At 71.3% G+C, this 57,143-nt stretch carries 48 protein-coding genes (1 of these 48 only partly in view); 20 read left to right on the forward strand and 28 right to left on the reverse strand.

Annotation, left to right across the window (positions count from 1 at the left end; genetic code table 11):
- Positions 1-640 (reverse strand): PspC domain-containing protein (locus PHA84_RS01320; protein WP_270886277.1); only part of this gene is annotated, 640 nt, incomplete at its 3' end.
- 124 nt (positions 641-764) lie between these two features.
- Here PHA84_RS01320 and PHA84_RS01325 point away from each other — a divergent pair.
- The 3 genes from PHA84_RS01325 (at position 765) to PHA84_RS01335 (ending at position 5,446) form a co-directional block, all read left to right on the forward strand.
- Positions 765-2,261 carry an ATP-binding protein gene (locus PHA84_RS01325; protein ID WP_270886278.1) on the forward strand — a complete coding sequence of 499 codons (1,497 nt, stop codon included), beginning with the start codon at positions 765-767 and terminating at the stop codon, positions 2,259-2,261.
- Complete coding sequence (locus PHA84_RS01330) at positions 2,248-2,928, forward strand: LuxR C-terminal-related transcriptional regulator (RefSeq protein ID WP_270886279.1); 681 nt, start codon at positions 2,248-2,250, stop codon at positions 2,926-2,928. Before PHA84_RS01325 ends, PHA84_RS01330 begins: the two co-directional genes overlap by 14 nt.
- A gap of 79 nt (positions 2,929-3,007) precedes the next feature.
- Positions 3,008-5,446: an ATP-binding protein gene (locus PHA84_RS01335; protein WP_270886280.1), complete on the forward strand. Its 2,439-nt coding sequence runs from the start codon at positions 3,008-3,010 to the stop codon at positions 5,444-5,446.
- Between the two features lie 103 nt (positions 5,447-5,549).
- Here the strand turns inward: PHA84_RS01335 and PHA84_RS01340 are convergent, their stop codons facing one another.
- Genes PHA84_RS01340 through PHA84_RS01355 form a run of 4 tightly spaced genes read right to left on the reverse strand, consistent with a single transcriptional unit; the run spans position 5,550 to position 9,799 of the window.
- On the reverse strand, positions 5,550-6,632 hold the full coding sequence (locus PHA84_RS01340; protein ID WP_270886281.1) for a DNA polymerase IV: 1,083 nt from the start codon (positions 6,630-6,632) through the stop codon (positions 5,550-5,552).
- Between the two features lie 47 nt (positions 6,633-6,679).
- A complete protein-coding gene (locus PHA84_RS01345; protein ID WP_270886282.1) occupies positions 6,680-7,660 on the reverse strand; it encodes a quinone oxidoreductase family protein in 981 nt (326 codons plus the stop codon).
- Positions 7,661-7,679: 19 nt separating this feature from the next.
- Entirely contained in the window at positions 7,680-8,504 is an 825-nt protein-coding gene (locus tag PHA84_RS01350; protein WP_270886283.1) for a uracil-DNA glycosylase, read from the reverse strand.
- Positions 8,501-9,799: an MFS transporter gene (locus PHA84_RS01355; RefSeq protein WP_270886284.1), complete on the reverse strand. Its 1,299-nt coding sequence runs from the start codon at positions 9,797-9,799 to the stop codon at positions 8,501-8,503. Before PHA84_RS01355 ends, PHA84_RS01350 begins: the two co-directional genes overlap by 4 nt.
- 121 nt (positions 9,800-9,920) lie before the next feature.
- Between PHA84_RS01355 and pcrA the strand changes: the two genes are divergently transcribed.
- Both pcrA and PHA84_RS01365 read left to right on the forward strand, forming a co-directional pair.
- Positions 9,921-12,389, forward strand: a complete 2,469-nt coding sequence (gene pcrA / locus PHA84_RS01360) for a DNA helicase PcrA (protein WP_270886285.1) — start codon at positions 9,921-9,923, stop codon at positions 12,387-12,389.
- 97 nt (positions 12,390-12,486) lie between these two features.
- The gene (locus tag PHA84_RS01365) at positions 12,487-12,852 is read left to right on the forward strand and encodes a VOC family protein (RefSeq protein WP_270886286.1); all 366 of its coding nucleotides are present in this window, start codon (positions 12,487-12,489) and stop codon (positions 12,850-12,852) included.
- A 20-nt stretch (positions 12,853-12,872) separates the two neighbouring features.
- Here PHA84_RS01365 and PHA84_RS01370 read toward each other — a convergent pair whose 3' ends face one another.
- The 3 genes from PHA84_RS01370 to PHA84_RS01380 all read right to left on the reverse strand — a co-directional run bounded on the left by PHA84_RS01370 (position 12,873) and on the right by PHA84_RS01380 (position 15,419).
- Positions 12,873-13,331, reverse strand: coding sequence for a DUF309 domain-containing protein (locus tag PHA84_RS01370; RefSeq protein ID WP_270886287.1), 459 nt, complete (start codon positions 13,329-13,331; stop codon positions 12,873-12,875).
- Positions 13,332-13,434: 103 nt separating this feature from the next.
- Positions 13,435-14,256, reverse strand: coding sequence for a M23 family metallopeptidase (locus PHA84_RS01375; RefSeq protein WP_270886288.1), 822 nt, complete (start codon positions 14,254-14,256; stop codon positions 13,435-13,437).
- Positions 14,257-14,423: 167 nt separating this feature from the next.
- A complete protein-coding gene (locus PHA84_RS01380) occupies positions 14,424-15,419 on the reverse strand; it encodes an alpha/beta fold hydrolase (protein ID WP_270886289.1) in 996 nt (331 codons plus the stop codon).
- A 159-nt stretch (positions 15,420-15,578) separates the two neighbouring features.
- On the opposite strand from PHA84_RS01380, the gene PHA84_RS01385 reads away from it, so the two are divergent.
- The gene (locus tag PHA84_RS01385; protein WP_270886290.1) at positions 15,579-15,980 is read left to right on the forward strand and encodes a cobalamin B12-binding domain-containing protein; all 402 of its coding nucleotides are present in this window, start codon (positions 15,579-15,581) and stop codon (positions 15,978-15,980) included.
- Positions 15,981-16,057: 77 nt separating this feature from the next.
- Here the strand turns inward: PHA84_RS01385 and PHA84_RS01390 are convergent, their stop codons facing one another.
- On the reverse strand, positions 16,058-16,777 hold the full coding sequence (locus tag PHA84_RS01390) for a CocE/NonD family hydrolase C-terminal non-catalytic domain-containing protein (protein ID WP_270886291.1): 720 nt from the start codon (positions 16,775-16,777) through the stop codon (positions 16,058-16,060).
- A gap of 11 nt (positions 16,778-16,788) precedes the next feature.
- Positions 16,789-17,430: a CocE/NonD family hydrolase gene (locus PHA84_RS01395; protein WP_270886292.1), complete on the reverse strand. Its 642-nt coding sequence runs from the start codon at positions 17,428-17,430 to the stop codon at positions 16,789-16,791.
- A gap of 916 nt (positions 17,431-18,346) precedes the next feature.
- Here PHA84_RS01395 and PHA84_RS01400 point away from each other — a divergent pair.
- The 4 genes from PHA84_RS01400 (at position 18,347) to sucD (ending at position 23,751) form a co-directional block, all read left to right on the forward strand.
- Positions 18,347-20,398, forward strand: a complete 2,052-nt coding sequence (locus PHA84_RS01400) for a M4 family metallopeptidase (RefSeq protein ID WP_270886293.1) — start codon at positions 18,347-18,349, stop codon at positions 20,396-20,398.
- Positions 20,399-20,483: 85 nt separating this feature from the next.
- On the forward strand, positions 20,484-21,455 hold the full coding sequence (locus PHA84_RS01405; RefSeq protein ID WP_270886294.1) for a threonine dehydratase: 972 nt from the start codon (positions 20,484-20,486) through the stop codon (positions 21,453-21,455).
- A gap of 175 nt (positions 21,456-21,630) precedes the next feature.
- Positions 21,631-22,833 carry an ADP-forming succinate--CoA ligase subunit beta gene (gene sucC, locus PHA84_RS01410; RefSeq protein WP_270886295.1) on the forward strand — a complete coding sequence of 401 codons (1,203 nt, stop codon included), beginning with the start codon at positions 21,631-21,633 and terminating at the stop codon, positions 22,831-22,833.
- A 27-nt stretch (positions 22,834-22,860) separates the two neighbouring features.
- The gene (sucD, locus tag PHA84_RS01415; protein WP_270886296.1) at positions 22,861-23,751 is read left to right on the forward strand and encodes a succinate--CoA ligase subunit alpha; all 891 of its coding nucleotides are present in this window, start codon (positions 22,861-22,863) and stop codon (positions 23,749-23,751) included.
- A gap of 29 nt (positions 23,752-23,780) precedes the next feature.
- On the opposite strand, the gene PHA84_RS01420 is transcribed toward sucD, so the two are convergent.
- Together PHA84_RS01420 and PHA84_RS01425 are read right to left on the reverse strand one after the other, a co-directional pair.
- Positions 23,781-25,250 (reverse strand): hypothetical protein, encoded by a 1,470-nt coding sequence (locus PHA84_RS01420; RefSeq protein WP_270886297.1) that lies wholly within the window; start codon positions 25,248-25,250, stop codon positions 23,781-23,783.
- Positions 25,243-25,767: an RNA polymerase sigma factor gene (locus PHA84_RS01425; RefSeq protein WP_270886298.1), complete on the reverse strand. Its 525-nt coding sequence runs from the start codon at positions 25,765-25,767 to the stop codon at positions 25,243-25,245. Before PHA84_RS01425 ends, PHA84_RS01420 begins: the two co-directional genes overlap by 8 nt.
- 147 nt (positions 25,768-25,914) lie before the next feature.
- Here PHA84_RS01425 and PHA84_RS01430 point away from each other — a divergent pair, with 147 nt between their 5' ends.
- Complete coding sequence (locus PHA84_RS01430; RefSeq protein WP_270886299.1) at positions 25,915-27,150, forward strand: cell division protein PerM; 1,236 nt, start codon at positions 25,915-25,917, stop codon at positions 27,148-27,150.
- Between the two features lie 28 nt (positions 27,151-27,178).
- On the opposite strand, the gene PHA84_RS01435 is transcribed toward PHA84_RS01430, so the two are convergent.
- Positions 27,179-28,261 (reverse strand): alanine racemase, encoded by a 1,083-nt coding sequence (locus tag PHA84_RS01435; RefSeq protein ID WP_270886300.1) that lies wholly within the window; start codon positions 28,259-28,261, stop codon positions 27,179-27,181.
- Between the two features lie 130 nt (positions 28,262-28,391).
- On the opposite strand from PHA84_RS01435, the gene PHA84_RS01440 reads away from it, so the two are divergent.
- Genes PHA84_RS01440 through purH form a run of 3 tightly spaced genes read left to right on the forward strand, consistent with a single transcriptional unit; the run spans position 28,392 to position 31,669 of the window.
- Positions 28,392-29,372, forward strand: coding sequence for an LLM class F420-dependent oxidoreductase (locus PHA84_RS01440; RefSeq protein ID WP_270886301.1), 981 nt, complete (start codon positions 28,392-28,394; stop codon positions 29,370-29,372).
- 54 nt (positions 29,373-29,426) lie between these two features.
- Positions 29,427-30,038 (forward strand): phosphoribosylglycinamide formyltransferase, encoded by a 612-nt coding sequence (gene purN / locus PHA84_RS01445; protein WP_270886302.1) that lies wholly within the window; start codon positions 29,427-29,429, stop codon positions 30,036-30,038.
- On the forward strand, positions 30,035-31,669 hold the full coding sequence (gene purH, locus PHA84_RS01450; RefSeq protein ID WP_270886303.1) for a bifunctional phosphoribosylaminoimidazolecarboxamide formyltransferase/IMP cyclohydrolase: 1,635 nt from the start codon (positions 30,035-30,037) through the stop codon (positions 31,667-31,669). Before purN ends, purH begins: the two co-directional genes overlap by 4 nt.
- A gap of 211 nt (positions 31,670-31,880) precedes the next feature.
- Here the strand turns inward: purH and PHA84_RS01455 are convergent, their stop codons facing one another.
- The 3 genes from PHA84_RS01455 to PHA84_RS01465 all read right to left on the reverse strand — a co-directional run bounded on the left by PHA84_RS01455 (position 31,881) and on the right by PHA84_RS01465 (position 35,448).
- Complete coding sequence (locus tag PHA84_RS01455) at positions 31,881-33,038, reverse strand: ring-opening amidohydrolase (RefSeq protein WP_270886304.1); 1,158 nt, start codon at positions 33,036-33,038, stop codon at positions 31,881-31,883.
- Positions 33,039-33,043: 5 nt separating this feature from the next.
- A complete protein-coding gene (locus tag PHA84_RS01460) occupies positions 33,044-34,081 on the reverse strand; it encodes a carbamate kinase (protein ID WP_270886305.1) in 1,038 nt (345 codons plus the stop codon).
- A gap of 173 nt (positions 34,082-34,254) precedes the next feature.
- On the reverse strand, positions 34,255-35,448 hold the full coding sequence (locus PHA84_RS01465; RefSeq protein ID WP_270886306.1) for a PucR family transcriptional regulator: 1,194 nt from the start codon (positions 35,446-35,448) through the stop codon (positions 34,255-34,257).
- Positions 35,449-35,544: 96 nt separating this feature from the next.
- On the opposite strand from PHA84_RS01465, the gene PHA84_RS01470 reads away from it, so the two are divergent.
- Both PHA84_RS01470 and PHA84_RS01475 read left to right on the forward strand, forming a co-directional pair.
- Positions 35,545-36,645: a ferredoxin reductase gene (locus PHA84_RS01470; RefSeq protein WP_270886307.1), complete on the forward strand. Its 1,101-nt coding sequence runs from the start codon at positions 35,545-35,547 to the stop codon at positions 36,643-36,645.
- A gap of 25 nt (positions 36,646-36,670) precedes the next feature.
- A complete protein-coding gene (locus PHA84_RS01475; protein WP_270886308.1) occupies positions 36,671-37,969 on the forward strand; it encodes a fatty acid desaturase family protein in 1,299 nt (432 codons plus the stop codon).
- 425 nt (positions 37,970-38,394) lie between these two features.
- Here the strand turns inward: PHA84_RS01475 and PHA84_RS01480 are convergent, their stop codons facing one another.
- The 3 genes from PHA84_RS01480 to PHA84_RS01490 form a co-directional block, all read right to left on the reverse strand.
- Positions 38,395-38,592, reverse strand: coding sequence for a hypothetical protein (locus PHA84_RS01480; RefSeq protein ID WP_270886309.1), 198 nt, complete (start codon positions 38,590-38,592; stop codon positions 38,395-38,397).
- A 179-nt stretch (positions 38,593-38,771) separates the two neighbouring features.
- Positions 38,772-39,371, reverse strand: coding sequence for a LuxR C-terminal-related transcriptional regulator (locus tag PHA84_RS01485; RefSeq protein WP_270886310.1), 600 nt, complete (start codon positions 39,369-39,371; stop codon positions 38,772-38,774).
- A complete protein-coding gene (locus PHA84_RS01490; RefSeq protein WP_270886311.1) occupies positions 39,319-40,581 on the reverse strand; it encodes a CaiB/BaiF CoA transferase family protein in 1,263 nt (420 codons plus the stop codon). Before PHA84_RS01490 ends, PHA84_RS01485 begins: the two co-directional genes overlap by 53 nt.
- Positions 40,582-40,745: 164 nt before the next feature.
- Between PHA84_RS01490 and PHA84_RS01495 the strand changes: the two genes are divergently transcribed.
- From PHA84_RS01495 to PHA84_RS01505, 3 genes are read left to right on the forward strand one after another with little or no spacing between them, the layout of a single operon-like run.
- Entirely contained in the window at positions 40,746-41,540 is a 795-nt protein-coding gene (locus tag PHA84_RS01495; protein ID WP_270886312.1) for an amino acid ABC transporter substrate-binding protein, read from the forward strand.
- Positions 41,541-41,596: 56 nt separating this feature from the next.
- A complete protein-coding gene (locus PHA84_RS01500; RefSeq protein ID WP_442952813.1) occupies positions 41,597-42,208 on the forward strand; it encodes an amino acid ABC transporter permease in 612 nt (203 codons plus the stop codon).
- Positions 42,205-43,092 (forward strand): amino acid ABC transporter ATP-binding protein, encoded by an 888-nt coding sequence (locus tag PHA84_RS01505; RefSeq protein ID WP_270886314.1) that lies wholly within the window; start codon positions 42,205-42,207, stop codon positions 43,090-43,092. The genes PHA84_RS01500 and PHA84_RS01505 overlap by 4 nt, the downstream gene beginning before the upstream one ends.
- Positions 43,093-43,153: 61 nt before the next feature.
- Here PHA84_RS01505 and PHA84_RS01510 read toward each other — a convergent pair whose 3' ends face one another.
- The 9 genes from PHA84_RS01510 to PHA84_RS01550 form a co-directional block, all read right to left on the reverse strand.
- Positions 43,154-45,094 (reverse strand): hydantoinase B/oxoprolinase family protein, encoded by a 1,941-nt coding sequence (locus tag PHA84_RS01510; protein ID WP_270886315.1) that lies wholly within the window; start codon positions 45,092-45,094, stop codon positions 43,154-43,156.
- Positions 45,091-47,226, reverse strand: coding sequence for a hydantoinase/oxoprolinase family protein (locus PHA84_RS01515; protein WP_270886316.1), 2,136 nt, complete (start codon positions 47,224-47,226; stop codon positions 45,091-45,093). The genes PHA84_RS01510 and PHA84_RS01515 overlap by 4 nt, the downstream gene beginning before the upstream one ends.
- Positions 47,227-47,487: 261 nt before the next feature.
- Positions 47,488-48,384, reverse strand: coding sequence for a carbon-nitrogen hydrolase family protein (locus PHA84_RS01520; protein WP_270886317.1), 897 nt, complete (start codon positions 48,382-48,384; stop codon positions 47,488-47,490).
- Positions 48,384-49,013 carry an SRPBCC family protein gene (locus tag PHA84_RS01525; protein WP_270886318.1) on the reverse strand — a complete coding sequence of 210 codons (630 nt, stop codon included), beginning with the start codon at positions 49,011-49,013 and terminating at the stop codon, positions 48,384-48,386. The genes PHA84_RS01520 and PHA84_RS01525 overlap by 1 nt, the downstream gene beginning before the upstream one ends.
- Positions 49,010-51,460 (reverse strand): aerobic carbon-monoxide dehydrogenase large subunit, encoded by a 2,451-nt coding sequence (gene cutA, locus PHA84_RS01530; RefSeq protein ID WP_270886319.1) that lies wholly within the window; start codon positions 51,458-51,460, stop codon positions 49,010-49,012. Before cutA ends, PHA84_RS01525 begins: the two co-directional genes overlap by 4 nt.
- Positions 51,457-51,954 (reverse strand): (2Fe-2S)-binding protein, encoded by a 498-nt coding sequence (locus PHA84_RS01535; RefSeq protein WP_270886320.1) that lies wholly within the window; start codon positions 51,952-51,954, stop codon positions 51,457-51,459. Before PHA84_RS01535 ends, cutA begins: the two co-directional genes overlap by 4 nt.
- Entirely contained in the window at positions 51,951-52,823 is an 873-nt protein-coding gene (locus PHA84_RS01540; protein WP_270886321.1) for an FAD binding domain-containing protein, read from the reverse strand. The genes PHA84_RS01535 and PHA84_RS01540 overlap by 4 nt, the downstream gene beginning before the upstream one ends.
- A gap of 94 nt (positions 52,824-52,917) precedes the next feature.
- The gene (locus PHA84_RS01545; protein ID WP_270886322.1) at positions 52,918-54,375 is read right to left on the reverse strand and encodes a uracil-xanthine permease family protein; all 1,458 of its coding nucleotides are present in this window, start codon (positions 54,373-54,375) and stop codon (positions 52,918-52,920) included.
- Positions 54,376-54,561: 186 nt separating this feature from the next.
- Positions 54,562-56,289 carry a helix-turn-helix domain-containing protein gene (locus PHA84_RS01550; RefSeq protein WP_270886323.1) on the reverse strand — a complete coding sequence of 576 codons (1,728 nt, stop codon included), beginning with the start codon at positions 56,287-56,289 and terminating at the stop codon, positions 54,562-54,564.
- Between the two features lie 57 nt (positions 56,290-56,346).
- Here PHA84_RS01550 and PHA84_RS01555 point away from each other — a divergent pair, with 57 nt between their 5' ends.
- Positions 56,347-57,143 carry the 5' portion of a DUF2877 domain-containing protein gene (locus PHA84_RS01555; protein WP_270886324.1) on the forward strand. Its footprint extends 34 nt past the window's final position, so the window shows 797 of its 831 coding nt (coding positions 1-797); the start codon lies at positions 56,347-56,349; its stop codon lies beyond the right edge, outside the window.

Consider the following 57,143-nt stretch of genomic DNA (forward strand, 5'->3'; position numbering starts at 1 on the left):
TGGTCCCAGGAGCGGTGGTCCCAGGAGCGGTGGTCCCAGGAGCGGTGGTCCCAGGAGCGGTGGTCCCAGGAGCGGTGGTCCCAGGAGCGGTGGGGATGGTCCCCGCGCCGGCCATGGTGGTCGGTGCGGAACTCCCGTAACCGGCTGTGGCGGGCTGGTGTCCCGCAGTCAACGGCGTCGTGCGGCCGCCGCGGTGGCGGGTCACGAGCCATACGACGACGCCGACGGTCAGGACGAGCCACCAGAACCAGACGAAGCCTCCGTTGTCATGGGCGAAGCCGGTCCCGCCGAACAGCGAAAGGCCGATGACGACCAGCAGGATGATCGGCATGACCTCCCCTTGGCGCACGGCCCGCTCCGCGAGGATCTCCTCGCTCTCGTTCGGGATGAAGGCCCAGGCCACCAGGTACACCGTGATGCCGAGGCCGCCGAGCAGGACGAGGAGCACCAGGCCGGCGCGGACGACGATCGGGTCGACCCCCAGGCGGGTGGCCAGGCCGCTGCAGACGCCGGCCAGCCACTTCTCATCGGTGTCCCGTCGCACGTCCAGGGACCTCAGCCAGTCGAAGAACCGGTCCAGGCCAGCTTCGTCGCGCCCCGCCGGCTGTCCGGGGTGCTGTGTGGTGTCACTCGTGGTCATGCACCCATCGTGCTGGCGTCCCGCGGTCGCGGCCATGAGGGTCGTCCCTGAACCGACCCTGACGCGGCCCCCGCGGCACCCTGAACCCGCTCGGTCTCGGGTCATCCGTGCGGGAGGATGAGGCATGCCCACTCCCTACGAGCGGCCTGCGGCCCTTCCCGAGGCGAGGGCCGCGGAGCGCCGCGCCTCGCGCCCGACCCTGACCCGGCCCAGGCAGGGCCGCGTCGTCGCCGGCGTCTGCGTCGGCCTCGCCGAGCACCTGGGCTGGCCGCTGTGGCTGCTGCGGGTCGGCTTCGTGCTGCTCTCCTTCCCGACCGGCGCAGGACTGGTCGCCTACGTGTTCCTGTGGGCCCTCACGAGGCGCGAGGACGGCACGGCCCGGCGCAAGGCCGACCCTGCCGACGCCGAGGGGCTGGCGGCAGCCTCGACCGAGGGCTCAGGGACGGAGACGCCTGAGGTCGCCGCACGGCGCGAGGCCACCCGGGTGCTGCTCGTGGGCGGGCTCCTCCTGGTGGTCGGGCTCGTGGTCGTGTCGCAGAACTCGGGCCTGAACGCCCGGTTGGGCATCCTGGTGCCCCTGCTGGTCGTGGCGGTGGGGGCGGTCATCGCCTGGTCCCAGCTGGACGACGCGCAACGCGGGCGCTGGCTCGGCTCAGAGACCGGGACACGCAGGTTCAGCCTCGCGCGGCTGGTCTTCGGTGGCGTCCTCGCGCTGACCGGCCTCGTCATCATGGCCACCAGGGGGCGCTCCCTGGCTGCCATCTGGGACATCGGCGCCGCGGTTCTGGCGGTACTCGCCGGCATCGCCCTGATCGCTGCCCCCTGGGCGCTTCGGCTGTGGGCCGACCTGCGTCACGAGCAGGCGGAGCGGGCCCGCGCGACCGAGCGTGCCGACATCGCGGCCCACCTGCACGACTCCGTGCTCCAGACTCTGGCCCTGATCCAGCGCAAGGCCGACGACCCCGCTGCGGTCATCCAGCTGTCCCGTGCGCAGGAGCGCGAGCTCCGGTCGTGGCTGTACGCCGGACCGACCGGATCGGACGCGACGCTCGCCGCCGCGGTCGCCGAGGCTGCCCACGAGGTCGAGGATCTCCACGGCATACCGGTCGACGTGGTCTCCACAGGCGACCGACCGCTGGACGACGGCGGGCAGGCGCTGGTCAGAGCCGTCCGGGAGTCGCTGCTCAACGCCGTACGTCACGGCGCGCCACCGGTGTCGGTGTATCTCGAGGTGGGCGCCCAGGGGGCGGAGGCCTTCGTCCGCGACCACGGGCCCGGTTTCGAGCTGGAGGACGTGCCGCCGGACCGGCTGGGCGTACGGCAGTCCATCCTGGGACGGATGGAGCGGCACGGCGGCTCCGCGCGCGTCCGGCGGCTCGAGCAGGGGACCGAGGTCTCGCTCGCCCTCCCTGCCGCGGTGGCGCCGTCGCCGCAGCCCACCGAAGCCCTGCCCCAGCCCGCGCCGGCCCGTCCCCAGCCCACCGAAGCCCCGCCCCAGCACGTGCCGGCCGGGCCGCAGCCCGCCGAGGCCCGGCCGCGGACGACCGAAGAAGACCGGGAAGCGACCGGTGTCCGACCCGCGTTCGACCCCACCCAGGAGGGCACCCGTGAACACGCCTGAGAGAAGCCCCGTCGAGGTCGTCCTGGTGGACGACCACCGGATGTTCCGGTCGGGGGTGCGGGCCGAGCTCGGCGACTCCGTGCGCATCGTCGGCGAGGCCCCTGACGTCGACACTGCCGTCGCCGTCATCCGGGCGACCCGGCCGCCCGTGGTCCTGCTGGACGTCCACCTGCCCGGCGGCAACGGCAACGGCGGAGTGGACGTGCTGCACGGCTGCCGCGGCCTGGAGACTGCCGACGGGCGACCGGTGCGTTTCCTGGCGCTGTCCGTGTCGGACGCCGCGGAGGACGTCATCGCGGTCATCCGCGCCGGCGCCCGCGGGTACGTCACGAAGACGATCAGTGCGACCGACCTCACCCGGGCGATCCAGCGGGTGGCCGACGGTGACGCGGTCTTCTCTCCCCGCCTCGCCGGGTTCGTGCTCGACGCGTTCGGGGCCGCTGCGGGGGAGGTGGCGCAGGTGGACGAGGAGCTGGACCGGCTGTCGGCCCGCGAACGGGAGGTGATGCGCCTGATCGCTCGCGGCTACCAGTACAAGGAGGTGGCCAAGGAGCTGTTCATCTCCGTGAAGACGGTCGAGACGCACGTGTCCTCTGTACTGCGCAAGCTGCAGCTGTCCTCCCGCCACGAGCTGACCGCGTGGGCGATGGGCCGGCGCCTCCTCTGAACGGACACACCTGCTCTGACCTGGGCCTTTGTCAAGGGGGTGGCCTCAACCGGTGCAGTCTTCGGTTAGATTTGCGGGTGTGTCCGACACTGCTACCCGCAGGCCCACAGCGCCCTCCCCCCTGACGGCCCTCTTCCCGGGCTCCGACGCCGCTGCCACTCGCGCGCGCGAGACCGACTGGGCCGCCACCCCTCTGGGTGACCCCAGCGGCTGGAGCGAGGAGCTCTGCGCCGCCATCCGCACCGTGATGCCGTCAAGGATCCCCATGCTGCTGTGGTGGGGCCCGGACCTGGTCCAGATCTACAACGAGGCCTACCGAGACTTCCTCGGTGAGAAGCACCCGCGCGCCATGGGCGAGGTGGCTCGCGAGTGCTGGGCGGAGGTGTGGGAGGAGCTCGGGCCCATGACCTCCGAGGTGTGGGAGCACGGTGAGGCCACCTACAACCGCAACCTCCTGCTGTTCCTCGACCGGCACGGCTACACCGAGGAGACGTACTGGACGTTCTCGTACAGCCCGGTCCACGCCGCTGACGGCACGGTCCTGGGGATCTTCGTGGCCACCACGGACGTCACCAAGGCGGTGGTGGAGGCGAGGCGGCTCGAGACCGTGCGCGAGCTGGCGCTCGTCTCGGCGGCGGACATGCTCTCCCTGGAGCAGGTCTGCCAGCGGGCCATGACCATCATGAGCGGCAACCGCCGCGCCCTGCCGTTCGCGGCCATCTACCTGCGTGAGCCCGGCGGCGACCTCGCGTTCGCCTCGGGGTATGGCGTGCGGTGCTCGGGGGGCGCCCTGCCGACACATCTGGCCGCGGAGGCCGACCATCCCCTCGCCGCGGTGCTCAGCAGCGGCACGCAGCAGCTGGTCGGGTACGGTCCCGACAGCGACCTGACGGCGGAACCGAGCCCGCTCGGACCGGCCGTGCCCACGAGCGCCATGGTGCTTCCCCTGAGCACCTACGCCTTCGAGCCCGACGGCGTGCTGGTTCTGGGCATCAACCCTTACCGCAAGGTGGACGACTCGTACCGCAGCTTCATCGACCTCATCGCCCGCCAGATGTCCACCCTGCTCGCCGACGTCCGGAAGACCCGCGACGAGCGCGACCGGGCCCTGCTGCTCACGGAGCTCGACGCGGCCAAGACGAAGTTCTTCCAGAACGTCAGTCACGAGTTCAGGACGCCCTTGACCGTGGCCATGGCCGCAACCCGCGAGCTGCGGTCGGAACGGCTCACCGACAGCCAGTCGGCCCATCTGGATGCAGCCGAGCACGCCGTGGTGAGGCTCAACCGCCTGGTGGACGCGCTGCTCGAGTTCGCTCGCGCCGAGGCAGGCACGCTCATCCCGGTCGTCGAGCCCCTGGACCTGGCGGCGGTCACCGGTGACCTGGTGAGCATGTTCCGCAGCGCCGTCGAGCAGGCCGGCCTGACCCTCGAGCTCACCGTGGGCGAGGACGTGGGTACCGCGTGGACGGACCGCGAAGCCTGGGCCAAGATCGTGGTGAACCTCGTTTCGAACGCCTTCAAGTTCACCCCTGAGGGCGCGATCACCGTCGAGCTGACGCGGGACGGCGACGACGTGTGCCTCGTGGTGCGCGACACGGGCAGCGGTATCCCGGTCGAGGACCGCCAGCGGATCTTCGAGCGGTTCCAGCAGGTCCGCCAGCCCGACCTCCGGGGGGTTCAGGGCGTGGGGATCGGCCTCGCCCTGGTGGCGGACCTCGTCCGTGCGCAGGGCGGCGAGGTCGCCGTCGAGAGCGAGCTGGGACGCGGAAGCGCGTTCACGGTCAGGCTCCCGGTCGCCGAGCCGGCGGTCGTCGACGCGAATGTGCGCAGGGACGTGCAAGGCGGGACGACCGACCTCGCCGCCGTTGCCTCGCCCTTGCTCGACGTCTCCCCCACACGGCCATCGCAGGCGCTGCCTGTCCACGAGACCACCAACGCGCGGCTGCTCCTCGTCGAGGACAACACCGACCTGCGCGGCTACCTGAGCAGGCTGCTCGCCTCGGACCGCTGGGAGGTGACGGCGGTCGGTGATGTCGTCTCGGCGCTCGAGGTGGCGCAGGTGCCGGACCTCATCCTGTCCGACATCATGCTGCCGGGGCTCAGCGGGCTCGACCTGGTCCGGCTCGTGCGGGCGGACGAGCGCCTGGCCGATGTGCCGGTCGTCCTGCTCTCCGCCCGAGCAGGCTCCGAGGCCGCCGCCGAAGGGCTGGCAGCGGGAGCCGACGACTACGTCGTGAAGCCGTTCGAGCCCATCGAGCTGCTGTCCCGGCTTCGGGTCCACGGCGACCTGGCGTTGCGGAGGGGGCGGACCCTGGAGCGGGCGCAGCAGACGGCAGAGCACCTGGAGCTGGCGCTGCACACCAACCGCAGCATCGGTATCGCCATGGGCATTCTCATGGCGCGCCACCGCGTGACGAGCGAGGAGGCCTTCGGCATGCTTCGCCGGCGCAGCACCACCACGAACACCAAGCTCCGGCTGGTGGCCGAGGAGGTGCTCGCGCAGGGCGACCTCGTCTGAGGGGTCGGCCGCAGCCCACCGGGCTCCGCGGGCATACGGGACCTATGACCTCCTGGTCGTCCTGCACTGAACGCCGACGAACAGGGACCTGTGGTGAGGTCAGCTAGCGTGCGCCCGGTCCGCCTCGGCCTGTCGTACGCGGCGGCTCATACCCCCCGGGCGGGGGGACCATCTCGGCCCGCACACCGAGCAGCCGGATGGGCCGGTCGTCGCCGAGCGCCTCCAGCAGCGCGAGGGCTGTCTCGGCGATCAGCCCCGCGTCGAACGTCGGCTCGGCCAGCTTCCGGATCCTTGTCGTCGTGAAGAACGGGGCGAACCGCACCTTGAGATGCACCCGGATGCAGGGTCGCCCCTCCCGCTGGATGTCCTGGACGACCTGCTCGGCGAGCGTACGGACGGCCGCGGCGACCTCCTCCCGCTCCACGAGGTCACGCTGGTAGGTGGTCTCCCTTCCGTGGGCTCGCGCTACCCACGGCGTGTCGTCGACCACGGCCGAGCTGATCCCGCGCCCGAGCCGCCGGTAGTGCGGCCCCATCGTCGGCCCGAACTCCGTCACCAGGGTGGCTTGGTCCGCCTCCGCCAACGCCCTGACCGTCTCGTAGCCGTGCGCGGCCAACCGCGCCGAGATCCGTGACCCGACCCCCCACAGCGCGGAGGTCGGTCGGTCGCCCATGACGTCGAACCAGTTCTGGCGGGTGAGCTGGTAGATGCCCTGGGGCTTGCCGAACTCGGTGGCGATCTTGGCGCGCACCTTGGTGTCCCCGATCCCGACGGAGCAGTGCAGCCGCGTCCGCTCGAGCACCGCGGCCTGGATCGAGCGGGCGTATTCCACCGGGTCCTCGGTGGACACCCCCACGAACGCCTCGTCCCATCCGAGGACCTCCACCACGGCGCCGGGCCTGGAGCGCAGCACCGCCATGATCTCAGCGGAGGCGGCGTCGTACGCCGGCGCGTCGACCGGGAGCACCACCGCCGCGGGGCACTTGCGCACGGCCAGCCTCAGCGGCATCCCGGAGCCGACTCCGAAGGCCCTCGCCTCGTAGGACGCCGTTGACACCACAGCGCGCTCTGTCGGGTCGCCACGACCCCCGACGATGACGGGCAGCCCGACAAGCTCCGGACGCCGCAGGATCTCGACGGCAGCAATGAACTGGTCGAGGTCGACGTGGAGCACCCAGGGCGCCATGGCGTCATCCTGCCAGCGGCCGGTGACGTCCGGTGCCGCCGACAGGGTCAGGGGACGAGCAGCAGCTTGCCGACGGTGCGGCGTGCCTCCAAGTCGTCGTACGCCCTCGCCGCCTCGTCCATCGAGTAACGCCCACCGACCTCCAAGGTGAGCCGCCCGGCGGCGAGGTCGCCGAGGATGGAGGTCCCTCGCTGGAGCAGCTCCTGGCGGCTGGCGACGTAGTGCGCCAGCGTCGGTCGCGTGACGAACAGGGATCCGCCTGAGTTGAGCCGCTGAAGGTCCAGGGGAGGGACCTGGCCGCTGGCCCCACCGAACAGCACCATGAGCCCGCGCGGGCGCAGCGAGGCCAGCGACGCGTCGAACGTCGACCTCCCCACCCCGTCGTAGACGACGTCCACCCCTTGGCCGCCGTTCGCGCGGCGAACGTCGCCTGCGAGGTCCTCGCTCTGCCGGTAGTCGATGGCCACGGCGGCTCCGCGCGACCGCGCGATCTCGAGCTTCTCGGGGGAGCCGGCCGTGGCGATGACCGTTCCCCCCTTGGCCGTGACGAGCTGCACGAGCAGCTGGCCGACCCCACCGGCCGCGGCGTGGACGAGGGCCACGGTGCCCTCGCGGACCGGGTACGTGGAGTTCACCAGGTAGTGGGCCGTCATCCCCTGGAGCATGGCTGCGGCGGCGACGTCGAGCTCCAGTCCCTCCGGCACCGGTACCAGAGCCTGCGCCGCACGGTTCACGATGGTGGCGGCCGAGCCCAGCTCCTGTCCCCAGGCGACCCGGTCGCCGACCGCGACGTCGGTGACACCGGCGCCCAGCGAGGTCACCGTGCCGGCTCCTTCGGAGCAGGATACGAAAGGGGTGGACAGCGGGTAGACACCCTGCCGCTGGTACACGTCGATGAAGTTCACGCCCACGGCGGCTACCTCGACCTGCACCTCGCCTGGGCCCGGGTCGGCCACCTCGACGTCTCGGACCTCCAGGACTCCTGAGTCGCCGGTGCGAGGGACGACGAGCGCGCGTGCAGTGGTCATGTGCAGCACTCTAGGACGGTCACAACCTGGCGATCACGGCGTCCAGCATCGTCTCGGTCAGCTTGCCGGTGAAGGTGTTCTGCTGGCTGACGTGGTAGCTGCCCACCAGCCGGACCGGGCGTCCGTCCGGGACGCTGAGGACGGCCTCAGCGCCATGGCCGAACCGTGGCCTAGGTCGCGGTACCTGCCAGCCCAGCCTTCTGGCAGCGCCCAGGGCCGCGTCCCAGCCGATGGCGCCGAGAGCCAGCATCGAGCGGACCCGGGGCGCCGCGAGCTCGAGGTCGCGGTCCAGCCACGGGGCACACGTCGCCTTCTCCGCCGTGGTCGGCTTGTTGCCGGGTGGCGCGCAGCGCACCGCAGCCACGATGCGCAGGTTGCGCAGCACCAGGCCGTCGCCGCTGGCCCAGGACTGCGGCTGGCTGGCGTACCCCGCCCTGTGCAGCGCGGCGTAGAGCCAGTCGCCGCTGCGGTCGCCGGTGAACATCCGACCGGTGCGGTTGGTGCCGTTCGCCGCGGGCGCGAGTCCGACCACGAGGACCTCCGCCGTGGGGTCACCGAAGCCCGGACCGGGCCGGCCCCAGTAGGGCTGTTCGGCGAAGGAGGCACGACGCCCCTGGGTCGCCACGGTCTCGCGCCACTCCACGAGCCGGGGACAGGCCCGGCAGACCGAGACACGGGCGTCGAGCCCGCCGACGTCCGCAGCACTCCCGGCGAGCAGCTCCACCTCTGCCGGCGTGCGGGCGACCGGGGTGTCCGGTGTCGCTGGGTCTCCCGGCCATCCGGTGCCGGGCGGGACGGGGGAGGAGAACAGCTGTCCCGTGACGGGGTGGCGACGGACCGTCATGGCAGCGTCTCGGCCGGGTTCGAGGCAGGGTCCGACGCCGCCAGAACCAGGCCCGGCCCGGCGATGGGCGCGCGGGCGGTGAGCCGGCGCACTCCCGGGGCGGCCAGTGCCGCGGCCGTCGTCAGCACCATGACGACGCCACAGGCCACCAGCGCGGCGTGCGCTCCGAAGCGCTCGGCCGCCGGCCCGGCCAGGACCAGCCCGAGCGGTCCGAGCATGAGCGAGCCGAGTGCGTCGTACGAGCTGACCCGGGAAAGGGCGGTGGGCGGGATCTCGCGCTGCATCACCGTCTGCCAGAGGATGCCGAAGAGGTCGAAGCAGAGCCCGAGGACGAACGCGGACACCACCACCAGCCACAACGGGGCGCTGGCACCGAGTAACAGGTATGGCGGTGCCGCGCCGAACGTCAGTAGCACGCCCACGAGGATGGGGCGGCGCGGACGGACGCGCAGAGCGATGAGGACGCCCGTGACCAGCCCCAGGGCCTCCCCGGTGAGCACAGCCGTCCAGGCCCGCGGACCGCCGAGCTCCTCCCGGGCGACGACCGGGCCCAGCACGAGATGTGCCGCCTCCCACACCATCACGAGCACGGAGAACTGGACGACGACGACCCAGAGCCACTGCCGCGACCGGAACTCGTCCCAGCCGCCACGCAGCTCGGAGAGCAGCGACGAGCTACCGCCGTGGGACGCCGCCTTGGCGTGACGGGGCAGGTCCAGCAGCGACACGAGCAGTCCAGAGACGGCGAACGCCGCGCCCGCCACGGCTAGGGCCCACCCTGGGCCGACCGCGACCACGACGATGCCGCCCCCCACCAGGCCGGTCACCCGTGCGAGGTTGCCGCCCAGCGCGATCAGCGCGTTGCCCTCCTGGAGCTCCGCGGCGGGGACGACGTCTGGCACGATTCCGGTCAGGGCTGGCCACACCATGGCGGTGGCCAGTCCCGAGACCACGGCCGCGGCGGCCAGTCCCCACAGCGGGGCCTCGCGGGTCCCGATCATCGTCGCAAGGGCTGCATGCGCCAAGGCGTTGACCCACTCGGCCCCCTGGAGGACGCGGTGCCGCGGGTAGCGGTCCGCGACGACTCCGCCGACGACGGTGAAGACCACCAGCGACACGGACTCGGCGGCCAGCACCACCGAGAGCGTGGTGGGGGTGGCGCCCGGCAGGTCGAGGACACCGAAGGCGAGCGCGACGGGGGCGAAGGCGATCGCCAGCATGGACAGCGTGCGTGCGCTGACCAGCAGCGCGAAGCGGCGTTCGCGCAGCAGTCGGGCGGAGCGCGGCGCGTGCACGGGACCACGCTAACGGCGGGTGGGCCGCACGGCTCGGGGTTATCCAGGGCAGGTGGTCGGTGCCGCGGGCACCCGGCCCTGGCCCCGCAGTGTCCGCCCGGGCACGTAGGCTGGGGGCAATATGAGCACGCTGTTCGACGACCTCTTCCCTGCCGACCAGGGTACGGGCACCGCCACCGCGACGGCCCGAGCCACGGCCGTCGACGAACGCGGGGTGCCGACCTGGGCGCAGGCTGCGGGGGAGCGCCGTGGTGAGGCGGTCGACGGCACGGGCACCGACCCCGAGTCGCTGCTGGAGGGTCTGAACCCGCAGCAGCGCGAGGCCGTCCTGCACGAGGGATCTCCCTTGCTCATCGTCGCCGGGGCCGGCTCCGGCAAGACCCGCGTGCTCACCAACCGGATCGCCTACCTGCTCGCAGCCCGGGGGGTGCAGCCGGGACAGGTCCTCGCGATCACCTTCACGAACAAGGCCGCCGCGGAGATGCGCGAGCGGGTGACAGCCCTCGTGGGTCCACGCGCCAAGGGGATGTGGGTCATGACGTTCCACTCGGCGTGCGTGCGGATCCTGCGGCGCGAGGCCGGGAAGGTCGGCCTCAAGTCGACCTTCTCCATCTATGACGCGGCCGACAGCCAGCGACTGATGGCGATGGTGCTGCGCGACCTGGACCTCGACCCCAAGCGCTACCCGCCGCGGTCGTTCAGCCACCAGGTCTCGAACCTCAAGAACGAGCTCGTGGACGAGGAGACGTTCGCCTCGCGAGTCGCCGAGGGGACCCATCAGGAGCGCATGCTGGCCGAGGCCTACTCCGGCTACCAGCGGCGGCTGCGACAGGCCAACGCGCTGGACTTCGACGACCTCATCATGACGACCGTCAACATCCTTCAGGCGTTCCCCGACGTGGCTGAGCACTACCGTCGCCGGTTCAGGCACGTCCTCGTGGACGAGTACCAGGACACCAACCACGCGCAGTACCAGCTCGTCCGGGAGCTCGTCGGGGGTATGGGCGGCGCGGCGGGTGTGTCCCCCAACACGGGCAGCTCCACCGTGGGCCCACCCGACCGCACGGCGGGGCCCACCGTGCCACCGGCCGAGCTCGTGGTGGTGGGCGACGCCGACCAGTCGATCTATGCCTTCCGCGGTGCCACCATCCGGAACATCGTCGAGTTCGAGCAGGACTACCCGGATGCGCGCACCATCCTTCTCGAGCAGAACTACCGGTCCACCCAGACGATCCTGCGGGCAGCCAACGCGGTCATCGCGAAGAACCCGGAGCGTCGCAAGAAGAACCTCTGGACCGACAGTGGCGACGGCTCCCTGATCGTCGGCTATGTCGGGGACAACGAGCACGACGAGGCAGCTTTCGTTGCCAAGACGATCGACGAGCTGGGCGACAGCGCGGGGGTGAAGCCCAAGGACGTGGCGGTGTTCTACCGGACCAACGCCCAGAGCCGCGCCTTGGAGGAGGTGTTCGTCCGGGTCGGCCTGCCGTACAAGGTGGTCGGCGGGACGCGGTTCTACGAGCGGCGTGAGGTCAAGGACGCGCTCGCCTACCTGCGGGTGGTGTCCAACCCCACGGACACCGTCAACCTGCGACGGATCCTCAACGTGCCGAAGCGGGGGATCGGCGACCGCGCCGAGGCCTGCGTGGCTGCGCTGGCCGAGCGCGAGCGCATCCCGTTCATCGCGGCGCTGGGCCGTCCCGAGGACGCACCCGGCATCGCGACCCGGTCGGTGGCCGCCATCAAGGGCTTCACCGCGCTGCTGGAGGAGCTGGGGAAGATCCACGAGGACGACGACCAGGGGGTCGGAGCGCTGCTCGAGGCGGTCATCGAGAAGTCCGGCTACCTGGCGGAGCTGCGAGCCAGCCACGACCCTCAGGACGAGACCCGCATCGAGAACCTCGCCGAGCTCGTCGCGGTGGCGCAGGAGTTCGACGAGACGCGCGCCTCCACCGGCGAGGTGGCGACGCTCGAGGACTTCCTGGAGCAGGTGTCCCTGGTTGCCGACGCCGACGAGATCCCCGAGTCCAAGGAGGCCGAGGACCTCGGCGTCGTCACCCTGATGACGCTGCACACCGCCAAGGGACTGGAGTTCCCCGTTGTCTTCCTGACCGGCCTGGAGGACGGGACGTTCCCGCACCTGCGAGCTCTCGGCGACCCCAAGGAGCTGGAGGAGGAGCGCAGGCTCGCCTACGTCGGCATCACGCGCGCGAGGGAGCGGTTGCACCTGTCCCGCGCGGCGGTGCGCTCCGCCTGGGGCGCGCCGCAGTACAACCCGGCCAGCCGGTTCCTCGACGAGATCCCCGAGGGGCTGGTGGACTGGCAGCGGGCCGAGGCGGCCACCACCGCTCGCCGCCCGTCCACCCCCGCGGTGGCTCGGCTCGCGGCTCGGCCAGGGGTGCGGTCGCCCGGCAACCGTCCCCTGGTCTCGCTGCACTCGGGTGACAAGGTGACCCACGACAGCTACGGCCTCGGCACCGTCGTCAAGACCGAGGGGGAGGGCGACAAGACGCAGGCGCACGTCGACTTCGGCGGGGAGACGGGCGTGAAGCGGTTCCTGCTGCGGTACGCCCCCCTCGAGAAGCTCTGACCGACGGGCCCTGCCGAGGCACGGCGGCCGGTCCCGCGCCACGACACCGCAACGCTGCACCCAGACCCCGCGCCCAGACTCGCAAGGAGAGACACCCATGGACATGCGCCTGGAGCTCGTGCCCCTTCCCACCTCGGACGTCGACCGGAGCAAGGAGTTCTACGTCGAGCGGATGGGCTTCAGCCTCGACCACGATGTGCAGCCCGGTAACGGGTTCCGCGTGGTCCAGCTCACCCCGCCGGGCTCCGCCTGCTCGATCGTCGTCGGTGTCGGGATGAGTGACCCCGAGGCCCCTCGCGTGCACAACCTTCACCTGGTCGTCGACGACGTCGAGGCTGCGCGACGGGAGCTGTCGGACAAGGGCGTCGAGGTCTCCTCGGTGCAGGACCTCGGCGGCGTCAAGTACGCCTACCTCAGCGACCCCGACGGCAACTCCTGGGCGCTCCAGCAGCTACTGCGCTGAGCTGCGCGTCCGTCTGTCGCTCACATCTCGGCGACGCGCTCGCGTACGCAGTGCATCACCTCGTCGAGGTCGACGCCGTGCGTCCCGCGCCCCGTGGCGGCATACGTGCCCAGCCTCACGGCGGCCCGCTCCATGAGCCGCTGCGCCCCCGTAGGGTTGCCCCGGGCCGCGTGTGTCAACGCGACGCAGAGCTGCGCCAGCCCCTGCCATAGGTCTCGTTCCTCGGCTGGCCCGGCCTTCCAGCGGGCCTCGAGCACCTCGTGCGCTGCGAAAGGGCGACCGCTCGCCACGAGCTCTCGCGCGGTCCGGAGGGCATCCTCTGGCGGGAGGGGCTCCTCGGAGACGGGCTCGACCCCGTTCGCGCCATAGGGCAGCGGTCTGCCCAGCGCGTCTCGTGGTCGTGCTTGTCGGGCCCGGCCGGCGGCGTCACGGTCGCGGCCGTCGTGGCGGCTGCCGTGGTCGCGGTCGGGCTCCTTCACCGAGCCAGCCTGCCAGGAAAGGGCGGCGCTGTCGCCCCTGCAGCCCGGCCGGTGACCCCAGCCTGAGGTCTCGTGAGCCGGAGAGGCGCCGTGAGCTGGCGAGCTACTGGAGGTGGTGGGCGTGCAGCCAGGGAGCCGGGTCGATCGCGGCGCCCCCGTCCGGGTGGATCTCGAGATGCAGATGGGGTCCGGTCGAGTGCCCGGTGTTTCCGGAGTGGCCCACCACCTCGCCGGGGGCCACCTTGTCCCCGACCTTGACGTCGACCCGGCTCAGGTGGCCGAACACGGACACCGTGCCATCCCAGTACTGGATCTCGATCTTGTTCCCGTAGCCGCCCTCCCAGCCGGCGAACCGCACCGTGCCGGTGGACATCGACGCCAACGGGGTCCCGACGGGGGTTCCGAAGTCGTCGCCCTGGTGGAGGCGCCCCCAGCGCCAGCCATAGCCGGAGGTGAAGGTGGCGCCCTTGATCGGCATGACCCACCGCTCGCGTGCCTTCCGCGTGGCCTCCGCCTTCTTCACCGCCTCGGCCGCGCGCTTCTTGGCCACGGCCTGGCGCTCAGCGGTGCGAGCGATCCGATGGGCGGTCTGCACCCGGCTCTGCGCTGCGGCGCTCTGCATCTCGCGCTGCTGTTCGTGCTGAAGCCGGTCGTGCTCCTGCTCGAGCCGGTCCAGCTCACCCGGGCCGGTCTCCTGCGTGGTCGGCTTCCCCGTGGCGTTGGCGCCGCGGGCACCGCTGACCGCGGCGGAGACAGGCGCCGAGTCGGCCACCGTCGCCCCCGTCGCGGTCACGACCAGAGCCGCCGCGGCGGCGCCGGGGAGCACAAAGCCGGCCCGCAGCCCGGTGGGGACGCGAAGCGCGCGACGCGGCGCGCGGTGCCGGCCCGGGGCGCGGTGGCGGCCCGAGTAGGAAGGCGATCTCACAGAGGGGTGACCTAGCGTGCGGGGGGACACGAAGTCACCGAGGGTAGCGTGACCAGTTCGTTATCGACAATTCGTCCCCAGGGTCGCGAGCCTGCCACGTGCAGCACGGCTCGCCGTGCGGCTCGCGGCGCAGCGCGGCTCGCGAGGCCGTACGGCTTGCGGCGCGCCTAGAGCTTCGGGCGCAGCTCCGTCACTCCCGGGGTGAGGGTGTGACCCTCCGAGTCCAGATGGGCCAGCGTGGACGAGATGCCGTGCACGACGCTGCCCAGGATGGGCAGCGACATGTGCCCGACCCCGTGGAGGTCGATGTTCCGGACGCTGAGATCCGGATGGTCCAAGGCGGCGTTGCGCTGGGGGAACACCATCTGGTCCAGGTCCGACCAGTACACGACGAAGCGCGTCCGGCAGTCGTGGACGGGCTGGTCGAGCTCCCTCATCAGGCCGCTGCCGGGGCGCAGCTGGCGGGTGAGCCGGTTGTGCCACCCGTACGCGGTGTAGGTGCCCTGGTGCGGTGTGCCCAGCGTCACCAGGGTGTGCACCCGCTGGTCGCCACCGAGCCGGGTGACGTAGTAGCGGGCGATGAGTCCGCCCATCGAGTGCCCCACGACGTGGATCCGCTCGTAGCCGGTCTCCGCGACCAGGGCCTCCACCTCCTCTGCCAGCTGTGCGGCGGCGACGCGGACGTCCGCAGTGAACGGGGAGTAGTTCATGGTCGTCACGCGACCGAAGCCACGACGTCGCAGCCCCAGGCGCAGCAGTGTGAAGATGGACCGGTTGTCGACCATGCCGTGTACGAGCAGGATCGGCGTCCCGGCCGCCTCCACGTCGGAGATGACGAGCCCGCGCTGGATGGGCGGCAGGTGCTCCACCCGGTAGCCCAGGTGGCTCTCGGTCCCGTGTCGTCCCACCAGTCCCCACGGGTACAGCGCCAGGTGGGTGGTGACCCAGGCCGCCTCGACGGCCGCGCCGAGGAGGCCGGTGGGCGTGGCGACCGCACGGGCGGCTCCGCCGAGGATGTCCTGGGCCGCGAGAGTGGCGTCCCTGACGGTGCGGGTCGCGCCGCGGGTGGCTCGCGAGGCCAGGCCCTGCTGGCGCGGGGTACCGTCCGACGGCGGCTGCGACAGTGCAGCGGGTCGGCGACGGCGCGGGACACTCAAGGACATATCACAGCGAACCTAGCCTGAGGCGGCCGCCCGCGCTCGCGGTCGTGGTCATGGCGCGCCGCTCCTGGGGCTGCGTCGTGGCGCTCCGCGCGGATGGACAGATGTGGCCCTGGGCACCCGAGACGCCTGCGGCGCCGCCGGAGTGGCTAGTCTGCGGCCATGACTGACTCCCCCCTGCGCGTCGTCGTGGCCAAGCCCGGGCTCGACGGACACGACCGTGGCGCCAAGGTTGTCGCCCGCGCACTGCGTGACGCGGGCATGGAGGTGGTCTACACCGGTCTGCACCAGACTCCTGAGCAGATCGTGGAGGCCGCGATCCAGGAGGACGCGGACGCGGTCGGTCTCTCGGTCCTCTCCGGTGCCCATATGACCCTCTTCGCCAAGGTCATGGACCTGCTCCGACAACGCGACGCCTCGGACATCGTCGTCTTCGGGGGCGGGATCATCCCCGAGGGCGACATACCCGAGCTGGAGAAGATCGGCGTGGCGAAAGTGTTCACCCCGGGCGCCACGACGACCGAGATCGTCCAGTGGGTCCGGGCAAACGTCACGCAGCAGTAGCGCCAGCGCACCGCTCACGCAAGGCACGGCGTCGTTCGCGCAAGGCACGGCGTCGCTGAGGGCTTCGACGCGCGACGTCAGCGCACCACGGGCAGGTTCAGCACCGCGGGCGTGGTGGGCGACGCGTGCACCGTCACCGGCTGCACGGCATACGCGTTCTTGTAGGCGGCGTCGGTGCTCGCGACGACCAGCCGCAGCCGATGGTCTGCCTCCACGCGATGGACGATGGCCGGGAGCTCCACGTGCACCGGCCGGGTCACGTCGGCCACCCGCACGGGGCTGACCAGCCTGTGCACCAGCGTCACGGAGCCGTCCGGCGCGACGTCGTAGAGCTTGGCGAAGAGCTGGAGCCGGCCGCCGGGGCCCGCGGTCTGGGCCACCGCCACGGCGGGGGAGTCGAAGGCCACGTCCAGGGTGGGTGCGCCGATGATCGTGACCGGGGAGGCGAGTGCGGGGGTGGTCCAGGCGCCGAAGGTGCCGGGGGTGTCGTACGGAGTCGTGAGGTCCGGCGGCAGTGTCACCTGCCCCTCCAGTCCCGACACCTCGGAGTACGAGGCGGCGGCGCCAGCACCGGGGTTGGACCAGCTCGTGGAGCCCGGCACGATCTGGGACCGCGACGGGACCAGCCGGTCAGCAGCCGACAGGTACCAGGCCTGGCGGGAGCCCGCGGGGTAGGACGCCGCACCGGCGTACGCGGGGGCGGCGCTGCCGGAGTAGCGCACCCAGTCACGGAAGTAGGCGAAGCCGGGGCCTGTCGAGACCGGCGAGTCCTTGAGGTAGTGGTCGAACCAGCTCATGATGCGCAGGCTTACGTGTCCTCGATGTGCTGCCCTGTGAGGTCGAGCTCGCCCGGCGCCGCACCGGAGCTGGTACCCGTGCCTCCTGAGTGTCCCCAGGACTGCCAGGCCATCGACACCGGTACGCCCCGGGCCCGAAGCGCCTGGTAGGTCGCCACGGCTTCCTGGAGGTTGAAGAGGGTGTCGTTCTCACCCTGGATGAGGAAGGTGGGCACCTTCACCCGGTCGAGGTAGTGGGCGACGGAGACGCGGTCGGTCAGGGTGAAGGTGTCCTGTGTGGGGTACCCGAGGGTGTCGAGCGTCGCCTTGGCCTGGCAGGCCTGGAGGACGAAGTTGGGGCAGCCGACGTTGCGCGCTGGGTCGGTCCTGGCCCCCTGGACGCCGTCCGCGATCCCGACGCCGAAGAACAGCCCGGTCCAGCCGATCTTCTCCGTCCCCGGGTTGGAGTCCGCGTAGGTGACGCCGCGGGTGAAGCTGGCGTTGTTGGGCGCGAGGGCGTACCGGAGGTCGTTCCAGGTCATGAGGGGGACGAGCGTGTCCAGGCGGCTGTCGACCGCGGCCGTGGCGAACTGGATCTGCCCACCGTAGGAGCCTCCGGTCATGCCGACGCGGGTCGTGGGTCGCAGCGTCGTCGAGTGTCGTGAAGTCGACACTCAGCGTGCCCGGCCCAGCGCCCACGCCGCCCACGGAGGGGGAGTCGTAGGCCGCGGAGCCGCCTCCCCCGAGGAAGGTGACCAGCGAGCGGGCCGCGGTGCCGTCCACCTCCGGGTCGTCGAGGGAGATCTTGCAGCCACTGTCGGGGAACCCCAGGCCGGTGTAGGACAGGACCGCGTAGCCGCGCTGTGCGAAGGCCGTGCCGATGCCCGCCTGGTCGGTCTTGCTTCCGCCGAACCCGTTCGTGGTCAGGATCGCCGGCACCCGGTGGGAGGGGCTGGCGCTGTGCGGCAGGTAGAGGTCACCGTCGATCGTGCACGTCTGCGGCCGCCCGAGGTCGTCCTGCCCCGCCGGTACCGTGAAGTGCAGCCCGGTGAACACGTCGACGGTGTCGAGTGCCGTCGTCGGCGCAGGGGCTGCGGCAGCGCCGCCTGGCGTCAGGGCCCGCCAGTGCGCAGGCGCACGTCACGGCTAGGGCGGCGAGACGGGGTCGAGCCACGGCCGGACGCGACATCGGGGCCTCCACGTGAGGGCAGCCGGGCCGTCCCGACTGCGTGCCATGACAACGACCGGTCGCCGACGCGGTCACGCGAGCGGCGCGGCCGCCGGGCCGTCCACATGCTGGGCGATTGGTCCGGCTTCCGGACGGTATGACGTGGACGTCGGCTCCCTTGACGATCTCTTGCCCCAACTCGGACCCAGACCACCCGGAACCGGGTGGAACCGGGGCGTTCCCCCGGACTTCGCAAACTCTTCGTCAGGTCCATTGACGCAGGTCAGGGCGTCCGAGTTAGGTCGGCACGGCGTCGGCCCCCTCCAAGACCCCCGCCAACCTTGCCGGCTCCGGAGGGGCGACCGAGGTCCCCCCCGGCGTGGGAGACCACCTCTCACGCCCAGTCCCGAGAAGAGGAACACGTGATTCAACTGTCCGCAGGCGCCGCACTGGGCGTCGCGGTCGCCGCGGCCGTGGCCACCCCACTGTCCGCCGCATCCGCCGCACCAGAGGCTGTCCCCGCGCGAGCCACCCAAAGCGTCACCGCCACCCATGCGGATCCCGACCGGGACGCTCGGACGCTCGGGCTCTCCGCCGACGAGCAGCTCGTCGTACGCAACGTCGTGACGGACCGCGACGGGACCGAGCACATCCGCTACGACCGCAGGTTCAAGGGCCTGAAGGTCCTCGGCGGCGACCTGGTCGTGGCGAAGTCACCGTCGGGTGCTGTGCGCGAAGTGCACTGGAACGCCTCCGGCAGGGCGGCCGTCCCCTCCACGACGCCGCGGGTGAGCGAGTCCGGCGCACGCGCGGCCGGTGCTCGGCGCGCCGGGTATGCGCCGACGAAGAACGACGGTCAGCTCGTCGTGTGGGCCGGGGGAGCCTCCCCCCGGTTGGCGTGGGACGTCGTCACCCACGGTGTGCGGGCGGACCAGACGCCAAGCAGGCTCCACACCGTGGTGGACGCGGTCGACGGCAGCGTCCTCACCTCGTGGGAGGAGATCGAGAACGGCACCGGGAACTCGATGTACTCCGGCACGGTAACCCTCAACACCATCTCGTCCGGGGGGACCTGGCTGCTCAAGGACAGCCACGGCAACTACACGACCGACCTCGGCGGTGCGACCTCTGGGACCGCGACGCAGCTCACCGACGCCGACAACACCTGGGGAAACGGCACGACCACGAGCCGCCAGACCGCCGGGGTCGACGCCGAGTACGGGGCGGAGAAGACCTACGACTACTACAACGGCTTCCTGGGCCGCACCGGCATCTGGAACAACGGCACCGGCGCTCGCAGCCGGGTCCACTACGGCAACGCCTACCAGAACGCGTTCTGGGACGGTACCCAGATGACCTACGGTGACGGCGCCGGCAACACGCACCCGCTGACGGAGATCGACGTCGCCGGACACGAGATGAGCCACGGCGTCACGGAGAACACAGCCGGCCTGGCGTACACGGGCGACGCAGGTGGGCTCAACGAGGCGACCTCGGACATGTTCGGTACCGGGGTCGAGTGGTACGCCAACAGCGCGGCCGACGTCCCGGACTACCTCATCGGAGAGAAGATCGACCTCAACGGCAACGGCACGCCGCTGCGCTACCTGGACAGGCCGAGCAGGGACGGCGGCTCGCGGGACTGCTGGAGCAGCACGCTGGGCAGCCTGGACCCGCATTACTCCTCCGGCCCCCTGAACCACTGGTACTACCTGGCCTCCGAGGGCAGCGGCGCCAAGACGGTCAACGGGGTCGCCTACAACAGCCCGACCTGTGACGGGTCGACCGTGACCGGCGCGGGCCACGGAGCCATCGAGAAGGTCTGGTACCGGACCCTGGCCACGAAGCTGACCTCCACCAGCACCTACGCCAGCGCCAGGGAGGGAGCCATCGCCTCCGCCGTAGAGCTGTACGGTGCGGGCAGCGCCACGTGCCTCGCCGTCGAGAAGGCCTTCACCGCCATTGCGGTCCCGGCCGGCGCGAAGAGCTGTGGTGGCACCACTCCGCCGCCCACCGGCGGGAACCTCCTGCTCAACCCGGGCTTCGAGTCGGGGGCGGTGAGCTGGACCGGGACGTCCGGGCCGATCACCAACAACACCGGCCGCCCGGCCCACTCCGGCACCTGGAAGCTGTGGCTCGGTGGGAACGGCACGACCTCGACCGAGTCGGAGCAGCAGAGCGTTGCGGTCCCGTCCACAGCGACCGCTGCCACCCTGTCGTTCTGGCTTCGTACGGACACTGCCGAGAGCGGCACCACGGCGTACGACACGATGAAGGTCCAGGTCGTCGACGGGGCGACGACCACGACGCTGGCCACGTACTCCAACGTCGGCACCAACGCGACTTACACGCAGAAGTCCTTCAGCCTGACGGCCTACAAGGGCCGCACCGTGACCGTGAAGTTCCTGATGAACGAGGACTCCTCGCTCCAGACCTCGTTCGTCGTGGACGACACCGCTGTCACGGCGAGCTGACAGCACCGCTCGTGGCGGTGGGCCGGGGCGACCTCCAGGTCCCGGCTCACCGCCGCATGGCGCAAACCTGGGGCAGACTCGCGCCATGGCGTTCACACTGGCCGACCTCGATGCCGCGACCGCGGTGGTGCGGCGGCACTTCCCGGCCACCACCCAGCTCGCCTGGCCGCTGCTGGGTCAGGAGGTGGGCGCGCAGGTCTGGGTGAAGCACGAGAACCAGACGCCGACCGGCGCCTTCAAGGTCAGGGGAGGCCTGGTCTACGCCGACCGCGCACGCCGGGAGCGGCCCCAGGTCAGAGGGTTCGTGTCGGCCACCCGCGGCAACCACGGACAGTCCCTGGCGTATGCCGGCAGGGCCGCCGGGCTCCGGGTCGTGATCGTGGTCCCCGAAGGGAACAGCCCTGACAAGAACGCGGCGATGGAGGGCTTCGGCGCCGAGCTGATCGTGCACGGCCGGGACTACCAGGAGGCGCGAGAACACGCGATGGGCCTGGGCGAGGACCTCGGCCTGGAGCCCGTGCCGCCGTTCCACCCGGACCTCGTGGTCGGGGTCGCCACCTACGCCAAGGAGCTGTTCGACGCGGCGGGAGCGCTCGACGCCGTGTACGTCCCAGTGGGCATGGGTTCCGGCATCTGTGGCCTCATCGGCGCGCGCGACGTGCTGAGTCTACGGACCGAGATCGTGGGCGTGGTCTCGGATCAGGCGCCGGCGACCGCGCTGTCCTTCCAGGCCGCAGACGTGGTCACGACGGCGTCGGCGAACACGTTCGTCGACGGAGTGGCCTGCAGGGCGCCCGTGGCTGAGGCGGTCGAGGAGATGGTCCGAGGCGCGGCACGCATCGTGACCGTGAGCGAGCACGCGACGGCAGAGGCGATGCGGGTACTGCTTCGGACCACCCATCAGCTCCCGGAGCCCTCCGGGGCCATCGCGCTGGCCGGACTGCTCGCGGAGCGCGAGACCGTGACCGGACGCCGGGTCGGGCTCGTCCTGTCCGGCGGCAACTGCGACGCCTCGATCCTCGCGGAGGTCCTCGCCGGGCGGACCCCCACTCCGTAGCTCGGCCCCTCCGTAGTTCGGCCACCCCCGTAGTTGGGCCACCACATCGCGCGGCCGTGCGGCGTGAGATTGCTCCCATCCACCGCGGCGCCCGTGGACCCGAGGGGACCTGTGGCACGCGACGGGACTAGTCTCGTGCGCGAACCTCACCCATCCGTAGACGAGGACGTCACACGTGGATCTGTTCGAGTACCAGGCCCGAGACATGTTCGAGGCGCACGGCGTGCCGGTGCTGGCCGGGGCGACCGCCACCACGCCGCAGGAGGCCCGGGCGGCCGCCGAGGAGATCGGCCGCAGGAGCGGCGGCGTCACGGTCGTCAAGGCCCAGGTCAAGACCGGGGGCCGCGGCAAGGCCGGCGGGGTCAAGGTCGCCAAGAGCCCCGAGGAGGCCGAGGAAGCCGCGCAGGCCATTCTCGGAATGGACATCAAGGGCCACACCGTGGGCACCGTCATGGTCGCCGAGGGGGCCCGGATCGCCGAGGAGTACTACTTCTCGCTCCTGCTCGACCGTGCCAACCGCTCCTACCTCGCCATGTGCAGCAAGGAGGGCGGGATGGAGATCGAGCAGCTCGCCGTCGAGCGGCCAGAGGCGTTGGCCCGGGTCGAGGTCGACCCGAACACCGGGATCGACGAGGCGAAGGCGCGCGAGATCGTCGAGGCCGCCGGGTTCGACGAGGAGACCGCCGCAAAGATCGTCCCGGTCCTGGCCTCCCTGTGGGAGGTGTACCGCGACGAGGACGCCACCCTGGTCGAGGTGAACCCGCTGGTGAAGACGCAGGACGGCGACATCATCGCGCTGGACGGCAAGGTGACCCTCGACGCCAACGCTGACTTCCGGCACCCCGACCACGAGGCGCTGGAGGACAAGGCGGCTGCGGACCGCTTGGAGGCGGCGGCCAAGGAGAAGGGCCTCAACTACGTCAAGCTCGACGGCTCGGTCGGCATCATCGGCAACGGCGCAGGGCTCGTCATGTCGACCCTTGACGTGGTGGCCTATGCCGGCGAGGAGCTCACCGACGGTGAGGGCAACCACCCCAAGCCGGCCAACTTCCTCGACATCGGCGGTGGGGCCTCCGCCGAGGTGATGGCCAACGGGCTGCACATCATCCTCGGCGACGAGCAGGTGAAGTCCGTGTTCGTCAACGTGTTCGGCGGGATCACGTCCTGCGACGCGGTGGCCAACGGCATCGTCGGTGCCCTGAACGCACTGGGGGACGAGGCGACCAAGCCCCTCGTCGTCCGGCTGGACGGCAACAACGTGGAGGAGGGCCGGCGGATCCTCGCCGAGGCCAACCACCCGCTGGTGACCATCGAAGAGACCATGGACGGTGCGGCCCGCAAGGCCGCCGAGCTGGCTTCGGCCGCCAACGCCGCGTAACCGACTGAAAGCCAGGAGAGAACACCAATGGCAATCTTTCTCGACGAGAACTCCAAGGTCATCGTCCAGGGCATGACCGGCTCGGAGGGCATGAAGCACACCCAGCGCATGCTCGCCTCCGGCACCCAGATCGTCGGTGGCGTCAACCCCCGCAAGGCCGGCCAGAGCGTGGACTTCGACGGCGGCGTCACCGTGCCGGTGTTCGGCACGGTCGCCGAGGCGGTCAAGGAGACCGGCGCGAACGTCTCGGTCATCTTCGTCCCGCCGGCCTTCGCCAAGTCGGCTGTGGTCGAGGCCATCGACGCAGAGGTCCCCCTCGCCGTCGTCATCACCGAGGGCATCGCGGTCAAGGACTCCGCGGAGTTCTACTCCTACGCCAAGACCAACGGCACGACCCGCATCGTCGGCCCGAACTGTCCCGGGCTGATCAGCCCCGGCAAGTCCAACGCCGGGATCATCCCGGCCAACATCGCTGGGCCGGGCCGGATCGGGCTGGTGTCGAAGTCGGGCACGCTGACCTACCAGATGATGTACGAGCTGCGGGAGTTCGGGTTCTCCTCGGCCGTCGGCATCGGGGGTGACCCGATCATCGGCACGACGCACATCGACTGCCTCGAGGCGTTCGAGAAGGACCCCGAGACCGACGCCATCGTGATGATCGGCGAGATCGGCGGCGACGCCGAGGAGCGCGCCGCGGCATACATCAAGGAGCACGTCACCAAGCCCGTGGTGGGCTATGTGGCAGGCTTCACCGCGCCTGAGGGCAAGACCATGGGCCATGCCGGAGCCATCGTCTCCGGCTCCGCGGGAACGGCCGCGGCCAAGCAGGAAGCACTCGAGGCAGCCGGGGTCAAAGTCGGCAGGACGCCGTCCGCGACCGCGGACCTCATGCGCGAGATCATGAAGGGCTTGCAGTAGTCGGCCGGTCCGCACCAGCGTTCGACGGGCTACTTCTGGCGGGCGAGTTGCATCAACCTGACCAGCTCGCTGAAGCCCTCCGTCCGGGTGCCCTGGAAGCCCTGCCCGTCGCTGCTGCCGTGGAACACGATCGTCGACACCGCCCCCTCGGTCTGCTGTCCGGTGATGCCGACGTACTGGTACGACGTGGGCGCGCCGCTGACGCGCGTGGTGAGCAGGTAGGTCCCCGCCACCGGTCCCCGCTCGGCGGTGGTGCGGTTCCCGCCCGGTGAGGTACAGCCCGCCATGAGCAGCCGGTCCAGGCGAGCGATGTCGGCCTGGACGAGCTCGTAGCCCTGCACGTCCTCGAACAGCCGGACTCGCTGCCTGCCCAGGTAGGTCCCCTGTCCCTTCCCGGTGCGGATGCTGACGATGCCGTACCGGCCGCCGACGCCCGCCTGCTGCTGGTCGGTCTCGCACTCCACGATCGCGGAGCTGCCGTCGAGCGCTCCGGGCTCGGCATACGCCTTGGCGCCGCCCGCGAACCTGGGCGAAGTCCACTGCGAAGGAGCCACGAACAGCTTCCAGGAGAGCAGTGGCGCGACGCCGGCAACGGGCATCCGCTCGTCGAGCGCCTTGGTGAACCGAGGTGCCGGGAAGTTCGTGCCGGTGGGGGAGGTGCGGGAGGGGGAGCCCCCGGGCGTTGCGGCCGAGCCGTAGCGGCTCAGCCGGCGCTCGGCGAGGAGGGCCAGCCCGTGGACCTGTGCCTGCGTGAACGACGAGGGGTCGTGTCCCGGGTCGACGACCTGCAGGAGCGTGACGTCGGCCGCGCCCGGCACCACCGCGAACCACCCCGAGCCGGCGTCGCCTGCGCGGTAGGAGTACAGCCGTGGCCATCCGCCACCGGTTCGGGAGGTCACCCGGAAACCCGGTCCGGCCTGGCAGGCGGCGACATCGGCCGCGATCCCCTCCGCGACGGTCTGCGGGTCCAGCGAGGCGGGAACCCTGAACCTGGTCTGGCCGCCTTCGAACGACAGGCCCGGGACGGTGACCTGCTGCCGCTGCACCTGACCGACGGGGACCGACGTGAGGCACTCGTGGCTCGACCACTCGCTGCTGCCCTTCGCGATGCTGGTCAGCCTCGGGCGGCCCGAGAGCGAGAGGGATGCGGCCCACTCCTGGGGCAGCGGAAGGGCTCCCGGCTGGTCGAGGGAGCCGGTGGTCGTGGTGGCAGGCGATGGTGCGGTCGTGGTGCCGGTCGCCGTGGTGCTGTGGGTGGCCGGCTGGAGCCTCCCCGGGTCCTTGTCCAGCTGAGCGAGTCCGACAGTCCCGACGACGGCGGCCGCAGCGGCGCCGGCGGCCGCCACGGTGAGGACCTGTCGGCGCCGTCGCCGCACGCCACGCGCCTTGACGAAACGCACATCGGGCAGCGGGGTCGCCTCCACGTCTGCGCGCAGGGTGGCCAGCGCTCCGCGGACGAGGGAGTCGTCGGCCGCGCTCCAGTCCTCGAGGTCAGCCATGGGTCGTCTCCTTGTGCTGGAGGGCCTGCGCGAGCTGGGCGCGCCCTCGGAACAACCGCGCCTTGACGGTGCCGGTCGGCGTGTTGGTCTCGTGGGCGATCTGGGCGACGCTCAGGTCGCCGATGTAATGCAGGGTCACCGCCTCCCGCACCGCGTCAGGCAGGGTCCGCAGGGCGGCGATGACGGCGACCCGGTCCTCGGTCGGTGGTCCCGTGGTGTCGTGCGCGCCGTGCCGCTCGTGGGCGCGGTCGCGGCTGGTCTTCTTGCGCCAGGACGAGATGGCGACGCGCCGGGCCACCGTCCGCACCCAGGCGAGTGGGTCCTCATGCGTGCGCACCGTGGCCCACTGCTGCCAGGCCCGCGCGTACGCCTCCTGGGTGCTGTCCTGGGCAACGGTCAGGTCACCGGTGAAGCCGTACACCAGGTGGATGACCCGCCGAGCGGTGTCACGGTAGAACGCGTCGAACTCCGCCTCCGCGGACTGCGCGCCCATCACCACCTCCCGCGGCGTCGCCACGGTGGCTCCGCTTCCTCCTGGGACGACCATCACACCGCAGCAGACGCGCGCCCGGCAGTCACGGTTGCGGCGAGTCCGGACATTTTCGAAGCCGCGCCGCACTGCCTGCTCGGGGAAGGCCCTGGTTTCGGCGACGATGGGTCCGTCATGAGTGTCATGGAGCTGCTGCGTGGGGCAACCTCGACCAGACAGGACCCGGACGACCTGCGGGCGCTGAGGCGCGCCCTGCTGGCCGGCGCGGGGACTGCCGCGTTCTCGGCCCTGGTCTTCGTCCTGCCCGCCCTGGTCGTATGGGTGGCGACGCCTCAGAGCTCGGTGCCGTGGACGGCCGCCCTCGGCGTCGGTTCCAGCCTGTGGCTGCTCGGCACTGGAGCGCACCTGACCACGGGTGGCGGCCACGTCACCGTGGTGCCGCTGCTCTTCCTCGCACTCGCGCTGGTCGGCGGCAGCTGGGCGGCATACCGTGCCGGCGCCGAAGCCGCCGGGGACCGCACCGTACGGCTCGTGCGTGACCTCGTGCACGTGCGGCTGGCAATGGCGCTGGGCGCCTGGGCCGCGGGGTATGCGGTGTGCGCCGCCGCGTGGGCCCTGGTCGCCCTGCTCGCCGGGCCTCGGCCGGTGGGGTGGACGCTGCTGGGCCCCGTGCTGGTCGTCCCGGCGTGCTCGGCCCTCGCGGCGCTGTCCCGCTGGGTGCGCCGGCGTCCCATGCTGGCCGGGCCGTCGATGCGACGGCCGCGATGGCTGCCGGAAGCGGTCCGCCGGGCGCTGCGCCCGGGGTTCGAGGGCGCGGCGGTGCTGCTCGGAGCCGGGGTCTCGGTGTGCCTGCTCTTGGTCCTGCTCCGGTTCTCGACGGTCAGCCACCTCCAGTCCGAGCTGGCACCCGGCCTGCTGGGTGGAGTGGTCCTCGCGGCGGCTCAGGCTCTCCTGCTGCCCAACCTTGCCCTGTGGGCTGTGTCCTTCGCGGCCGGTACCGGCTTCTCCGCCGTGGAGGGGGCCAGCGCCACGTGGACCGGCAGCCGCACCGCGCTGATGCCCATGGTTCCTGTCCTCGGCGCCCTCCCCGAGCCCGGCGCGTTCCCCGGCGTGATGCCGGTGGTCGTGCTCGTCCCCGTGGCGGTGGGAGCCTTCGTGGGGTGGCGTGGCCTACGGTCCGTCGCCCGGCTCTCCACGCAGCGTACGAAGCTCGTCGTGGTCGGCACCGCGGTCCTGGTGACGGCGCTGTCGCTCGGAACGCTCGACGCCGTGGCGGGTGGCTCCCTGGGCACCGCCCGCCTCTCGCACGTCGGAGCTCCGGCCGGGGCGATGACCGTGGCTCTGCTGCTCGAGCTGGCCGTGGGCGCCGGGCTGGTCCTGGCCTGGGACCGCTGGAAGCTGCGACGCTGACCCGCTGCCCTCATGTGGCACCGAGGGGTCAGTGGTTGGCGCCTCGAGCCGTCACCGGCCAGCGGTCGACCGCCTCGCCCGCGCGTACGACCACGAGGTCGTCGGCCAGGTTGACGGTGTTGCAGACGTGGTTGGGCACCACCCGGACCCGCTCGCCGAGGGCCAGGTCAGCACCCTCGACCACGGCGTGGTGCTCGGAGAGCTGGGTGATCCGCGCGGCGGGCTGGTCGAGGAGCCTGCCCCCGCCACTGGCCCAGGGCGGGCGATCGGCGCCGAGCGCCTTGCTCCCGGCGTCGAGGACGACGACGCCCGGCCGCCGGCTGACCACGGTGGCGAGAACCGTCAGGGCGATCTCCTGCGGAGCGCAGGCGCCGAGCTCCCACTGCTGTGCATCGCCGAAGACGTAGACCCCGGGACGCAGCTCGGTCAGGACCCCAGGATCGGCGAAGGCGATGCTCGGCGTGGACCCACCGCTGACGATGTCGCAGGCCAGCCCCTTGCCGCGCAGCGACTCGGCGGCTTCCCGCAGAGAGGTCGCCTCCTGCCGAGCCGCGAGCTCACGCCTGTCGGGCGCGTAGCTGTGTCCTGGGAAGGTGAAGACTCCAGCGACGTCCAGCCCGGTCGACGCGACGGCCGCAGCAACGTCTCCGGCGGCCGAGGGTGCGACTCCGCTGCGATGATGACCGCTGTCCACCTCGACCAGGACCCGGACCCTCCCGGGCGCGGGCACCGTGGATGCGAGCCGCTGCGCCGCGAGGAGGGAGTCACACCCGACCGTGACGACCGCACCAGCGTCCAGCGCTCGCCCCAACAGGGCCGCCCGTCCTGCGTCGAACCACAGCGGGTAGGCGACGAAGAGGTCGGCGCAGCCGGCCTCGGCGAAGACCACAGCTTCGCTCAAGGTGGCGACGGTCAGCCCGATCGCGCCTGCTGAGAGCTGCAGCCGGGCGACGTTGGGCGACTTGTGGGTCTTGGCATGCGGGCGTAGCGCGACTCCGAGAGCTGCGGCCTGCGAGGCCATCCTCGCCACGTTGGCGCGAAGGACGTCCTCGTCGACCACGACCGACGGCGTGGAGATGTCGTCGAGCCCGAGAGGAGAGTGGCGAGGCATCGGCCCAACGTAGCCGTCTGGCGCCCTTCTGTGGTCACGGTTGCCCCGTCGACGTCGAGGCGCGAGGCGGCACGCGGACCAAGCGCCGCCGCCGAGTGGTGGGCGGCCGAAGGCCGTGTCAGGTTGGAGCATGACGCGATTCGGCTACACCCTCATGACCGAACAGTCCGGCCCTCGGGAGCTGGTGGAGTATGCCGTCGCGGCGCAGGAGCGCGGCTTCGACTTCGCGGTCAGCAGCGACCACTACTCTCCGTGGCTCACTGAGCAGGGGCACGCGCCGTACGCGTGGACGGTCCTCGGCGCCGTCGCCCAGGCGACCACACGCCTCGAGCTGATGACCTATGTCACCTGCCCCACCACCCGCTACCACCCCGCCGTGGTGGCCCAGAAGGCCGCCACGCTGCAGCTGCTCAGCGAGGGCCGGTTCGTTCTCGGACTGGGCAGTGGCGAGAACCTCAACGAGCACGTCGTAGGCGAGGGCTGGCCGATGGTGGACGTGCGTCAGGACATGCTGGAGGAGGCGCTGCACATCATCCGCGAGCTGCACACCGGGGAGCTGGTGACGTGGGAGGGCAGCTACTTCCGCGTCGACTCGGCACGGGTCTGGGACTGTCCCGACGGTGGCGTCCCCATCGGCGTGGCGGTCTCGGGAGGCAAGTCGTGCGAGCGGTTCGCGCCGCTCGCGGACCATCTCATCGCTGTGGAACCGGACCCCTCCCTGGTGCAGCAGTTCTCCGCCGCCCGGAGCTCAGGCCACGGAGCGCCGCGGGCCATCGGGCAGATCCCCATCTGCTGGGACCCTGACGCCGACCGGGCCAAGGAGCGGGCGCACCAGCAGTTCCGCTGGTTCGGAGGGGGCTGGGGCGTCAACGCCGACCTGCCGACGCCGGCTGGGTTCGCCGCAGCCTCGCAGTTCGTCAGCCCCGACCAGGTGGCGCAGTCCATCCCCTGTGGGCCGGACCTCGACGCGATCGTGAGGACGGTCTCGGCCTACTGGGAGGCGGGGTTCACGGACATCGCCCTGGTCCAGGTCGGTGACGAGGGCCAGCAGCAGTTCCTGGACCAGGCCGCGGAGCCGCTCCTGGAGAAGCTTCGCGCCGCGTCCTCGTGACGCCCTCCGGACGGCCGTGCCGCCCGGCACCGCGCCCTCGGTAGGGTCTCTGCCGTGAGCACGCCTGAGCCGACCGGCATCGTCGTCCTCATCTCGGGCTCGGGCACCAACCTCCAGGCGCTCATCGACGCGAGCAGCGACCCGGCCTACGGGGTCAGGATCCTCGCCGTCGGCGCCGACCGGGACGGCATCGCGGGACTGCGCAGAGCGGATGCGGCGGGCCTGGAGACCTTCGTCTGCCGAGTCCCGGACCACCCCACCCGCCTCGCCTGGGACGCGGCACTGGCCGCGCGCCTGGACGCGCACGCGCCGGCCTTCGTGGTGTCGGCCGGCTTCATGCGGCTTCTGGGGCCGGAGGTGCTCTCGCGGTACGTCGTCCTCAACACGCATCCCGCCCTGCTGCCGGCCTTTCCGGGGGCGCACGCAGTCAGGGACGCCCTCGCGGCGGCGGCGGAGGTGACCGGCTGCACCGTGCATCTCGTGGATGCCGGGCTGGACACGGGGCCCGTCCTGGCGCAGGCCCGCGTGGAGGTGGTCCCCGGCGACACCGAGGAGACACTCCACGCGCGGATCAAAGCTGTCGAGCACCCGCTGCTCGTCGAGGTCGTGGGCCGGGCGGCCCGCGAGGGAATCACCGTGACCGATGGGAAGGCCAGCATTCCGTGACCGAGCAGCAGACCGAACAGGGGCAGGCCGAACCTTCGCAGCAGCCCTCCGATGACGGGCGGCGCCAGGTGCGGCGTGCGCTCGTGTCCGTCTACGACAAGACCGGTCTGGAGGATCTCGCCCGCGGGCTGCACGAGGCCGGCGTAGCTCTGGTCTCCACGGGCGGCTCGGCCGAGCTCATCCGCAGCCTCGGGATCCCGGTCACGGAGGTGGCCGACCTGACCGGGTTCCCGGAGTGTCTGGAGGGCCGGGTCAAGACCCTGCATCCCCGGGTCCATGCCGGGATCCTGGCCGACACCCGCAAGGAGGACCACCTGCGGCAGCTGGCCGACCTCGAGATCGAGCCGTTCCAGCTGGTGGTGGTGAACCTCTACCCGTTCGTGGCGACCGTCGCGTCCGGGGCGGCCCAGGACGAGGTGGTGGAGCAGATCGACATCGGCGGTCCGTCGATGGTTCGCGCCGCCGCGAAGAACCACCCCAGCGTCGCGGTCGTCACCTCCCCGGCGACGTACCCGGCGGTGCTGCGGGCGGTTGCCGAAGGTGGTTTCACCCTGGCGCAGCGGCAGCGGCTCGCCGCGGAGGCGTTCGTGCACACCGCGACGTACGACGTGCACGTCGCCTCCTGGATGGGCAACGTGGTCGCCGACACCTCCGACGGGACTGGCTTCCCGGCCTGGACCGGCGCGACGTGGGACAAGGCGTCGGTGCTGCGGTACGGCGAGAACCCGCACCAGCGCGCCGCCCTCTACCGCTCCGGCTACGTACCGCACCCGGGGCTCGCGCAGGCCGAGCAGCTGCACGGCAAGGAGATGTCCTACAACAACTACGTCGACGCCGACGCGGCCGTGCGCGCGGCGTACGACCACGGCGACCAGGCGACCGTGGCGATCGTCAAGCACGCGAACCCCTGTGGCATCGCGGTCGGCGACACGGTGGAGGAGGCCTACCAGCGGGCGCACGCCTGCGACCCGGTCTCCGCTTTCGGAGGCATCATCGCCACGAACCGCATTGTGTCCGGTGCCATGGCGGAACAGGTCAAGGACGTCTTCACGGAGGTGGTGGTGGCGCCCGGGTACGAGGACGGCGCTCTGGAGCTGCTGAGGGGCAGGAAGAACCTCCGGCTGCTCGTGTGCGCGCCACCGGTTCGACAAGGGGTCGAGGTGCGTCCGATCTCCGGTGGCCTCCTGATGCAGTCCCGGGACACCCTCGAGGCGGAGGTCGAGGACGGTGGGGACGACCCGTCGTGCTGGCGGCTGGTGTCCGGCGAGCCCGCCGACGAGGCGACCCTGGCCGACCTGGCCTTCGCATGGCGCTCCGTGCGAGCGGTGAAGTCCAACGCCATCCTGCTCGCGAAGGGCGGAGCGTCGGTGGGGATCGGTATGGGCCAGGTCAACCGGGTCGACTCCTGCCACCTGGCGGTCTCTCGGGCGGGCGCTGAGCGCGCCAGGGGCGCGGTCGCAGCCTCGGATGCGTTCTTCCCGTTCGCGGACGGGCTGCAGGTGCTGCTGGACGCGGGGGTGCTGGCCGTCGTGGGCCCCGGTGGGTCGATGCGGGACCAGGAGGTCGTCGACACAGCGCAGGCGGCTGGGGTGACCATGTACTTCACCGGAACCCGCCACTTCGCGCACTGACGCTCGCCCGTCCGCGCACACCCCTTCCCCGCCCCCGCCCCCGCACCCCTTGCCTGCCCCGCCCCCCTTGCCTGCCCAGCACCCATTGCCCCAAGTCTGGGACTTCGGCGCTGGCGTCGGCGTGTCGCCCCGAAGTCCCAGACTTCGGCGCTGGGGGGCTTGGGTGCGGGGCCGGGGAAGGGGTGCGGGGCGGAGCGGGTGGTCGGTGATGTCAGCCGGGATGGTGCGCGCCGGCGGATGCACTGGGGTAGCCCGTCGGCTCTCCTGGGCCGAGGTCGACGATGGCCGCGACGGGTCCGCCGCCGTCAGGACCCTGGTGTGCCGCGGACACGGACACGAAGACCGCTGGGTCGCCGGTGACCGAGGCGGTGACGCCGCCGACACACGACTTGATCTGCCGGTGCCAGTGCACGTCCGAGTCGTCCAACATGGCGTTGCGGCGGCCGCGTACGGCGCCGTCCTGACTGACCTCGCACTTGAGGAAGACGTTGACCAAGCGTCCCTGCAGGTCCGTCCAGTGCGGGCGGTCCGGGAGGTCGAGCCCCGCGTCCCTGATCGCGGCCCAGACGCCGTCCGCGTCGAGGGCATCGCGCATGACCGAGTGCCCTATGCGGTACCGGCCACCGACGCCGCGCGCGTTCCCCATGACGACGACCTGGGCCTGGTCCAGCTCGACCCCCGAGGAGCACGACGCCACCGAGGAGAAGAGCGAGCGGTTGTGCATGACGTCCGCCTCGGTGGGCATGTCGATCTCGCCGAGGGCCACCGCGATGCCGAGGCCGGTGGTCCCGTTGGACAGGTCCATCGACTCATGCGTGTGCTCGGTCCAGACCTGCCGGCCCCGCGACTTGGCGTCACGGATGGTCTGGATGGTGAGCAGCGGCGTCTTGGTCTGGACGTAGTGGACGTCGGCGGGGTCGGTGATCCCGGCGCGGTCCATCGCCACCCGGACGGCCGCCGCGACCTTCTCGATCATGCCGGTGTAGCCGATCTCCTCGGGCAGGATCGGCTCGCTCATCGCGAAGCCGACCGTCAGGCGCAGGTCCTCGGACGGTTCCGCCTGCTCCGAAGGAATCGTCGCGAAGATCGTGGCGTGGGGACTGATGACCCCGTCCGTGCCACCGGACCAGACGATGGGCACCTGGCGGACCTGCTCCGCGGGCGCTCCCTTGGCGACCAGGACCTCACGGAAGGCCCGGTCGGCGATGATCCGGGTGTAGTCGTTGACGCCGCCGTTGCCCTCGGTCTTGCCGATGATGGCGACGACCCGGCTCGGGTCCATCACGCCTTCGTCGATGAGCTTCGCGAGCTCGCTGGCGTCGGCGACGCTGTGGATCGGCACCTTACGGACCTCGATGGGGTCTGGCACGGCGGTCACCTTTCGTTCACGGGAGGAGTCGGGGCGGGATTCGGGGCGGGCGGTGTCGGGTCGGCCCGTGTCGGGTCGCGCGGTGGCGGGTCGGGCGGTGTGGATGGTGGTGCGGCTTCGACGATGGTGCCGACGTCGCCCTCGAGCGACTCGGCGATCCGGTGGAGGGCGGTGATGACGCTGCGCGCGCCTCCCGACCGGACGAACCGGAGCGCCGCCTCGACCTTGGGCCCCATGGAGCCGGAGGCGAAGTGGCCGGCCGCGGCATACTCCTCGAGCTCGACCACGCTCACCCGGCCGAGCGGACGCGCGCCGGCGCTACCGAAGGCGACGACGGCGCGCTCGACGTCGGTGGCGATGACCAGGGTGTGCGCGCCCACGGCCCGGCCGAGCAGGGCGGCCGTGAGGTCCTTGTCGACCACTGCCTCCACGCCGTGGAGCGTGCCGTCTGGGCGGCGGACGACGGGGATCCCGCCACCGCCTGCGGCGACCACGACGTATCCCAACTCCACCAGCGTCAGCAGGGTCCTCGTCTCGAGCACCTCGACCGGCACAGGTGAGGCCACCACGCGACGCCACCCCTTCGTCCCGCAGTCCTGCCAGGTCTCGCCGTGCTCGATGAGCGGGAGAGCCTGGTCATGGCCCAGGTACCGGCCGATGGGTTTGGTGGGGTGGGCGAAGGCGGGATCGCCGGCGTCGACCAGAGTGCGCGAGACGAGGGCGGCGACGGGCGTACGCAGACCGCGGGCTGCGAGGGCCGCCTCGAGGGTGTCGAGGATCGTGAAACCGATCGTGCCCTGCGTCTGAGCGCCGCACCAGTCCAGCGGCACGGGCGGCACCACCTGGGCCGCCAGCTCGTTCTTGACGAGCAGGTTGCCCACCTGCGGTCCGTTCCCATGGGTCAGCACGACCTCGTGACCGGCGGCCACGACAGAGGCGACGTGGGTCATGGCGCCTGAGATGGCTTCCCGCTGTGCCGCCGGGGTGGCACTGCCGTCCGGCCCCGTCATGGCGTTGCCCCCCAGCGCGATCAGGACCCGCATGCCACCTCCTGCCCGGTCCGCTCGTGTGGGACGTGCGCGAGCCTAGGCAGGGGCGCCGGTATGCGGCGTCGGCAGGACCTGCCCAACGATGTGGCTGGCATTGGCAGGTTGGCGTGGGCAGGTTGGCGTGGGCAGGTTGGGCGTTGACAGGTCCGCGTGGGCAGGTTCGCGGGTCAGCCGAGCGCCACCATGAGGTCGCGGACCTTGACCGGGTCGTCCAGGTCGTCCCCGAAGTGCTCCCGGAGCTGCCCCACGCGGTAGCGGACGGTCTGCGGGTGGACGAACAGGGCCTCCGCGACGGCCTCACGCCTGCCGCGGTGCAGCAGCCACGCCCGGAGCGTCTCCTCCAGCCGCTCGCGGGTCGCCGGCGTCAGCTCGGCGATGGGCGCCAGGACGCGGCGGCGCAGGTCGGCGCGCGCCTCCGCGTCCGCGTCCAGCACGATGTCGGCCAGGTGCACGTCGGTGTCGTACGTTCCCCCCGCCGCGCCGCGAGCCGCGCGGCCGCGCAGCGCGCGGGTCAGCGACGTGGCTGTGGCCTGCCAGGGGCGACTGGGTCCGAGGACGACGTCGTGGCCCTCCAGCTTGGCGACGAGCCGGGTGCGAGCCGGCGTGGAGAGGCGGGGGACGACGATCGCGACGAGGTCCTCGTCCGCGCCGACACCGGGGACGTCCTCGGTCAGCACGAGCGAGCGAGGCTCGACCGACGTCCGGGTATGGTGCAGCTCTGCATCGGGCAGCAGGAGCACCGTGACGGTCTTGGGCAGGTCCCAGCCCGCGCGGTCCGCTCGCCGCAGTACGACGTCCTCGGGTGCGCCGCGCAGCAGGTCGAGGGCGAGCCTTTCGAGCTGGCGCTCCTGGACCCGCTCGGCCGATGCCAGCTCGTCCGCGTGTCCGGCCACACTGGCCGCCGACAGTTCGTCGATGTAGGCGAACACCAGCTCGGCGAACTGGGCCAGGAGTGCGGCGCTCATGCCGGCCCTCACCGCTTCGTCGGCGATCCCCCGCCAGGAGACCCGTGCTCCGATGCGGTACGCCGAGAGCAGGGCGTCCATGCTGCGGCCGCTGCGTGCCTCGCCCCTGCCCAAGGCGTAGGAGGCCTCACGGGCCGGGCCGAGCGGGGTGCTGGGGTCGTCGGAACGCGCCGCTACCCTCAGGAACGTCCCCAGGGCCACCTGGACGGCGGTCTCGATGTTGCCGAACAGGTAGTCCCGCGCCCCCGCGTAGCTGGGAACCTCGTCGACGATGGCCTGGACGGCATGGCTCGCCACGGCGGGCAGCGCGCCCTTCAGCTGGGCCAGCACCTCGGGCGCCAGGGTCAGCCCCGCAGCGCGCTCGGTGGCGGAAGCGGCGGGCGGCTGCGTGCTCATGGCGTCTCCTGGGTTGTGCGGAACGAACAAGTTCCGAGCGCATTCTCACTCGACAAGGTCAGGAAACTAGCCTACTCGACCCCGCAGTATGGATACATGACCGCAGTTCTCCCTTCTCCGGCGACGGCCTCGACCAGGCCCACGCTGCGTACGGCGCTCTGGAAGGTCGCCGAGGCAGTCGCCACGCCCGTGCTGCCCGCCGACTACCTGGACCTCATCGCGCCGCTGCGCTCCGGTGCGGACCTGCGCGGTCGGGTGATCTCGGTCGTGCCCGAGACCCTGGATGCCGCTTCGGTCACCATCAAGCCGGGGCGCGGTTGGCGCGGCCATGTTCCCGGCCAGTACATCCGTATCGGCGTCGACGTGGACGGGGTCCGGAACTGGCGTGCGTACTCCGTCACCTCACGGGCGGACGCGCGGGACGGCCTCATCTCCATCACGGTGAAGGCCATCCCCGGCGGCAAGGTCAGCAACCACGTCGTCCGTGCGCTGCGGCCCGGCACGCTGATCCACCTGGACCAGGCCACCGGCGACTTCACGATGACGCAGCCGGCGCCGGCGCGGGCGCTCTTCGTGACCGCCGGTTCGGGCGTGACCCCCGTGATGGGCATGCTCCGCAACCACCTCGACGAGCTGAACGACGCCGTCGTCGTGCACTCCGCGCCTGCCGAGGCGGACGTGATCTTCGCCGGTGAGCTTCGCGAGCTGCACCAGAGCGGACGAGTCCGCCTGGTCGAGCGGCACACCGACGTCGACGGCATCGTGACCCCCGAGTCGCTGGACGAGCTCGTTCCTGACTGGCGTTTCCGGCAGACCTGGGCCTGCGGACCGACCGCCATGCTCGACGCCTTCGAGGCGGCCTGGGCGGACGCGGGCATCGCGGACCGGCTGCACACCGAGCGGTTCCGGCCGGTCGTCGTCGCCGAGGGGGAGGGCGGCACCGTCACCTTCCTCGGTCAGGGGACGGTCGTCGAGGCCGACGGCGCCACCCCGATCCTCGACGCCGGTGAGGAGGCCGGGGTGTTGATGCCCTCCGGTTGCCGTATGGGGATCTGCTTCGGCTGCGTGCTTCCCCTGCGGGAGGGCGCCGTGCGAGACCTGCGCAACGGTGAGCTCACCGTTGCCACGCCGGGAGACGGCGTCCGTATCCAGACCTGCGTGTCGGCAGCTGCCGGCGCCTGCGAGATCGACCTCTGAGAACCCTCAGCGAAGGAGTCCACCCATGACTGCCACCACCGAGGTCTTCGACCTCACCATCGACGGCTCCGCGGCGGGCACCCCCCGAGCGCCGCAGCGTACGAAGAGCCTCGACACCCGGCTCTCCGTCGTGGCAACCGAACGGCGGCACAGCCCCAAGCCGTCCGGCAAGCCCGACCCGGCCGGACACCTCAGCGCCGAGGAGATCGAGGCGCTCGGTCTTGAGCTCGACGCCCTGCGCCAGGAGGTGCTGGACTCCCGAGGAGCCTCCGACGCCGCCTACATCCGCAAGGTCCTGAAGTGGCAGCGCGGTCTTGAGCTCGGCAGCCGCGCCGTGCTGCTGTTCTCGCTCTTCCCGCCGGCGTGGTTCGTCGGCACGGCCGGCCTGTCCGTGGCCAAGATCCTCGAGAACATGGAGCTGGGCCACAACATCATGCACGGCCAGTGGGACTGGATGCGCGACCCGCGGATCCACAGCCAGGAGTGGGAGTGGGACAACGCCTCCCCGTCAGAGTTCTGGAAGCACTCGCACAACCAGCTGCACCACACCTTCACCAACGTCATCGGCCGCGACAACGACCTCGGCTACGGCATCATGCGGGTCGACGAGGACCAGAAGTGGGTGCCGTCCTACCTCGGCCAGCCGCTCTACAACTTCCTCAACGCGGTCTTCTTCGAGTACGGCATCGCGGCCTACGACCTGGAGCTCGGCGCCTACCTCAAGGGCCGCGGCAAGAGCAAGGAGGAGTTCCGTCGGGACGCCTCCAAGGTGCTCCGCAAGATCGGCCGCCAGGCACGCAAGGACTACCTGCTCCACCCGCTGCTGTCCGGCCCGTCGTTCTTCCACACCCTCGGCGCCAACTTCGTCGCCAACACCGTGCGGAACCTGTGGACGAACTCCGTCATCATGTGCGGCCACTTCCCGGAAGGCGTCGAGACGTTCGCCAAGACCTCGATCGAGGGCGAGACGCGGGGGGAGTGGTACCTGCGGCAGATGCTCGGGTCGGCCAACATCTCCGGGTCCAAGGCCATGCACCTGATGACCGGCAACCTGTCGCACCAGATCGAGCACCACCTGTTCCCGGACCTGCCGAGCAACCGGTACGGCGAGATCGCCCCGCGCATCCAGGAGATCTGCCAGCGGTACGGGCTGACCTACACGACGGGCCCGCTGCCCAAGCAGGTCGCCTCGGCGTGGAAGCAGGTCGTCGTCCTGTCCCTGCCCAACCCGCAGCCGGGCCGCACCCGGGTCGGCATCGCGGCGGAAGCCGTCGGCAAGCGGGTCCGCCGCAAGCTGCGCCGGGGTGCGCCGCGCACCGCCTGAGCAGTATGCCGCGCACTGCCTGATCCGCGCCCTGTCTGATCCGCGCCCGGCCACCGCTGCAGCCTGGCTGCACCCATCGAGCTCCGCGTCCCTCTGGCGTGGGGCTCGATGCCCGTTGCCGGCCCGAACGGCAGGCAAGGCCGCTCAGGCCCGCCCGGCGCCGTACACCACACAACGGCTCATTGCCCCAGCCGAAGCGGCGCTGTTCGATGACTCGGTCTGGTGGGGAGGTTGTCGAACACGCGTGTAGCGCTTGGCGTCGGCCCAACGCAAGGGGCATTCGGAGTCTGCATACCGCCTTGCGCCCTGGGTGAGAGTGGCGGGACGGTGGCGCCAGCGATCCACCCATCGAACCCCGCCCCTGTCCGGGGCGGGGGTCGATGTCGTTCTCGCTCGAGGCCGCATGACCCCCAGCTGGTACGGGCTCAGACCCGGCGAGCGGTGACCAGCAGGTACTCCCAGTCCAGGACGGTCCTGTCGTGGCCTCGGTCGAACCGCTCGGCGAGGGCCAGGAGGTCCCTGTCCAGCGCGGCCACCCGGTCCGGCTCTTCCGCCATGGCGCGGTGCCTCGTCTTGAGGGCGCGGTCTTCCTCGGTGGACGTGATGCTGGAGGTGGCGGTCATGGTCCCGTTCCTTTGCTCTCGCAGGATGTCCCTAGGCCGCCGACGCTCCGAGCGGCGGCCCGGCCGCCGCATCGGCGCGTACACGTAACCGGCACTGCCCTGGTGCGGCCGGATGTCGGCCTGCGCGTAGTCCGGCTCGGGCGTGGGTGAGCCCCGGCCTGGGCCGTGGGGCCTACGGCTCAGGCGTGGGTGAGCAGCTGGGCGACCGCGGCCGTGCCCGCGGACTTCCCGTGAAGGTCGAGCTTCGCGTACGTGTTGCTCAGGTGGCGCTCGACGGTGCGGACGCTGAGGCTGAGGGCGGCGGCGATGTCCTCGTTGTCCAGCCCGCGTGAGGCGAGCCTCAGCACCTCCAGCTCCCGCGGGGACAGCGAGAGGACGCCAGAGTCGGGGACGCGGGGCGTCGCAGGGCGGGGCCCGACTGGTCCCGAAGGCGCCTGTTGAGGCTCGCCGGCCGTCGAGCCGCCAGAGGCCGACCCCTGCCGTCCGGCGAGGAAGTCCTCCTGGTCCGTGACGTCACGGTCCGACAGCCCGTGACCGCGCTCGTCGAACCGGATCACCGTGTGGTGGCGACCCCAGTCGTCCAGGTAGTGACGCCAGACGGGCGACTGCCAGTCGTACTGCAGGTGGCTCAGCCAGCACGAGTCGACGACCAGCGGGGGCCCCGAGCCGTGCACCGCGTACGCGATCCGCACCCCGTCGGCAGCGCGGCAGAACCTGACCTCCTGCCTAGGCTTCGGCGCCCTCGGCGTCGTCCGCGGTGTCGGCGCTCGGGCCGCCATCTGACGATGGTACGGGGCGCTGCGCCTCCCGGGCCGCGGTGGCGTCGAGATCGTCCAGCCAGGCCCGCACGCTGTCGTTGTGCTGTCCCAGCGTGGGGGGGGCCGCGTGCTGTGCCCGTCCACCCGCGTAGGCGTTGTCGTCGAAGCGGATCGGCGGCCCAGGCACCTCCACCACTCCGAGTAGCGGGTGGTCCACCTCCACCACGAGTCCCTGCGACCGCGTCTGGTCCCAGTCGTAGACCCGGTCGACCGTGCGGACCTCCCCGGCCGGGATCCCCAGCCCGTCGAGGCGCTCGAGCAGCTCGGTGAGGCGGTACGCGGCGAAGGCGCCGTTGAGCGCGTCCGTGACCTCGTCGCGGTGCGCCACGCGCTCCCGGTTGGTGGCCATCGCGGGCGCCTGCGCGTCCAGGCCGAAACCGGTGGCCAGCCTTTGCCACAACGCCTCGCTGCCGCAGGCGACCTGGATCATGCCGTCGGCACAGCTGAAGAGCCCGTAGGGGCAGATCGACGGATGGTGGTTGCCCTGGCCGTGACCGACCTCGTGGGCGACGGTGTAGCGGGTTCCCTGGAACGCGTGGACGCCGACGATCGCGGCGAGCAGCGACGTCCGGACCACCCGGCCACGACCCGTGGTCGCGCGCTCATGTAGGGCCGACACGACGCCGTACGCGCCGTACATGCCGGCCAACAGGTCACCGATCGGCACCCCGACCCGCATGGGGGTCTGCGGGTCCGGTCCCGTGAGGGACATGAGACCGGCCTCTCCCTGGGCGATCTGGTCGTAGCCCGCGCGGCCGCCCTGGGGGCCGTCGTGGCCGAACCCGCTGATGGACAGCACCACGAGGCGTGCGTTGAGCTCGTGCAGCCGCTCGACCGTGAAGCCGAGCCGGTCCAGGACTCCCGGGCGGAAGTTCTCGACCAGAACGTCGGCGTGCCGCACGAGCCGGCTCAGCACGTCGCGGCCGTCGTCGGACTTCAGGTCGAGGGTGAGCGACTCCTTGTTGCGGTTGCACGAGAGGAAGTACGTGGAGACGGGGTCGTCGTCCGGCCCGACGAAGGGCGGTCCCCATCCGCGGGACTCGTCACCGACACCCGGCGTCTCCACCTTGATGACGCGAGCGCCCATGTCCCCCAGCATCATTGCTGCATGAGGGCCTGCGAGCGCTCGGGACAGGTCGATGACCGTGATGTCCTCCAGGGGTGAGCTCACGGGTCCTCCATCGGGTCGACGTCGGCGACGGTGCCGCCGCTAGTGTCGCCCAAGGCGGCAGCAACGGAGGCGGCGCATCGCTGCATACCTCGGTGTTATTGCAGGTCAAACAAGGCGTTATGATTTACGGGCATCCCCCCACTCTGACGAAGGAACGCACACCCATGCGCACGAGGTTCACCCTGGCCGCCCTTTTCACCGCCGTCGCGGTGCTGCTGTCCGCCTGTGGGGGTGGCGGTTCCGGAGGCGACTCCGACCTCGCGCAGGTGAAGGACGCGGGCGTGCTGAAGGTCGGCACGGAGGGCACCTACTCGCCGTTCTCCTACCACGACCCGCAGAGCAACAAGCTGGTCGGCTATGACGTCGAGGTGGCCGCCGCTGTCGCCAAGAAGCTGGGCGTCAAGGTCGAGTACGTCGAGACCCCCTGGGACTCGATCTTCGCCGGGCTGACGTCCAAGCGGTTCGACGCCATCATCAACCAGGTGACGAAGAACCCCGAGCGCGAGGGCCTGTACGGCCTCAGCACGCCGTACACGATCTCCGAGGGTGTCATCGCCACGCGGGCCAACGACTCCTCGGTGACCTCCCTGGCCGACCTCAAGGGCAAGAAGACGGCCCAGAGCCTCACGAGCAACTGGGCCAAGGTCGCCAAGGACGCGGGTGCGCAGGTCGAGGGCGTCGAGGGGTTCACCCAGGCCGTGACGCTGCTGAAGCAGAAGCGGGTCGACGCGACGGTCAACGACAACCTTGCGGTGCTGGACTACCAGAAGTCGACGGGCGACTCGTCCATCAAGATCGCGGCCAAGACCGGTGAGACCTCGCAGCAGGTCGTCGCGACCCGCAAGGGGTCCGACCTCGTCGCGGCCATCGACAAGGCCCTCGCAGACCTGTCAGCCGACGGCACGCTGACGAAGATCTCCCAGAAGTACTTCGGCACCGACGTCTCCAAGAAGGCCTAGTGGACGGCCAGCGCCTGAAGCTGGTCACCGAGTCGCTGTGGCCGCTGCTGAAGGCGATGCTGGTGGGCACCATCCCCTTGACGGCAGTGAGCTTCGTCCTAGGGCTCGTCGTGGCGCTGGTCGTGGCCCTGATGCGGTTGTCCTCGGTGCGGGTGGTCGCCGCCGTGGCGCGGACCTACATCTCGGTGATCCGGGGGACGCCCCTGCTCCTGCAGCTGTTCATCGTGTTCTACGGGCTGCCCAACATCGGCATCCGTTTCGACCCGTTCGTCGCAGCAGTGATCGCCCTTACCGCCAACGTGGGCGGGTATGCCGCCGAGACCATCCGGGCGGCCATCCTGGCGGTCCCACGGGGCCAGTGGGAGGCCGCGTCGACCATCGGCATGGACTACGTGACGAGCCTGCGACGCGTCGTCCTTCCGCAGGCCGTCCGGACCGCCATCCCGCCCCTGTCGAACACCCTCATCTCGCTGGTGAAAGACACGTCGCTCGCCTCCACCATCCTGGTGGGGGAGATCCTGCGCAAGGCCCAGGAGATCGCTGCGCCGACCTACCAGTTCTTCCTCCTCTACGGTGTCGCCGCGGCCTTCTACTGGGTCGTCTGCCAGGCCCTGTCCCACCTGCAGAGCCGGCTCGAGGCCCGAGAGAACAGGTACGTCGCCGCATGAGTGGTCCCGAACCGACGCCCGACCTCGTCGCGCCCTCGACCGCCGTGCCCTCGACCGCCGTGCCCTCGACCGCCCTGCCCTCGACCGCCGTGCCGCCGACCGCCGCGCCCTTGCCCACCGACCGGTCCGGCGCTCCGCTCGTCTCGGTGCAGGGCCTGGCGAAGGCCTTCGGTGACCACCAGGTGCTCACGTCGATCGACTTCGAGGTGCAGGCGGGGTCGGTGACGGTCCTCATCGGGCCGTCCGGCTCGGGCAAGACCACGGTGCTGCGCTCGCTCAACGCGCTGGAGACGCCGGACGCGGGGGTGGTCCGCATCGGCGACCTGGAGGTCGACTGGAGCCGTCGCCCGGTCCCGCGCCGGCTGGCACAACGGTTGCGCGCCCAGAGCGGGATGGTCTTCCAGTCGCACAACCTCTTCCCTCATATGAGCGTGCTGCAGAACGTCCTCGAGGGACCGACGGTCGTGCAGAAGCGGCCCCGGGCGGAGGCGGAGCGGGACGCCCGGCAGCTGCTCGATGTCGTGGGTCTGGCCGAGAAGGCCGACCAGTACCCGTACCAGCTGTCCGGCGGCCAACAACAGCGCGTCGGCATCGCCCGAGCGCTTGCGATCAGGCCACAGCTCATGCTGTTCGACGAGCCGACGTCGGCGCTCGACCCCGAGCTCGTGGGTGAGGTCCTCGGCGCCATGAAGGACCTTGCGGCGCAAGGCTGGACGATGGTCGTGGTGACGCACGAGATCCGGTTCGCGCAGCAGGTGGCCGACCAGGTCCTCTTCATGGATGGCGGTGTCATCGTCGAGCGGGGTACGCCGAGCGAGGTCCTGACGAAGCCGAGCACCGAGCGGGCGCGTCAGTTCCTGCACCGGATCCTCGACCCGCTCTGAGAAGCCACAGCCAGTCGGCCGAGCCAGCGCCGGTCGGCCTTGTCAGTGCGAGCCTGCCGCGTCAGAGCCAGTCGACGTCCGCGGCGGCGCGCCCACCCCCCAGCCGCCGGTAGCCAGGCCCTCGGTCGAAGAAGGGCTCGTCGGCCGGCCGTCCAGCGCGCTGCTGTGCGCGCAGCCGGTCCGAGGCGGCGACGTCGACTACCGGCTCGTCCTTGCTCCCTGACGCCACGACGCCGTACGACCCGCGCGCTGCCTGGAAGGAGACCTTGCCCCACCGCAGGTCCCGTTCCACCTCCTCGTAGGGGCGGTCGAGCGGGTCGCCCCAGCCACCCCCACCGGTGGTGCGGATCCGGATGACCTCGCCCGCCTCGACGGGCTCGGCGTCGGCAAGCGCATCCACCTGCCGCTCGTGCGGGCCACCGGGGTCGATGGTCACGCTGAACGGCATACCGGCCCGGCCGCCCTTCACCCCCCAGCAGGCGAGGATCGACCGGTCCGCGATCGACATGAAGTGGGCGTCCCTGAGCATCCGTAGGTGCTTCTCGTAGCCGAGGCCCCCCCGGTAGCGTCCCGGCCCGCCGGAGTCGACCGCCAGACCGAGCCGCTCGACGACGAAGGGAAAACGGCTCTCGGTGAACTCCGTCGGCAGGTTCCGGGAGTCCGGCACGACATGGATGGTGTCCTCCCCGTCGGCGTAGTACCGACCGCCCGAGCCGCCGCCGAGAACCTCGCGCATGAGGTAGTCCTGACCGTCGCGGTCCTTGCCGTAGACGCCTGTATAGCGGATCGTCTCCTGGTCGGCCGGCATCCGGCCCTCGACCGCCTTCGCGAGCACCCCGGCGAGGACCCCGAGCAGCCGCAGGATGACGAAGGTGCGGGCGTTGGTGGGCGCCGGGTAGATGGGGGTGAGCAGCGTGCCCTTGTCGGGGAACCGCATCTCGATGAGCGGCACGACGCCCTCGTTGACGTCCAGCTCGGCCATCCGCTCGGGGCTTTCCGCGAGGTTCCGCAGGATCGGCGCCAACCACTTCTTGAGGAAGTTGCCGCCCACGTAGTCGCCACAGTGGTTGATGGGACCCTTGGCCTGCGGCGCTGTCCCGGTGAAGTCGATGACGATCTTCGGACCGCCCTGGGGGTAGAGACCGAGCGGTCCCGGGCCGCCGGTGGTGGTCTTGGTGAGCGTGATGCGCTGGGTGTGTAGCCGGGGCTCGTCGACCCCGTCGTGCTCGGCGTAGTCCTCCCACACGTAGGTGCCGTCCGGGATCTTGGACAGGATCTCGCGACGGTAGGTCTCCGTCGTCTGGTCCAGGATGGTGTCGAAGGCCGCCTCGACGTCCGGCCGACCGTAGCGCAGGAAGAGCCCGGCGAGCCGGCGTGCGCCCATCAGGCAAGCCGAGCACTCGGCGTCCAGGTCCGCCGCCAGGGAGTCCGGCATCCGCGAGCTTCGGGTCATGATGCGCAGGGCCGCCTTGTTCGGAACGCCCTTGTCCCACAGCTTGATCGGCGGTACGGACAGGCCTTCCTCGAACACCGTGGTGGCCCCGCTGGGCATCGAGCCGGGGACCGTGCCACCGATGTCGTCATGGTGGCCGAAGGCCTGCACGAACGCCACCACAGCCCCCTCGTGGAAGACGGGGACCGTGACGCACAGGTCCGGCAGGTGCCCGATGCCCCCCTCCGACTCGTAGACGTCGTTGTGGAAGAAGACGTCTCCCTCACACATCTCCTCGAGCGGGAAGTCGCGCGCGACCGGGTGCACGAGCGCGGAGTACGAGCGGCCGGTCAGCTTGCGGAGCTGCCGGTCGTGGATGCCCGCCCGGAAGTCGTGCGCGTCGCGGATCATGGGGGAGCGGCTGGTCCGGCCTATGGCGGTCTCCACCTCCAGCTCGACACTGGCCAGGGTGCCCTGGACGATCTCCACGAGCACCGGGTCCACCGTGGTGCCCTCCGCGGTGAGCCGGCCGCCGTGCTCGTACGGCGTCGGCATCCCGGCGGTGTTCATCGCCGCTCCTGCCGGGTGAGGACGAGGTTGCCGAGGTCGTCCACGTCGACCGCGAAACCTGGGTGGACGGGCACCGTGGACCCGAACTCCTCGATGACCGCCGGACCGGAGAGGGTGTCACCCGCACGCAGGTCGGGGCGCCAGTAGACGGGTGTCGACGCGAACCCGGCGGCTGCGTCGAAGCAGACCTGACGATGGGAGGCGAGCGCGCGACCGTCGGGATTGTCGCCGGTCGCCCGGGGCAGTGGCCGGAGCTCCGGCCGGGTGATGGGACCGACGCCCGTGACCCGGAGGTTGACCCACTCGACCTGCTGGCTCGGGTCGTCCCGGAAGTCGTAGCCGTACAGCCTGCGGTGCTGGTCGTGGAACGCCTCGGCCACCTCGTCGGCATACTGCGCGTCCACCGTGCCCACCCTGCCCACCATGCCCACCGTGCCCGCCGGGGCGCCGTCCGGCGCGGGGACACGGACCTCGAAGGCCTGGCCGAAGTAGCGCAGGTCAACCGTGCGCGCGTAGCGGTGGTCGTCCCGCGCGAAGCCTTCACCGTCGAGAGCCCGCGCCGCCCGGTCGGTGAGCTCCTCGAACACCTTCTCCACGGCGGTGTGGTCCAGCCGGCGGTGCTTGGCCACCATCGTCTGGACGTAGTCGTTCCTGACGTCAACCGTGAGCAGGCCGAAGGCTGACACGTTGCCCGGGTTCAGGGGCACGACGACGCCGGCGAGGTCGAGGATGTCGACGAGCCGGCAGGCGAGCAGGGAGCCGGACCCGCCGAAGGTGGCGAGCATGAAGTCCCGCACGTCCAGCCCGCGCTTCACGCTGACCTGCCGCAGGGCGTTCGCCTGGTTCCACGCGGAGATCTCGAGCACCCCGCAGGCGCAGCGGACCGGGTCCACGCCGAGGCGCTGGGCCAGCCTTGCGAGACCCTCCTCGGCGGCGTCGACGTCCAGCGGGATCTCGCCGCCCAGCAGGTGCGGTGGTATGCGGCCCAGCATCACGTGCGCGTCGGTGACCGTCGGCTGCGTCCCGCCTCTGGCGTAGCTGAGCGGGCCGGGGTCCGCACCGGCCGACTGCGGTCCCACCTTGAGGGTGCCCTCGGGCGAGATCCAAGCCACGGAGCCGCCGCCGGCGCCCACTGTGACGACGTCGATCATGGGGATCTTGCTCGGGTACGCGCCGACGGTGCCTTCGGTGGTCAGCGCGGGCTCACCGTCGAGCACCACGCTCACGTCGGTCGAGGTGCCGCCCCCGTCACACGTCAGCACCCTGGCGAAGCCGGCGCGACGGGCGATGAGCCCCGCGCCGAGGGCTCCCGCCGCGGGGCCGGACAGCACCGTGGTGATCGGCTGGTTCACCACCTCGTCCGCGGAGAGGACGCCGCCGTTGGACTTCATGATGTAGAAGGGAATCGCTGCCCCGAGAGCCTCGAGCCGGTCGCGGATGCTACGCACATAGTGCGACACGTCCGGCTTCACCGCGGCGTCCACGAGGGTCGTCATGGAGCGCTCGTACTCCCGGTACTCCCGCAGCACCTCACTGCTGATCGAGACGACGGCGTCCGGATGCTCGCGGCGCAGGACCTCTCGCATGGTGAGCTCGTGCGCGTCGTTGGCGTACGAGTGCAGGAAGCAGACGCCCACGGTGGTGATCCCCCGGTCCCTGAACCACCGCGCCGCCGCGACAGCCTGCTCCTCGTCGAACGGGCGCAGCTCCTGTCCCTCGAAGTCCATGCGGCCGCCGACGGTGCGCACCGCGTCGGCCGGGACGATCCTCGGCGGCTTCACCCAGAAGTACGAGTTCCCGTACCCGTCCGGCACCGCCTGGCGCGCGATCTCCAGCATGAGCTCGTAGCCCTCGGTCGTGACGAAGCCGAGGCGTCCCACCTTGCCCTCGAGCAGCTTGTTCGTCGCGACGGTCGTGCCGTGGCAGACGGCGCTGATGTCGGCGCCGTCCGCGTCCATCAGGCGCAGAGCCTTGGTGACCGCCTCGAGGAACCCGTCGGCCGGGTTCGCCGGCGTCGACGGGGTCTTCGTGCTGACCAGCTCACCGGTGCTCTCGTCGAGAGCCACCACGTCGGTGAAGGTGCCGCCGGTGTCGATGCCGATCCTGATCCGCCGCCGTGCCCGTGCCGTCACGGGACGATTCAACCGAGGTCGCCGGCGCGGTGCGTTGGCACAACTTGCCAACGGTGCCACGGCCAGCGTGCGACCCAGCCCCAGCCCAGCCGCAGCCCCAGCCCCGCCCGCGACTGCCGACAGGCGACGTTCCCCCGGTGTGTCGCCGAGCAACGTACCGGCCGACTTTCTATGGGTATGGCCGCGTCGGCCATCCGAATCCGGGCGCCGAGCCGGCCCTCCGCATACAAAGTCGCGGATGCGGCGTGGGCGCGGTGGCGGTCAGTGCGGGAAGGAGGTCTTCGCGGCGCGCTCGAGGTCGTCGCGGTAGGCCCGGATGAGGTCGAGGTTGCGGTCGCGAAGGTGGTCGAACGCCTGAGGGATGTTCGAGCCGGGCGTCAGGGACGACAGGGCGGTGTCGGGGTCGAGCAGCGCCGACACCCACCCCTCCTGTGAGGCAGCCTTGGCGGCGATGTGCGCGGTGGGCGTCACGATGTGTGAGTTCCCGAAGTACACGACCCCGGCCGGGTCGACCCCGGTCGCGTTGGCGCCGACGACGAACACGTGGTTGTCGTAGGCGCGCGCCCGGGAGGTCAGCTCCCAGATGTCGGCGGACCGCAGCAGCGCGGACGGGCGGCAGATGACCTCGGCGCCCTGGACGGCCTGGATCCGCGACAGCTCGGGGTAGTCGCCGTCGAAGCAGATCATCATCCCGATCCGGCCGAGGTCCGTGTCGCATACGGTGACGCTGGTCCCTGGAGTGACCCACCCACCGCCGTCGACGTGCTCGGTGCAGAACGGGTGCGTCTTGCGGTAGACGCCTGCCAGCTCTCCCGTGGGCGCGAGGAGGACGCTGGAGTTGTACACGACCGACGGCTGCGGCCCGCGCTCGTAGGTGCCGAGGACCACGTGCACGCCGAGGTCGCGGGCGACAGCCTGGAGGGGCTCGGTCATCGCCCCGGGGACGTCGGACACGAGATCCCACAGCTCCTCGGTCGTGCAGCCCGGGGTGAACCCCGTGGTGGCCGTCTCGGGAAGCACGACGAGCTCGGCGCCGGTGGCGTCCACGCAGCGCCGGACGAAGTCCACGCACCTGTCCAGGTTCTTGCTCACCGACTCGGCGGACAGGGGCCCCGGGGTTGGCGCCACCTGGACCGCGGCAGCGGTGAACCTTCGCATCAGCGTCCTCCGATCGCCCATCCCACGATAACCCCGGCAAGGGCGGCCGCCGCCCCGGCCATCACCCCGGACCGGAAGTCGCGCCTCCGCATCGCCGCGACCGCTGTGCCGACCGCCTCGATCGGCCGCGCGCCGGCGGGCAGCTCCTCGACCGGCGGCTTCGGCTTGGGCCTCCTGTCCTCTGCGCGGACCCCCGCGAGGTCCGCCTCCACCGCCTGGAAGAACTGGTCCGCCATTCGCCTGCTGACGCCGGTGAGCATCCGCTGCCCCACCCCGCCGATGACCCCACCGACCGCGGCGTCGGCGTCGTAGCTCAGCTCGGTGCCTCCCGCGTCGGACGGTGCGAGCCGCACGAGGACCTCCGCGTCCACCGTCCCCGGGCCGCCGGCGCCGGTCGCCTTCAGGGTGAACTGCGACCACGGCTGCGGGTCGACCAGGGCGACCGTGCCGTCGTACGTGCTCTTGACGGCCGCCACGCCTGCGGTGACCGTCATGGCGTACCGGTCAGGGCCCAGCTCCGTCAGCCTCTCGCAGCCCGGCAGGCAGCGCGCCAGCACCGCGGGGTCGTGGAAGGCGTCCCACACCTGCTGCGGGCCGGCGCTCAGCGACGCGGTGCCGGAGATCTTCACGGTGCCTCCAGGGTGCTCGGGTATGCCGCGGAGCCGGCCGACGTGGTGGAGCGCGCCAGGGACGGAAGGTCGCCGGCCTCGTGCCGTCGGCGCAGCTCCCACAGCTCGACGGGGGAGATCGGCATGGAGGTGATGGGGAACCCCTCGGCGTCCTCGATCGCCGAGGCGATGACGGCCGACACCGGGATGCATCCCGCTTCGCCGGCGCCCTTGATCCCCAACGGGTTCAGCGGTGACGGGGTCTCCAGGTGGTCCGTCTCGATGTACGGCACCTCCGAGGCGTACGGCATCAGGAAGTCCATGAAGCTGGCGTTGAGCAGCTGCCCCGACTCGTCGTAGACCATCCGCTCGTACAACGCCCCACCCACGCCCTGCGCCACCCCGCCGTGCACCTGCCCCTCGACGATCATCGGGTTGATCATCGTGCCGCAGTCGTGGACCACGCAGTAGCGCAGGATGCGGATCTCCGCGGTCACCGGGTCGGTCTCGACGACCGCAGCGTGCATGCCGTTGGCGAACGTCGCCTGCGTGGGGGAGTAGAAGTCCCGCCCCTCCAGCCCCGGTTCGTCGTCGTCCGCAACAGGAGCCCTGTCGGGGTCGTTCGCGCCCGCGAACTGGGTCGCCGCCTTGGCGGCCTCGTCGAAGGCGTAGCGCAGCGGGTTCGACATGACGGAGACGGTGCCGAGCGACATCGAGGTCCCGGGCGCCCCCTTCACCCGCACCACGCCCTCGACGATCTCGAGGTCCTCCGTGGCCACCTCCAGCGCCTCGGCGGCGATCCGCAGCGCCTTGGCCCTGAGCGCCCGCGCGGCAAGGGCCAGGGCGTTGCCGCTCATCACCGCCGCACGGGAAGCGAAAGTGCCTACAGCATAAGGCATCCGGCGAGTGTCGCCGGTGGTGACGAAGACGTCCTCCAGCGGCACGCCGAGCTCGTGGGCGACCACCTGGGCGAACACCGTCTGGTGCCCCTGGCCCTGGGAGGTCAAGCCCGTGGACACGTTGACGCGGCCGCTGGTCTCCACCTGGATGTGCCCGCCCTCGTAGGGCCCCACCCCGGTGCCCTCGACGTAGCAGCCGATGCCCATCCCCACCCGACGGCCCTCTGCCTCCGCCTGACGGCGGTAGTCCCCGAAGTCGTCCCAGGCCACCATCGCCTTGAGCCTCGCCAAGGTCGCCGGGAAGTCGCCCGAGTCGTACTTCAGCGGCCGGCCGTCCTGGAAGAGCAACCCCTGGTCGTACGGCATCTCGCTGGGAAGGATGAAGTTTCGCGACCGGACCTCGGCTCGGTCCACGCCGAGCCGGTCCGCGATCGCGTCCATGGTCCGCTCCATGGCGAAGCAGCCCTGCGGGCGTCCGGCCCCTCGGTACGGCGTCACGAGGACCGTGTTCGTGTAGAGCGACCAGAACTCGCAGCGGTAGGCCGCGGGCTTGTACGGCCCCAGGAGCTGGGTGGAGGTGATGATCGGCACGATGATGCCGTATGGCGTGTACGCCCCGTTGTCGTGCCAGAACCGGACGTCGAGCGCGAGGAGCCGCCCGTCGTCGTCGAACCCGACCCGGACCCGGTGCAGCTGGCCGCGCTCGTGCGCCGAGGAGATGAAGTGCTCACGCCGGTCCTCGACCCACTTCACCTCGCGGTCCAGCAGCCGGGCCGCCCACGGCACGAGCACCTCCTCGGGCCAGGGGTGGTTGATCTTGACCCCGAAGCCACCGCCCACGTCCGGGGCGATGCACTCGACCTTGGCCAGGGGCAGGTCGAGCTTGGCCGCCACCGCGGCCCGCACCCCCGTGGAGGTCTGCGTCGAGGAGAAGAGGCGCAGCTCCCCCTGCTCGGCGTCCCACCGGGCCAGGACGCCCTTGCCCTCCAGGGGCATACTGGCGCTGCGCTCCACCGAGAGGTCCAGGGTCAGCGTGTGCGGTGCCCCCTCCAGCGCGGCCTCGACGTCGCCGACCTCCTGGACCAGGTGCGCTGCGACGTTCCCCGGGACGTCCGGGTGCACGAGGTCGTCCGCCCGACGGGCCGCCTCGATGCCGACCACCACCGGTAGTGGCTCGTACTCGACCCTGATCCGCTCGCAGGCGTCCTCGGCGAGGTACCGGTCACGGGCCACCACCATGACGACAGGCTCTCCGACGTGGTTCACCTCGTCCCTGGCCAGCGCGTACTGGGTACGGCCGTGGGTCAGCGCCGGGTGGGGGATCAGGAGGGGAAGGGGTTCTGCGACGCGGCCAGGCAGGTCCTCGTAGGTGTAGACAGCCACCAGGCCGTCGACGTCGAGTGCGCCGGTGACGTCGATGTCGAGGATCCGGGCATGCGCGTGCGGGCTGCGGACGAACGCCGCGGCCAGGGCCCCTGCGCCGAGGTCGTCGAGATACCGCCCGCCTCCGGTCAGCAGCCGTGGGTCCTCACGTCGACGGACCGGCGCGCCGAACAGCTGCGTCGTCATGTCGCCTCAGCCCTGAGCTCTGCGGCGCGCAGCACCGACCGGACGATGTTCTGGTACCCGGTGCACCGGCACAGGTTGCCCGAGATCGCCTCTCGCGCTTGGCCTTCCGTCGGGTCCGGGTTGTCGCACAGGAAGGCGGTGACCGTCGTGAGGAAGCCTGGGGTGCAGAAGCCGCACTGCAGCCCATGGCACTCGAGGAACGCCTGCTGCACCGGACCCAAGCCGTCCATGGAGCCAAGCCCCTCGACCGTCGTGACGGCGTAGGCCTGGGCCGTCACCGCGAACATCAGGCACGACCGCATCGGGGCTCCGTCGACGAGCACGGTGCAGGCGCCGCACACCCCGTGCTCGCACCCCACGTGGGTACCGGTCAGCCCCACGTCATGGCGCAGGAAGTCGGACAGCAGCCGACGCGCCGGCACCCGGGCGTGCCGGGGCCTCCCGTTGACCGTGACCGTGACGTCGAGCAGCTGCTCCACCATCGGCTCGCTCATGCGGCCACTGTCAGGGCGTTGGAGGCCGCCTCTGCGAGGGTGCGCCAGGCCAGCTCGGTCGCGAGCATCGCGCGGTACTCCGCGGTGGCGTGGAGGTCTGTCTCGGGAGCCACATGCGCGCGCACGCGGTCCGAGCAGTCCCGCCAGTGCGCTGCTTCCGGCTCCAGGCCGGCGAACTCCTCCGTCACGTCGAGCGTCCCGGGCACGTCCGTCACGGAGACGAAGGAGAGCCGGGCGCGGGCCACCACGCCGTCCACGATCGTGACCGCAGCCGCCACCCCTGCGAGGGCGTAGTCGCCGTGCCGGCGTGCCCGCTCGGCGAATGCCGTCCCCGTGCCGGGTGGAAACAGCGGGAAGCGCACGGCCACGACGAGCTCTTCGGGGCGCAGCGACGTCTCCAGGGCTCCCAGGAAGAAGTCCGCGACCGCAACCTCCCGGTCGCCGTTCGCCGCCGCCGCTTCCACGAGGCCGCCGGTGAGCGCGAGCACCGCCGGCATCTCTCCGGCGGCGTCGGCGTGGGCGATCGAGCCGACCGTCGTACCGCGGTTCCGGATGACCGGGTGGGCCACGTGCGCCAGGGCCTGACGCAGCAGGGGAAGGGCTGCGTACGCTCGAGGGTCGCGTTCCAGCTCGGCATGGCGGACCAGGGCGCCCACCCGGACGCCGGACCCGTCGACGCGGATGTCCGACAGCCCGCAGACGCCGTTGACGTCGACGAGGTGGCCGGGCGAGGCGAGCCTCATGTTGAGCAGGGGGATGAGGCTCTGACCACCGGCCAGCACCTTGCCGTCATGACCGACATCCGCCAACACCGCGGTCGCTTCGTCGACGGTACGCGGCGCATGGTGCACGAACGGCGCGGGCTTCACGGACTGATCCTGCCTTTCCTGGTGGGCCGGCGAAAGAGGACGGACCGAGACCCGTGGCGCGGGCCTCGGGTACGGGCGGGTCAGCAGGGGCGCGTCAGCGCCGGCCGTCACCCTTCTCGTAGAGGTCGTCTACGCCGTCGCTGTCGCCGTAGGTGTCGCGGCCCCCGACGATGATGACGGCGCCTTCGGCGCGGGACCGCAGGTCAGCCGGGGCCAGGGCCTTGGCGAGATGGTAGGCCGCTACCGCCACGACGGTGCCGAGCGCGATGCCGGTGAGCGAGAAGTTGTCGGTGAACTTCAGCGACACGTTGCCGATCCCGATCACGATGCCCGCCGCGACGGGCACGAGGTTGATGGGGTTGCCGAAGTCGACGCCGTTCTCCTTCCAGATCTTGGCGCCCAGCAGGCCGATCATCCCGTAGAGGACCACCGTAATCCCGCCGAGGACACCACCCGGGGTGGAGGCGACGAGGGCGCCGAACTTCGGCGAGAGGCCGAACAGGATCGCGACCAGCGCCGCCACGTAGTAGGCGGCCGTGGAGTACACCCTGGTGGCCGCCATGACCCCGATGTTCTCCGCGTACGTCGTGGTGGGGGACCCGCCCACGGACGTGGCCAGCACCGTGCCGATCCCGTCGGCCGCGATGGCGCGGCCCATGACGGGGTTGAGGTCGTGTCCGGTCATCTCTGCCACGGCCTTCACGTGACCGGTGTTCTCGGCGATGAGGGCTATCACGGCCGGTAGCACGAGCAGGATCGCGGCCACCGAGAAGCTGGGCGCGTGCCAGCCCGGGACCTCCTTGCCCGCGACCATCGTGGTGTGGTGCGGGAACCCGAACCAGTCGGCCTGCTGTATGCCGCTGAAGTTCGTCCGGAAGTGGGTGGTGACCTTGCCCGCTCCCGCGTCGAACGCCGTGATGTGGCCGAAGACCTTGTCGAACACCCACGACAGGACGTAGCCGAAGATGAGCGCCAGGAAGATGGCGATCCGGCCCGCGAAGCCGCGCAGGCCCACGGCGCAGACGATGGTGAACACCATGACCAGCAGGGCGACCCACTGGTCCTGCGGCCAGTAGATCGTGGCGACGACGGGTGCCAGGTTGAACCCGATGAGCATGACCACGGCACCGGTCACGACCGGCGGGAGCACCCGATGGAGTACCCCCGAGCCGAGGAAGTGGATGAGGACGCCGACGGCGGCGAGCACGACGCCCGCTACGAGGATCGCTCCGGTGACCTCCCGCGAGTCACCGCCCTGCGCCCTGATGGCGGCCACCGCGCCGACGAACGAGGCAGAGGTGCCCAGGTAGCTGGGCACCTTTCCCTGCACGATGAGCAGGAAGGCGATGGTGGCGATCCCGCTCATCATGATGGCGAGCTGGGCGTTGAGCCCCATGATCAGCGGGAAGACGAAGGTCGCTCCGAACATCGCCACGACGTGCTGGGCGCCCAGGCCGATCGTCTTGTCCCAGGACAGCCGCTCGTCCGGCGCGACGACATCGTCCGGCCCCATCGTTCGCCCGTCACCGTGCAGCTTCCAGCCCAAGCTCATGCGGACTCCCTTCAACCGCCGCTCGCCGGAGGACGACACGGCCCGATGTTCCCGTCCGGGGATAGCCGAAAACTAGTGCCAGCCGGGCCCGGTGCATTGGGCAATTGGTGATAACCGATGCCCGCGCGCTTTCGGCACAGTGTGCGGCGAGGCGGCAGGGGAGCGACCTGACCGCGCGGGCCGAGGCTAGATGCCACGCATCTGGTGGACCCTGAGCGCCAGGGCCAGCTTGAGCCGCAGCTGCGGGTCGGTGGTGAAGGGCCCGAGGAGCTTCTCCAGCTTGGCGATCCGGTAGCGCAGGGTGTTGTAGTGGAAGAAGAGCAGTCGAGCGGTCTCCGCGACGTTCAGGTTCGTGTCGATGAGCGTGCTGAGCGTGTTGCGCAGGTCGGCGCTCTCGGGCGTGTCGTCGGTGGCCAGCGAGCCGAGCGCCTCGTCGACGAAGCGCCGCAGGTCGGCGCTGTCCGGGATGAGCGCCAGCAGCCGGAAGATCCCGAGGCCGTCGAAGTGCGTCACGGCGGAGTCGCCGTACAGCTGGCGGCCGACGCTCACGGCGCTGAGCGCCTCCTCGTAAGCCTGCGGCAGGTCCTTCACGGACTCGACGGGACGCGACACGCCCGTGGAGAAGGTCCGGCGTCCACCGCCACCGATCCCGCTGACCACCCGCACCACCTCTGTCACCGTGCGCATCACCGTGTCGGTGTCCGCAGCCGAGGGCACGGCGACGAGCGCGACGACCTCCTGGCTGAAGCCCATGACGGGAGCACGCGGGTCGCGGACCGCCATGGCCTGGCTCCAGGCGCGGGCGAAGCGCTGCTGGAGGGAGGCCACCTCCTCCGGTCGGCGGGTCGTGTGTGCGTCATCCTCGTCCGTCTCCGCCACGACGACCACCAGCCGCCGGTCGATGTCCCAACCAAGGGCGGCTGCGTGGGCCGTGGCCTCCGCGGGCGCGCCGGCGCGACCGGACAGGGCGTCCCGCAGGAACTCGGCGCGGTACTTGCTCTCCACCGCCAGGACCGCCTGCTCCTTGGTGATGGCCAGGGCCGCGACAGTGGCAGCACGCTCGAGCAGGTGCACGTCGTCGGCGGTGAGAGCCCGGTCCTCCACGAAGGCCGCCAGCAGCCCGTGGTCGAGCTGGCCCGCGACGATCCGCACGACGGCACGACCCGCGTCCGCCGCGTGCGAGGGCCTCGTACCCACGCGCTCACGCTCGGTCACAAGCCGGCCGGTGCGGTCGAAGCACTCCAGCGTCAGCGCCGCAGCCAGGCCTGCAGGCGAGCCGGCTTGCGCGAGGACCCGCCCGTCGCTGGTGGTTACCATGGCGGCACCACCCAGGAAGCCGGCCAGGCGTTCGCACAGGTCCTCCAGCCCTCCTCCTTGAAGAACCACACCCACGAGGATCTGGTGCGCCTCGTCGACTCGCCGCAGAATGCCGGCCTGCTGGTCCAGGAGCACCTCGAGGACCTCGGTCACCAGCAGCTCGGGGCGGCGCTCCGCCGGCAGGACGACCAGCGGCAGCCCTTCGGCGGCGGCCACGCGAAGCCAGCGTGCGACCTGGTGCGGCGTCGAACCTGCCACCGCCAACGCGGCCGCGCCCCCGCGGGCGCACCACGTCACCGGGTCGCGGCCCGCCTTCTCCCAGGCAGCGAGCGTGGTGGCGTCGGTACAGACGAGATGGTTCGCCGGTTGCGGCGTCGCGCCGAGGAGCGAGGCCCGGGTGACGGCGCGGTCCGGGTGTGCGGGGTCGAGGTATGCAGGGTTCGAGTACGCGGGATGCTGCACGACCTCGGCGTCGGCCAGCGCCGGAAGCGCCAGGAGGGTCTGCAGGCGAACACTGCCCACGACGTCGGCGACCGGCGGCGCTGCCGATGGCAACTCCGGGTCAAGCAACGGCACATCGTTGGCAACTTTCACCATGAGGGGACTGTAATCGGGTGGATAGCGTCGCTGGGTCGGTTCGCTGAGAGGAGTCCCGTGGTGCTGCAGCCGTGCACCTGGCCGGCCGCGGCGTCCATGCGGGCTCCAGGGGTGCTGCGGCCGCAGGCCCAGCCCGCGACGGTCTTGGCCGCCTTCCCTACGGCGCTGTACCTGCGCCTCGAGAGCCACGATGAGGTACTGCCCGTGGTGGGCCGCCGCGGCCTGCGGCTGCCCACCGCGGTGACGCTCGCCACCGATGCGCCCCGCATCGGGTGGGGCGTCCAACCGGGTGACCGAGTCGAGGTCGGAGGGGGGACCGTTCGCCTACCCCTCGTGGAGGTCACCGTCGTCCGCCGGTGGCGCCCGGCAGAGCTGCCCTTCGCGTCCGTGTCCTCGGCGACCCTGCCCCCCGAGGCCCTCCACGCCCTGTCCGCGCAGCCGTGGCTGCCGCCCCTGAACTGGCGGGAGCCGGCACGGCTGCTGACCCGGACACTGCTGGCCGGCGAGTCGGTGGACCGTCAGGTCGCCGCTCTGGTGGGCGCGGGGCCGGGCCTGACCCCCAGCGGCGACGACCTGCTGTGTGGAACGCTCCTCGCCCTCCGGCTGCACCGACCGGACGGCGAGCTCCTGGTCCGACGGCTGTGGGCCGCTGTCGCCCCGCGGCTTCCTGGGACCACGAGCCTGTCCGCCTCCCTGCTCACCGAGGCTGCCCACGGGTACGCCTGGGACGGTGTCCTGAGGCTGCTGTGGGCGCTGCTCGAGGGCCCCGGGAGTGAGATGGCCACCGCGGCACGCGCGGTGCTGGGGCTCGGCCACACCTCAGGAGCGGACCTGCTCGGAGGCCTCCTGGGTAC

This window comes from Pedococcus sp. 5OH_020, from assembly GCF_027812955.1.
Lineage (GTDB): Bacteria > Actinomycetota > Actinomycetes > Actinomycetales > Dermatophilaceae > Pedococcus.

What these genes read in the sequence shown, in the direction of transcription:
- PHA84_RS01430 (WP_270886299.1), top strand. Translation starts at nt 25,915, where the DNA reads ATGAGTGTCATGGAGCTGCTGCGTGGGGCAACCTCGACCAGACAGGAC.
- PHA84_RS01495 (WP_270886312.1), top strand. Translation starts at nt 40,746, where the DNA reads ATGCGCACGAGGTTCACCCTGGCCGCCCTTTTCACCGCCGTCGCGGTG.
- PHA84_RS01440 (WP_270886301.1), top strand. Translation starts at nt 28,392, where the DNA reads ATGACGCGATTCGGCTACACCCTCATGACCGAACAGTCCGGCCCTCGG.
- PHA84_RS01465 (WP_270886306.1), bottom strand. Translation starts at nt 35,448, where the DNA reads ATGAGCACGCAGCCGCCCGCCGCTTCCGCCACCGAGCGCGCTGCGGGG.
- PHA84_RS01460 (WP_270886305.1), bottom strand. Translation starts at nt 34,081, where the DNA reads ATGCGGGTCCTGATCGCGCTGGGGGGCAACGCCATGACGGGGCCGGAC.
- PHA84_RS01325 (WP_270886278.1), top strand. Translation starts at nt 765, where the DNA reads ATGCCCACTCCCTACGAGCGGCCTGCGGCCCTTCCCGAGGCGAGGGCC.
- PHA84_RS01535 (WP_270886320.1), bottom strand. Translation starts at nt 51,954, where the DNA reads ATGAGCGAGCCGATGGTGGAGCAGCTGCTCGACGTCACGGTCACGGTC.
- PHA84_RS01550 (WP_270886323.1), bottom strand. Translation starts at nt 56,289, where the DNA reads ATGGTGAAAGTTGCCAACGATGTGCCGTTGCTTGACCCGGAGTTGCCA.
- PHA84_RS01435 (WP_270886300.1), bottom strand. Translation starts at nt 28,261, where the DNA reads ATGCCTCGCCACTCTCCTCTCGGGCTCGACGACATCTCCACGCCGTCG.
- PHA84_RS01385 (WP_270886290.1), top strand. Translation starts at nt 15,579, where the DNA reads ATGACTGACTCCCCCCTGCGCGTCGTCGTGGCCAAGCCCGGGCTCGAC.
- PHA84_RS01420 (WP_270886297.1), bottom strand. Translation starts at nt 25,250, where the DNA reads ATGGCTGACCTCGAGGACTGGAGCGCGGCCGACGACTCCCTCGTCCGC.
- sucD (WP_270886296.1), top strand. Translation starts at nt 22,861, where the DNA reads ATGGCAATCTTTCTCGACGAGAACTCCAAGGTCATCGTCCAGGGCATG.
- PHA84_RS01340 (WP_270886281.1), bottom strand. Translation starts at nt 6,632, where the DNA reads ATGGCGCCCTGGGTGCTCCACGTCGACCTCGACCAGTTCATTGCTGCC.
- PHA84_RS01505 (WP_270886314.1), top strand. Translation starts at nt 42,205, where the DNA reads ATGAGTGGTCCCGAACCGACGCCCGACCTCGTCGCGCCCTCGACCGCC.
- PHA84_RS01350 (WP_270886283.1), bottom strand. Translation starts at nt 8,504, where the DNA reads ATGACGGTCCGTCGCCACCCCGTCACGGGACAGCTGTTCTCCTCCCCC.
- PHA84_RS01390 (WP_270886291.1), bottom strand. Translation starts at nt 16,777, where the DNA reads ATGAGCTGGTTCGACCACTACCTCAAGGACTCGCCGGTCTCGACAGGC.
- PHA84_RS01510 (WP_270886315.1), bottom strand. Translation starts at nt 45,094, where the DNA reads ATGAACACCGCCGGGATGCCGACGCCGTACGAGCACGGCGGCCGGCTC.
- PHA84_RS01545 (WP_270886322.1), bottom strand. Translation starts at nt 54,375, where the DNA reads ATGAGCTTGGGCTGGAAGCTGCACGGTGACGGGCGAACGATGGGGCCG.
- pcrA (WP_270886285.1), top strand. Translation starts at nt 9,921, where the DNA reads ATGAGCACGCTGTTCGACGACCTCTTCCCTGCCGACCAGGGTACGGGC.
- PHA84_RS01365 (WP_270886286.1), top strand. Translation starts at nt 12,487, where the DNA reads ATGGACATGCGCCTGGAGCTCGTGCCCCTTCCCACCTCGGACGTCGAC.
- PHA84_RS01520 (WP_270886317.1), bottom strand. Translation starts at nt 48,384, where the DNA reads ATGCGAAGGTTCACCGCTGCCGCGGTCCAGGTGGCGCCAACCCCGGGG.
- cutA (WP_270886319.1), bottom strand. Translation starts at nt 51,460, where the DNA reads ATGACGACGCAGCTGTTCGGCGCGCCGGTCCGTCGACGTGAGGACCCA.
- PHA84_RS01380 (WP_270886289.1), bottom strand. Translation starts at nt 15,419, where the DNA reads ATGTCCTTGAGTGTCCCGCGCCGTCGCCGACCCGCTGCACTGTCGCAG.
- PHA84_RS01470 (WP_270886307.1), top strand. Translation starts at nt 35,545, where the DNA reads ATGACCGCAGTTCTCCCTTCTCCGGCGACGGCCTCGACCAGGCCCACG.
- PHA84_RS01475 (WP_270886308.1), top strand. Translation starts at nt 36,671, where the DNA reads ATGACTGCCACCACCGAGGTCTTCGACCTCACCATCGACGGCTCCGCG.
- PHA84_RS01345 (WP_270886282.1), bottom strand. Translation starts at nt 7,660, where the DNA reads ATGACCACTGCACGCGCGCTCGTCGTCCCTCGCACCGGCGACTCAGGA.
- PHA84_RS01480 (WP_270886309.1), bottom strand. Translation starts at nt 38,592, where the DNA reads ATGACCGCCACCTCCAGCATCACGTCCACCGAGGAAGACCGCGCCCTC.
- PHA84_RS01485 (WP_270886310.1), bottom strand. Translation starts at nt 39,371, where the DNA reads ATGGCGGCCCGAGCGCCGACACCGCGGACGACGCCGAGGGCGCCGAAG.
- PHA84_RS01500 (WP_442952813.1), top strand. Translation starts at nt 41,597, where the DNA reads ATGCTGGTGGGCACCATCCCCTTGACGGCAGTGAGCTTCGTCCTAGGG.
- PHA84_RS01405 (WP_270886294.1), top strand. Translation starts at nt 20,484, where the DNA reads ATGGCGTTCACACTGGCCGACCTCGATGCCGCGACCGCGGTGGTGCGG.